This window comes from Methylobacterium aquaticum (assembly GCF_001043915.1).
GTDB lineage: Bacteria > Pseudomonadota > Alphaproteobacteria > Rhizobiales > Beijerinckiaceae > Methylobacterium > Methylobacterium aquaticum.
The window spans coordinates 1-42,142 of record NZ_LABX01000049.1; the positions used below are offsets into that span (position 1 = coordinate 1).

Annotated in this window: 27 protein-coding genes and 1 pseudogene; 13 read left to right on the plus strand and 15 right to left on the minus strand. The window is 70.7% G+C overall.

Annotated features, from left to right (window positions below; all coding sequences use genetic code 11):
• From VP06_RS06825 to VP06_RS06860, 8 genes and pseudogenes are all read right to left on the minus strand, one after another.
• A pseudogene (locus VP06_RS06825) lies at window positions 1–2,078 on the minus strand (ATP-binding protein); the annotation flags it as partial.
• Window positions 2,075–2,842, minus strand: a complete 768-nt coding sequence (locus VP06_RS06830) for a MarR family transcriptional regulator (protein WP_048463078.1) — start codon at window positions 2,840–2,842, stop codon at window positions 2,075–2,077. The pseudogene VP06_RS06825 and the gene VP06_RS06830, both read right to left, overlap by 4 nt.
• The gene (locus VP06_RS06835) at window positions 2,839–3,849 is read right to left on the minus strand and encodes an endonuclease domain-containing protein (protein ID WP_048463079.1); all 1,011 of its coding nucleotides are present in this window, start codon (window positions 3,847–3,849) and stop codon (window positions 2,839–2,841) included. Before VP06_RS06835 ends, VP06_RS06830 begins: the two co-directional genes overlap by 4 nt.
• Before the next feature lie 124 nt (window positions 3,850–3,973).
• Complete coding sequence (locus VP06_RS06840) at window positions 3,974–5,326, minus strand: LLM class flavin-dependent oxidoreductase (RefSeq protein WP_048463080.1); 1,353 nt, start codon at window positions 5,324–5,326, stop codon at window positions 3,974–3,976.
• A 305-nt stretch (window positions 5,327–5,631) separates the two neighbouring features.
• The gene (locus VP06_RS06845; RefSeq protein WP_048463081.1) at window positions 5,632–8,223 is read right to left on the minus strand and encodes a polynucleotide kinase-phosphatase; all 2,592 of its coding nucleotides are present in this window, start codon (window positions 8,221–8,223) and stop codon (window positions 5,632–5,634) included.
• Window positions 8,220–9,662, minus strand: a complete 1,443-nt coding sequence (locus VP06_RS06850) for a 3' terminal RNA ribose 2'-O-methyltransferase Hen1 (RefSeq protein ID WP_048463082.1) — start codon at window positions 9,660–9,662, stop codon at window positions 8,220–8,222. The genes VP06_RS06845 and VP06_RS06850 overlap by 4 nt, the downstream gene beginning before the upstream one ends.
• A 315-nt stretch (window positions 9,663–9,977) precedes the next feature.
• Complete coding sequence (locus tag VP06_RS06855) at window positions 9,978–10,886, minus strand: efflux RND transporter periplasmic adaptor subunit (RefSeq protein WP_053081563.1); 909 nt, start codon at window positions 10,884–10,886, stop codon at window positions 9,978–9,980.
• A 55-nt stretch (window positions 10,887–10,941) separates the two neighbouring features.
• Entirely contained in the window at window positions 10,942–12,672 is a 1,731-nt protein-coding gene (locus VP06_RS06860) for an AsmA family protein (RefSeq protein WP_048463083.1), read from the minus strand.
• Between the two features lie 337 nt (window positions 12,673–13,009).
• On the opposite strand from VP06_RS06860, the gene VP06_RS06865 reads away from it, so the two are divergent.
• The gene (locus tag VP06_RS06865; RefSeq protein WP_048463098.1) at window positions 13,010–15,496 is read left to right on the plus strand and encodes a caspase family protein; all 2,487 of its coding nucleotides are present in this window, start codon (window positions 13,010–13,012) and stop codon (window positions 15,494–15,496) included.
• Window positions 15,497–15,839: 343 nt separating this feature from the next.
• On the opposite strand, the gene VP06_RS06870 is transcribed toward VP06_RS06865, so the two are convergent.
• A complete protein-coding gene (locus tag VP06_RS06870) occupies window positions 15,840–16,775 on the minus strand; it encodes an adenylate/guanylate cyclase domain-containing protein (RefSeq protein WP_048463084.1) in 936 nt (311 codons plus the stop codon).
• Window positions 16,776–17,447: 672 nt separating this feature from the next.
• Between VP06_RS06870 and VP06_RS06875 the strand changes: the two genes are divergently transcribed.
• The gene (locus VP06_RS06875; RefSeq protein ID WP_053081564.1) at window positions 17,448–20,996 is read left to right on the plus strand and encodes an autotransporter outer membrane beta-barrel domain-containing protein; all 3,549 of its coding nucleotides are present in this window, start codon (window positions 17,448–17,450) and stop codon (window positions 20,994–20,996) included.
• A gap of 386 nt (window positions 20,997–21,382) precedes the next feature.
• Window positions 21,383–21,646 (plus strand): hypothetical protein, encoded by a 264-nt coding sequence (locus VP06_RS06880; RefSeq protein WP_048463085.1) that lies wholly within the window; start codon window positions 21,383–21,385, stop codon window positions 21,644–21,646.
• Window positions 21,647–21,691: 45 nt separating this feature from the next.
• On the opposite strand, the gene VP06_RS06885 is transcribed toward VP06_RS06880, so the two are convergent.
• On the minus strand, window positions 21,692–23,611 hold the full coding sequence (locus tag VP06_RS06885) for a serine/threonine-protein kinase (protein ID WP_048463086.1): 1,920 nt from the start codon (window positions 23,609–23,611) through the stop codon (window positions 21,692–21,694).
• Window positions 23,608–24,411: a PP2C family protein-serine/threonine phosphatase gene (locus tag VP06_RS06890; RefSeq protein ID WP_048463087.1), complete on the minus strand. Its 804-nt coding sequence runs from the start codon at window positions 24,409–24,411 to the stop codon at window positions 23,608–23,610. The genes VP06_RS06885 and VP06_RS06890 overlap by 4 nt, the downstream gene beginning before the upstream one ends.
• 325 nt (window positions 24,412–24,736) lie before the next feature.
• On the opposite strand from VP06_RS06890, the gene VP06_RS06895 reads away from it, so the two are divergent.
• The 5 genes from VP06_RS06895 (at window position 24,737) to VP06_RS06915 (ending at window position 32,698) form a co-directional block, all read left to right on the plus strand.
• Entirely contained in the window at window positions 24,737–25,270 is a 534-nt protein-coding gene (locus VP06_RS06895) for an OmpA family protein (protein ID WP_053081566.1), read from the plus strand.
• A 117-nt stretch (window positions 25,271–25,387) separates the two neighbouring features.
• Complete coding sequence (locus VP06_RS06900) at window positions 25,388–27,289, plus strand: caspase family protein (RefSeq protein WP_245291082.1); 1,902 nt, start codon at window positions 25,388–25,390, stop codon at window positions 27,287–27,289.
• A 151-nt stretch (window positions 27,290–27,440) separates the two neighbouring features.
• Window positions 27,441–28,085 carry an OmpA family protein gene (locus tag VP06_RS06905; RefSeq protein WP_048463089.1) on the plus strand — a complete coding sequence of 215 codons (645 nt, stop codon included), beginning with the start codon at window positions 27,441–27,443 and terminating at the stop codon, window positions 28,083–28,085.
• A 548-nt stretch (window positions 28,086–28,633) separates the two neighbouring features.
• Window positions 28,634–29,443 (plus strand): efflux RND transporter periplasmic adaptor subunit, encoded by an 810-nt coding sequence (locus VP06_RS06910; RefSeq protein ID WP_245291083.1) that lies wholly within the window; start codon window positions 28,634–28,636, stop codon window positions 29,441–29,443.
• 117 nt (window positions 29,444–29,560) lie between these two features.
• The gene (locus VP06_RS06915; RefSeq protein WP_082167227.1) at window positions 29,561–32,698 is read left to right on the plus strand and encodes an efflux RND transporter permease subunit; all 3,138 of its coding nucleotides are present in this window, start codon (window positions 29,561–29,563) and stop codon (window positions 32,696–32,698) included.
• Between the two features lie 158 nt (window positions 32,699–32,856).
• Here VP06_RS06915 and VP06_RS06920 read toward each other — a convergent pair whose 3' ends face one another.
• A complete protein-coding gene (locus VP06_RS06920) occupies window positions 32,857–35,163 on the minus strand; it encodes a lytic transglycosylase domain-containing protein (RefSeq protein ID WP_082167228.1) in 2,307 nt (768 codons plus the stop codon).
• Between the two features lie 275 nt (window positions 35,164–35,438).
• On the opposite strand from VP06_RS06920, the gene dapA reads away from it, so the two are divergent.
• The 5 genes from dapA (at window position 35,439) to VP06_RS06945 (ending at window position 39,952) form a co-directional block, all read left to right on the plus strand.
• The gene (gene dapA, locus VP06_RS06925) at window positions 35,439–36,341 is read left to right on the plus strand and encodes a 4-hydroxy-tetrahydrodipicolinate synthase (protein ID WP_048463090.1); all 903 of its coding nucleotides are present in this window, start codon (window positions 35,439–35,441) and stop codon (window positions 36,339–36,341) included.
• A gap of 69 nt (window positions 36,342–36,410) precedes the next feature.
• Window positions 36,411–36,884: an SsrA-binding protein SmpB gene (gene smpB / locus VP06_RS06930; protein WP_048428442.1), complete on the plus strand. Its 474-nt coding sequence runs from the start codon at window positions 36,411–36,413 to the stop codon at window positions 36,882–36,884.
• A gap of 98 nt (window positions 36,885–36,982) precedes the next feature.
• Complete coding sequence (locus VP06_RS06935) at window positions 36,983–37,165, plus strand: hypothetical protein (RefSeq protein WP_048463091.1); 183 nt, start codon at window positions 36,983–36,985, stop codon at window positions 37,163–37,165.
• 97 nt (window positions 37,166–37,262) lie between these two features.
• Window positions 37,263–39,050 carry an ABC transporter ATP-binding protein gene (locus VP06_RS06940; RefSeq protein WP_048463092.1) on the plus strand — a complete coding sequence of 596 codons (1,788 nt, stop codon included), beginning with the start codon at window positions 37,263–37,265 and terminating at the stop codon, window positions 39,048–39,050.
• The gene (locus VP06_RS06945; protein ID WP_048463093.1) at window positions 39,047–39,952 is read left to right on the plus strand and encodes a DMT family transporter; all 906 of its coding nucleotides are present in this window, start codon (window positions 39,047–39,049) and stop codon (window positions 39,950–39,952) included. Before VP06_RS06940 ends, VP06_RS06945 begins: the two co-directional genes overlap by 4 nt.
• A gap of 75 nt (window positions 39,953–40,027) precedes the next feature.
• On the opposite strand, the gene nikR is transcribed toward VP06_RS06945, so the two are convergent.
• Genes nikR through VP06_RS06960 form a run of 3 tightly spaced genes read right to left on the minus strand, consistent with a single transcriptional unit; the run spans window position 40,028 to window position 42,083 of the window.
• Window positions 40,028–40,489 (minus strand): nickel-responsive transcriptional regulator NikR, encoded by a 462-nt coding sequence (gene nikR / locus VP06_RS06950; RefSeq protein WP_048463094.1) that lies wholly within the window; start codon window positions 40,487–40,489, stop codon window positions 40,028–40,030.
• On the minus strand, window positions 40,489–41,292 hold the full coding sequence (locus VP06_RS06955) for an ATP-binding cassette domain-containing protein (RefSeq protein ID WP_048463095.1): 804 nt from the start codon (window positions 41,290–41,292) through the stop codon (window positions 40,489–40,491). The genes nikR and VP06_RS06955 overlap by 1 nt, the downstream gene beginning before the upstream one ends.
• Window positions 41,289–42,083, minus strand: a complete 795-nt coding sequence (locus VP06_RS06960) for an ATP-binding cassette domain-containing protein (RefSeq protein WP_082167229.1) — start codon at window positions 42,081–42,083, stop codon at window positions 41,289–41,291. Before VP06_RS06960 ends, VP06_RS06955 begins: the two co-directional genes overlap by 4 nt.
• Between the last annotated feature and the right edge of the window lie 59 nt (window positions 42,084–42,142).

The window sequence follows — 42,142 nt, forward strand, 5'->3', positions numbered from 1 at the left end:
GGAGCGGCGCGCTGGGGCGCCGGCTCCGGGGCGGGCGGCGTGGTGACGATCCGCGCCACCGTCTCGATGGCGTGGGCCGGCACGGAGCGGCGCGGCGGCTCGGCCTCGACCTGCGGGACGGGTCCGGGCTCCGGCGGGCGCCGCGGCGGCCTGACAGGCTCGGCGCGGGCCGGCATCGTCTCCGGCGCCGGCTCGGCGGTCGGCGAATCGGCGTTCCGTCCGGGCTGCCGCGGTGGCAGCGGCGGCAGGGGATCGTGGTCGCGCCCACCCCATACGGGTTGCTTCGCCGTCCCGTCGCCCGACAGGCCGATCTTGCGGAAGAACTCCGTCCCGCGCACCGGCAGCGTCTCGCGCATCCAGCCCTCGAACTGGTCCAGTCGCCCGTCCCGCACCGCCTCGTCATGCAGGGTGCGCAGGGCCACGAAGGTGCGCAGGTCGTCGTCGGACGGGTCGATCAGCTTGCCGCCCGCGGCGACGAACCGGCTGACCAGGGAGCCGGTCATGGTTCCGGCCGGCACCGGGCCACGGCGCACCAGCACCAATTGCCGGCCCGGAATCTTCGCCGAGATGCCCGACGCGGTGAGTGCCGCCCGCAGGCGCGCCTGGAAGGCGATCGGGTGGGGCTGGAGCAGGGCGCGGTAGCAGATGTGGCGCTCGCGGTCGTTCTCCTCGCGGTGCAGGAAGGTCAGCCTGCCGTGCAGGGGCGGCAGTCGCTGCTCGGGCTCGCCCTTGCTCACCACGTCGATCGCGTCGTGCGGGTCGTCCTCCAGGGCGTAGAGGTCGAAGGCGGCGCGCAGCAATTCGCCGAGCCCGGCATCCTCGTCGTCGAGGAGGCCGGAGAGGTCGGCGGCCCGGCGGGCGGCGTCGAGGTCGAAGAGCGTATGACGAGCGTCCTGTTCCGGCTTCGGCTCGCTAACATTGAGGCTGTCGCATACAGTCACGACGCCTTTCGACAGGCAGACGCGCCGGAAGGCATCACAGTTCATCAGAAGTGTGCGAGGTCTCATCGCACTGCGAGCTGCGGCCGCGATGGCAGACTCGCTGAACGGCCAAGTCGGGAAGGGCGGCGTGAAACCCGCCTCGGCGTAGGCCGGCGCCAGACGGTTGCGGATCAAGGCCGTAGCGGCAGCCTGATCTTTCATGCCGGACAGGGCTACCGCCGGATCGAATCGCTGTCGGAAGGGAGTTAGCCCGCGCTCCTCCATGCGGATCCAAGAATCAGCCAAACAGGTGACAATGGTCATGCCGCGGCCGCACACGTCATGCAGCTCAAGTAGACCCGCGGCCAGCACCTCGGCGAGGCCCGTGCTGTCATCGAAATCGTCCGTAGACGCGATGCGGCTCGGATCCACGACACCATCAATCTGGTCGAGAGCGACGAGCGTCGGTCCGCTCAGCCCCATGATCCAGGCCATGCCTCGGACCAATTCGACGGGCGAGGGTGGTGGTGTACGGAAGCCGAGGGTCGCACGCTCGTTGGGGTCCGCGTCATAACCTTGCAGCCAAGCGTGAGCGAGGCCAACAGCGGCAAGATCCTTGGAGCGGAGGAGGCAAAGGGCGCGAAAGACATCCTGATGCTTCAGGGCCTGCGCCATGTCGAACTTCATCAATGCCATCACGAGCAGGTCGACGATCCTGCGGGTATCGATATTGGGTGTGTTGAACGCTTCCTCGACCTGCTCCTCAACCCGGAAACGGCGTGCCACTCCGGCCAGCACTGCATCGGACTGACGCCGTCCATCCGGCATGGTCTGCAACATTGCAGTCAGAAAGCTCAGAGCGGCACTACGCCAGAAATCCGTGAGGCCGAGCACGTCGAGGAGTACGAACCAGCCGCCAGACCGCCAGACCGCGTGCCGGATCTGGCCGATGAGATGGGTCTTGCCGATCCCGGACTGACCGACGAGCACGCGGCCCCGCGGACGGGTACCGGAAGCCTGGTCATGCAGAGCAGTCACGATCGTTGGAATCAGCGCTTCATTCGGAGCGCCAGTTGGCTCCGCATCGAGCCAGACGCTGTCGAGGGTGCGCACCCAGTCGAAACTGACACGGCGCAGGGCGTCGAGGGCGTCGCTCATGCCTGGATCCATATGAGGTGGAAAGGCTCGCCGGCCGGGCTGAAGGCTGCCGCACGCTCGGCAGCATCGAGCGCCTTCGGGTCACTGAGCTGGCTCAGCTCAATCGTGTCGTCCTTCTCAAGAATCGCTGCCAGCCCGGCATCGACCGTCGCTCGGTCGAGATCAGCGAGTGCCGCCCGCAGGGCGCTGAGGCGCACCGGCGCGGCCTTCCGGCCGCCGGTGCAGGCGAGATAGGCGTCTTCGATGCGGGCGCGGAGCCGATCCGCATCGGGCGGCGCCGACGGCGCTTCCGGCGGAGAAGCCACGTCGGGCTTCGAAGCGGCCTTCACCTTCGGAGCAGCCTTCACCTTCGGAGCAGCCTTGGGCTTCGGAGCTTCTTTGCGGTTCGGGTCCGTCTTTGTCCGAGTTCGTGGCGCCTTCGGCTCCGGCGCCGTCCGCTCGGGGGCGGGGCCGACGAACTCGGCGAGCGTCGCACCGGTCGCATCGAGGTGGTGGTGGAGGCGCGTGAGCCAGTCCTGAAGCACCCGCAGGGTCGGGGGCAGGGGATCGCGCAGGTGCTGGCCGGCCCAGTTCCAGCCCTTGTCGGTGACGGTCAGACGCAAGGTGCGCCCCTCCTTCTCCACCGTCAGGAGCCCGGCCGTCCGCAACGCATCGCGATCGGATGTCTCGATCCGCGGCGTGATCTCGCTGTTCAGGGCGGTGCCCTGCCGGCCGAGCAGGCGCCAGAGAATCAGCGCCTGAACCGGCGTCGGCGTCTCGCTCATCGGGTCGTGTCTCCGGAGGAAGGGTGGAGGCGCAGCCGGACCACGGCGCGGATCTTCTCGATCGCGCGCTGAAGGTCGTCCGCCACCTCGTCGTTGGTGAGGCGCAGCACGAGATAGCCGGCGACCAGCAATTCGTAGTCGCGGTGGCGGTCGCGCCGGAACTTCGGATTGACCTGGTGCTCCGGCCCGTCGATCTCGACGACGATGCGATGCCGGCGGCAGACCAGGTCGACCCGCGGCTGCTGGCCGTGGCCCGCCACCTGCACGATCTCGTTGCCGGAAAACAGTCCGGTCAGCTCCGGGTCCTTCGCCAGCGCCGCCTCGACCCGCCGTTCGGCCTCGCTGGCGGGGTGGGCCTGAGACCGCGGCGCGATGAAGCGCTCCGCCACCGGCGCAAGGGCGCGGCCGATCGTGCAGGCGCCGTAGAGGGTGCGGTCGTAGGGCGGGGTGTCGGGCGGCTCGGCCGGCAGGGCGAGGACACAGGCCGCGCCACGGCCAGCGCACCATTCCAGCGCCTCGATCACCGCCCGGGCCCGTGCCGGTGAGACCGGATCGACCTCCGCCACCAGGATCACGCTGCTGGCATCGACCGCCCGCAGCAACTGCTCGAATTCGAGCGCCCGCGTCATCCGCCGGAACCGGGGCGGCCGTCCGGACGCTGCCTCCGCCCCCGCGGCCTTGAGCCAGGGCGCCGAGGCGCCCGATGTCGCCGCATCCGGGATCGATCCGTCACGTCCGGGCCAGTCCGGCCAGCGGACGAGCGCCAGTTCGGCGAGGTCGTCGAGCAGGCGATCGATCACCGCGGCGCTGCTGTGCAGGTCCTCGGACGCGACGAGGAGCACGCCGCGATCGACCTCGCCCGCTGCCAGCATCGCGCCCACCCCGTCGCGCGTCAGCCCGATCACCGTGAGCCGCTCGCCGCGGCCGAGGCCGGCGGCGCGGCGCGCGAATGCGGCGGGCGTCAGGCGCGGCCGGGCCGCTGCGGGGCTCTCTCCGGACGATGGCAAGACGAGACCGTGTCCCCGGTGCCGGCCGGTGACGGCGACGGCGCGCCCCGGCTGTGATCCGCCGATATGCAGCACAAGTTGCCGCTTCTGGCTAGCGGGTTGCAAGGCCGCGCGGCGGCGACAGCTATCGTCCGGCCGTCCCGCCGGATGAACGTCCCGGCCCGTATCCGGCGGGCGGGCGCGAGCCGAGATGCGACCTCAGGGTCCGGCCCTCGTACTCGGTGCGGAACAGGCCGCGGCGGCGGAGTTCGGGAAGCACCAGTGCGATGAAGTCGTCGAGCCCGCCCGGCAGGGTCGGCGGCATGATGTTGAAGCCGTCGGCGCCACCGGCCCGGAACCGCGCCTCCATCTCGTCGACGATCTGCACCGGCGTGCCGACGATCTGCGAGTGGCCGCGTGCCCCGGCGATCCGCAGGTAGAGCCGGCGCAGGCTCAGGCCCTCGCGGCGGGCGAGATCGAACATCAGCTGCTGGCGCGACTTGAGCCCCTCGGTCGCGGGCAGTTCCGGTACCGGACCATCGGGATCGAAGCCAGAGAGGTCGTGGCCGACCATGCGGCTGAGCAGTGCCAGCCCCACGACGGGATCGATCAGCGCCTGCAACTCCTCGAACGTGTCGCGCGCTTCCGATTCGGTGCGGCCGACCACCGGGAACAGCCCGGGCATGATCTTGAGGTCGTCGGGCGACCGGCCGAAGCGGGCCATCCGCCCCTTCAGGTCGCGGGCGAAGTCCACCGCCTCGTCGAGGGTCTGGTTGGCCGTGAACACGATCTCGGCGGTGCGCGCCGCCAGGTCCTTGCCCGGTCCCGACGACCCGGCCTGGACGAGCACCGGCTGGCCTTGCGGCGTGCGCGGAATGTTGAGCGGGCCCCGGACCTCGAAATGCTGGCCCTTGTGGTCGAGGGGCCGGAAGCCGTCGGGCTTCGAGAACTGGCCCGACGCCTTGTCGATCACGACCGCATCGTCGTCCCAGGTGTTCCACAGCCCCAGCACCACGTCGACGAACTCCTCCGCCCGTTCGTAGCGGTCGGCGTGGCGGGCGATCGTGTCGTTGCCGAAGTTGGCCGCCTCCAGGTCGGTGGCCGAGGTGACGAGGTTCCAGCCGGCCCGGCCGCCGCTGAGATGGTCGAGGGAGGCGAAGCGGCGGGCGACGTTGTAGGGCTCGTTGAAACTCGTCGAGGTGGTGGCGACGAGGCCGATGCGGTTCGTGACGGCGGCGAGGGCCGACAGCAGGGTGACGGGCTCGAAGTGGCCTGAGCGGGCGGTGCGCTCGCTGGAGCGCAGGTCGGCATCGCGGATGCCGCTGCCGTCCTCCAGGAAGATCAGGTCGAACTTCGCCGCCTCGGCGCGCCTGGCCCAGCCGACATAGCGCTCGAGAACGAGCCCGCCATCGGCCTCGCTCGACGGGTGGCGCCAGCCGGCGACGTGGTGGCCGGTGGCGTAGAAGAAGGCGCCGAGGCGCATCGTACCCTGTGTCATGGCTCGCTTCGGGATCTCGGGGCCGCCTGCCGCCGGTCTAATATACCGCTACGCGGAAGAAATCCTGGTTTGGGGATCGTGTCCCTTGGAGTGGTGTCGCTGAGCGGGAGCGGGGGACCCGCGCCAGGGCGAAAACCACCTTCGACTGTCTCCGGCGCAAGCACTCGCCGCCTCGCGTCATCGGCCAGGCACGGCGAAGCCGGTGCGCCACTCACCCCTCACGCGCCGCCCCCGACGAGGCGCCACACCGCGTCACCGTCGCGGTGGAGCCCCGTCCCCGACGGCGATCGCCGGGAGGGGCCCGATCACAGCCGGGGATCCACGGGCTCCGATTCCAGGGCGAGCACGCCGAACACGCATTCGTGCACGCGCCGCAGCGGCTCGCGCGCCACGAACCGCTCCAGACCCTCGAGCCCGAGCGCGAACTCGCGGAAGGCCAGCGAGCGCTTCGCCCCGAGCCCGCGCTGGCGCAGGCGGGCGAGGTGCTCGGGCGTGTCGTAGTCGGGGCCGTAGATCAGGCGAAGATACTCCCGGCCGCGGCATTTCACGGCGGGTTGCGTGATCCCGCGACGGCCGCGTGCGATGACGTCGGCGGGCTTGACCACCATGCCTTCGCCGCCGCCGGACGTGAGATCCAGCCACCATGCGACGGCCTTCTCGACCTCCGATGCGTTGCCCGGATCCACGGTGATCGTGGCCGTGGCCCGGAACAGCGGGTCGGCGGATGCCAGCCGTGCGAGATGGCCCAGATGCCAGGAATGCGGCTTGTCGCCGTGAACCCGCCCCTCGCTGGCGAGCAGGTGGAACGGCGCGATCCGCAGGTCGTCGATCCGCGTCACCGGCCATGCATAGCTGCGGATGACCGAGGCGAATTTCTTCGCGCGGTCGAGGCGCTCCGCCGTGTGGAGCTTGAGGTCGCCGATCTCGGCCCCGCGGGCCTCAGCGCGCCGGAGCGCGTCCGCCACGGCGGACAGACCGATCCGGGCGGCGGCGGCGGTCGGCGCGTACTGGCCCGCGATGAGCGCCTGCGCCTTGGCCGACCACGGCATGATCTCGGCATCGAGCAGCACCCAGTCGGTGTCGAGGTCGGCGAGGAGCCCGCTCCGGTCGAGCGCGGCCCTGGTGCGCGCCAGAACCTCCGCCTGCTGCTGCGGGTCATGGAAGAAGGCGCGGCCGGTGCGGGTATAGACCGCCCCGAGGCCGCCGCCCGCCACGCCGAACCGACGCCGCGCCGCATCGCCGTCGCGGCAGACGACGATGAGCGCGCGCGAGCCCATGTGCTTCTCCTCGCACACGACCTGCGTCACGCCCTCGCGGCGGTAGAAGTCGAGCGCCTCGCGCGGATGCTCCAGGTAGCCGTCCTCCTTCGCGGTCTCGCACGGCGACATGGTCGGGGGCAGGTAGATCAGCCATTTCGGGTCGATCGCGAAGCGGCTCATCACCTCCAGCGCCGCGGCGTTGTTCTCGTCCCGGATCGTCACCGAGGGCAGAAGCCGCGTCGTGACGATCCGCTTGCCCGCCACGTCCGAGAGATCGAGCAGGTCGTCCGCCTCGGCTTGCGAAGCGATCTCCGCTCCCGGGCCGGCGGCGGGTCCGAGGGGCCGCGCGGGCTCGGCATAGACCTGCGCCGCCGGGACCGCGACGATCTCCATCTCGGGGTAGCGCAGGGCCGTGAGCCTGCCGCCGAACACGCAGCCGGTGTCGATGCACAGCGTGTTGTTGAGCCAGGCGGCCTCGGTCACCGGCGTGTGGCCGTAGACCACGCGGGTGTCGCCCCGGTACTCCGCCGCCCAGTTCAGGCGCACCGGCAGGCCGAACGCGTCCACCTCCCCGGTGGTCTCGCCGAACAGGCAGAAGCCCCGGATCGCTCCCGAGGCGCGGCCGATCATCTCGGCCTTGATCCCCGCATGGGCGACGGCGAGCCTGCCGGCATCGAGCCAGACGTGGCTGACCAGGCCGCCGATGAAGCGCCGGGCCCGGGCCCGGAAAGCCTCGCTCTGCGCTGACAGGCTGTCGATGCTGGCCTGAAGCCCGTGGCCGACCTTCACGTCGCGGCCGCCCAGCCACTTCTCGACCTTCGCCTCGTGGTTGCCCATGACGCAGAGGGCGTGGCCATCCTCGACCATGTCCATCACGAGACGCAGCGCATCGGCGACGCGCGGGCCGCGGTCGACGATGTCACCGACGAAGACCGCCTTGCGCCCGGGCGGCGGCACCACGCGGTAGCGCGGCTCGCCGTCCCGGCTCTCGCGGGCGACGGCGTAGCCGAGGCGCTCCAGCAGCGTCCCGCATTCATCGGCGCAGCCATGCACGTCGCCGATGATGTCGAAGGGCCCCGGCTCGTCGCGACGGTCGGTCCAGAGCCGCTGCCGGGACAGCGTGACGCCGGCGATCTCGGCCTCGGAGCGCAGCTCATGCACCTGCCGGAAGCCCTCGCGGGCGAGACCGCGCAGGCCGCGGCGCAAGGCGGCCATCTGGTTGCGGATCACGTGCGGGCCGAAGGCGCGATCCGGTCGGCTCGCATTGCGCATCCGGCAGATCTCCTCGCCGGGATCGAGCACGATCGCCACGCTGAGCGCGTGCCGGCGGCGGGCGATCTCGACGAGGCGCTTGCGGTCCTCCGCCCGGACATTCGTCGCATCGACCACGGTGAGGCGGCGGTTCTTGAGGCGCAGGTCGAGGATCGCGCTCAAGAGCGCGAAGGCGTCGGGCGTGGCGCCCTGGTCGTTCTCGTCATCCGCGACGATCCCCCGGCAGGCATCCGAGGAGATGATCTCGGTGGCCCGGAAGTGGCGGCGCGCGAAGGTCGACTTGCCGGACCCGGAGGCGCCGATCAGGACCACGAGCGCGAAGTCCGGCACCGTGACCGCGGTGGAGGTCGTGTCGTCGCGGCTCATCGGGAAAACACCGCCATCTGGCTCGGCGCGCCGAAATCGGGATGGATGTCCCCGAGACTTTCGATCTGCACGGCATAGCCGTGCTCCGCGGCCACGCGCTCCGCCCACTCCCCGAACTCGGCCCGGCTCCACTCGAAGCGGTGATCGGGATGCCGGAACTGCCGCTCGGGCAGGCTCGGGAACAGGACGTTGTAGTCGCGGTTCGGCGTGGTGACGACGATGGTCGCCGGGCGGGCATCGCCGAACAGGGCGCGTTCGAGATGCGGCAGGCGGTCGGGCTCGACATGCTCGATCACCTCCACGAGGGCGGCGGCATCGAACCCGCGCAGTCGCGCGTCGCGGTAGATGAGCGAGCCCTGGAGCAGCACCAGCTTGCGGCGCAGCGCCTCCGGCAGGGACTCGGCCCGGCGTTCGGCCCGGGCGAGTGCGGCACTCGACACCTCGACGCCGGTCACCTGCGCGATCGCCGGGTCGCGGATCAGCCGGGCGATCAGCTTGCCGTCGCCGCAACCGAGATCGAGCACACGCTTGGCGGCGCCCTCTGCGCCACGTCCCTGGACGCCGCTTCCTTGGGTCCCACTTCCCGGGGCCCCGCTCTCGGCGATCACCTGCGCCACGCGGTCGAGGCGCCGCTCGTGCAGGCGCAGCGGCTGCTCGATGCCCGCCTCCCGCTCCTCCTGCGCGGCGGGATCGAGGATCGCCTCGGGCTCCGCCGCCTCCGCCAGCTGCGCCAGGGCCTGCCGCACCAGGACGCCACGGCGCTTGAGGAAGCGCGAGACGATCAGGTCGCGCTCGGGATGGCCCGGAAGCCAGCCCTCGCCGCGGGCAAGCAGCTTCTCCACCTCGTCCTCGCCGACGAAGTAGTGCTTGCGATCGTCGAGCACCGGCATGAGCACGGTGAGGTGGGTGAGGAGATCGGCGAGCCGCGCGGTGGCGCGGAGCCTCACCGTGACGTAAGGCGCCTCGCCCCAATCCGGCCGCTCGGGATCGAGCGGATGGCGCGTCACCTCGACCGCGTAGCCGAGGGGCGCGAACAGCCGCTCCACGAGGTCGGACCGCCCGCGCACCGGCAGCGGCGCAACGGTCACGTCGAGCGGGATCTCGGCCTCGGCAAGGGCGGGGCGCTCCTTGCTGCGCCCGCCCATGGCGGCGCCGAGGCAGCGGCCGATGGCGACGCTCAGGAACGACGAGGCGGCGTAGGGCCGATCGTTGACGTAGTGGTCGAGCAGGCCCTCGCCCCCTGCGCTGCCCCGCACCAGGGCGATCGGGTCGATGTCGAGGGTCAGCACGAACTCGCAGCGCGCCTCCGTCGCCTCCGGGTAGAGCATCACGGCCCGGCCGAAGCCGAGATCGAGGTCCTGCGTCCGGTGCGGGTTCTTGTGGAGCAGGAAGCCGAGGTCGGTGGCGGGCCGATGCGTGGTCGCGACGGAGAGAAACACGAGAGAGGATCCTGACGGACGAGGGCGGGTCAGAGAGCGGGCCGACATGCGGGAGGAGGCACGCATCGAACGCCGCCTGTCCAGAGGCTCGGCATTCCGCCGCGGGACCGCCGCCGGCCCTTCCTCGGCCGGATGGCGCCGTCGGGCCGCGATCCCCCCAGAATGCTTCGCTCACGCCAGCCGCGACGACGCCATCGCTCGGCGGCGCGGCGACCGTCGCCGATACCAACGACCGACGATGCTGACGCATCGATTCGCTCCCGGGCAGGCCCGGCACCAACGGTCGTTGTCTTTCGACCGTTGGTTTGAGACGTCTCAGTTCCGCTTTCGAGGCTCGGCGATCTCGACGGGTCGGGCGGCATCCCCCTCCCGCAGGAACGGGGCGGCGCGCACGATCACGCGGTCATTCTCCGAGAGCCCAGACCGAATCTCGATCTCGTCCTCGGAGAAGAGACCGATCCCGACCGGACGCACTTCGACGCTGTGACCGGTGGACACGTACACGGCAGGGCCGTCCGGGCCGCGCACCAGGGCGGAGAACGGGATGGCGATCCCGCAGCTCTCACCGACCTGCACCGTACCCCGCGCGAACAACCCGAGCCGGATACCGTCCGCGGACGCGAGCTGGATGCGGACCTGGCCGAGCTGCGTGGCCGGATCGGCCACCGGCGAGACGAGGCGAATCTTGCCCTTGAGAGGACTCAGCCCGATCGGCTTGACGCTCACGCCCTGGCCCGGAGCGAGGCGTTCGAGCTTGGCGAGCGGTGCCTCGGCCGCGAGATCCACCTCGCCCTGGGCCGCGATGACGAAGAGCGGATCGCGTCGGGCCGGAGCGGGTGCCCCCACCGTCGCCGTGCTGCGCCCGATCAGGCCGGAGACCGGTGCGCGCAAGGTCGTCGGACCGCCCGGCTGACCATCCTCGGGCGAGAGCTGGGCGAGGGCCTGCCCGGCCCGCACCTCGTCCAGGGCCTTGACGTAGACCTGGGTCACCCGCAGCCCGTCCCGGTCCGGGCGGATCTGCACCTCCTGGCGCGGCACCAGCACTCCGGTCACGTCGACCTGATCGGAGAAGCAGCGGATCTTGGCGCGAGCCACGCTGACCATGGGGCCGGCTGGCCGGGCCGGTGCCGCGTTCTTCGCCTCGTCGCTCTCCGCCGCGGCGGCAAGCCCCGGCGCGATCAGCAGGCAGGCCGCGAGCAGCCTCGGAAAGATGGGTTGCCTCACGCCTCGTCCACTCCCCTGTCGGCCGGGCCTGCGACCCGCCAGCGTCGATCCACGATTACGGTCGCCCTTGGCGACGGGAGGATGGCGGCTGGCCGGCGCCCTCCCGCGGCATCAGCATGTCGAGGAGGCCGCCGACGCCGCCGTTCCGGCCCCCCAGGAGGTCGGTGCCGACCGATTCGAGCCCCCGCACCAATTGTCCATCGGTCATCAGCCCGGCGAGGTCCACGTGGATCTGCGGGGCGTCCCAGGCGCCATTGATGATCACCGGCACGCTCACGTCCAGCCCGCGGGGCAGAGCGCGCGCCGCGGACCGGGACAGGCGCGGCGCGATCCGGAAGGACAGGCTGCGCTCGCCGAAATCGATCGTGCCGCTGCCGCCCGCCGTCACGAGGGGGCCCGCGAAGGCAAGCTCCTCGGTGGTGGCACGGCCGTCCTGGATCTGGACGCGCAGCGAGAGCCGATCGAAGGCGGTGGTGTCGGCCGCGGAGACCCGCGCGGCCATGGATTGCACCACGCCCGGAATGTCGATGCCGACGAGGCGCCCATTCTCCAAAAGGAGCGCCGCCTTGCCGGCGAGGCTGCGGCGGATGGCGGCCCCGTCCCGTCCCTCGCCGCGCAGGTCGAGGGTCGCGCTCGCGGTGCCGTCGAGCAGGGCGAAGCCGGCCAGATCGGACAGGAGCGGCAGGGCCCGGGCCCGGGCCAGTTCGAGCGTCAGCGCATGGCGCGGCGCGTCCTCCGGGGCGGCCGGAAGCGTGGTGGTGAGGCGGCCCCGGACCTGACCGCCCTGGAGGCCCGCCTGCGCGAGCGTCGCATCGACGGTGCCGTCGGCGAGTCGCAGGTCGAGGTCGAGGTCGGCGAGGCGGGTCTGACCGACGGCGAGGGACGTCGCCCGGAGCCGGACCCGCCCGTCGAAGAGGCGGAGGATCGACAGGTCCGGCAGGCGATCGGTGGCCGCCTGTGTCCCGAGGGACAGCGCGTCGAAGGCGAGATCGAGCCGCACGAAGGGCTTCCGGGCGAGGTCGACGAGAACGCCGCCGGTGAACCGATCCGGGCCGAGGCTGCCCGTGAGGCGCGCCAGGGTGAGGGCCGCGCCCGAGAGGGTGGCGTCGGCGGTGCCGACGAGCGGCGCACCGGCGATCTCCGGCGCCCGGCACGTGAAGGCGATCGCCACCGGGTTCTCCGCCGCCGGCGCACCGTCCGTGGGCGCCACGGTGAGGTCGCAGGTGCCGCGCGTGCTGCCGGCTCGGCCCGAGAGCGTGACGGCGTGGCCGTCGCCTCTCGGCTCCACGGCGGCGGAGATCCCGTCGATGGCCGCGACGGTGCGCCCGGCCTCCGTCAGGCCGAGGCTGCCGTCACGCACCGCGATGCGCCGGGGCCGCGGGCCGAGGGAGGGAGAGGCAGAGGATGGGGCGGCCGCGGCGTCGGGCAGCGGTCCGGTTCCGCGCCACCATTGCGCCGGCCATTGCAGGGCCGGGCGGACGATCTCCACCCGGTCCGCCTCGCCCGCGAGGAGGCCGCCCACCGTCCCGTCGAGCCGCATGGCCGCGATCGCGAGGCTCGTCCGCCCGGCCGGTCCGAGATCCGTCTCCGTCGCGAGATCGCGCAAGGTCACGCCGGCCGGCCAGACCGAGAGCGCGGCCCCGCCCACCGACCAGGCGCGCCCGGTCGCCGCCTCGAGGCGTGCGACGGCGATCCGCACGATCAGCCGCTCGCCCGCCAGGACGAGTGCGCTGGTGCCGACGACGACGGCGGCGGCGAGAGCGAGCAGGAGCGTGCGACGTGTCATGGTCCAGTCAGCAACCTTCGAGCGCTCGCATGCGGGACAAGACCGCAAATGCCGAGCGAAATCAATCGGCGGTCTGGCCGATCGACAGACGGCGCAAGACGGCGGGCCCCGCCGTGACGCGGGATGGTCTGCGACGGCGCAGACGCGACGTCTCCCGCGAAGTCTCCGGGGCAGATCGCGCCAGTCGAGGGATGCCGGCGGCGGCGCCCCGGATTCCGCGATCTCTGGCCCGCGACTCGCCGCGGGAGGCGGCGGACCGAAATTCCTGCGTCGAGAGCTGTCGCGCGGTGCGCGTCGGCACTTGCTCGGAGTGGCGGCAGAGATGTACTTTGGCGCCATGAAACGGACGCTGCCTGCCCTTCTCACTCTCTCGCTCACGGTGTGGGCCACCGCGGCCGTTTCCGGGCCGGGGGACAAACGCATCGCCCTCGTGATCGGCAATGCCGCCTACGAGAGCTTCGGCCGCCTCGCCAATCCGGGCAACGACGCCGACGACATCGCGTCGGTGCTGCGCCGGCTCGGCTTCGATGTCGTGGACGGACGGGACCTGTCGCGGCGCGACATGGACCGCAAGCTGGCCCAGTTCTCCCGCGTCGCGCACGATGCCGACACGGCGCTGGTCTATTATGCCGGCCACGGCTTGCAGTACCAGGGCCAGAACTACCTCGTCCCGACCGACGCGCAGCTCAAGGACGGGTTCGACGTCCCGTTCGAGACCATCCCGGTCGAGAGCGTGATCGGCGCGCTCGACAGCGCCAAGGGCGCCCGCATCCTGATCCTGGATGCCTGCCGCGACCTGCCGCTCAAGGATACCGGCCGGCGCGACAGCGCGAACGGCCCGGGCCTCGCGAGCGTGGTCGGCCGCAAGGGCCTGATCATGGCCTACGCCACCCAGGCCAACAACGTCGCGTTCGACGGCACCGGCCGCAACAGCTTCTACGCCGCCGCCCTGATCAAGACGATGGCCGAACCCGGCCTCGAAGTCGGGCAGGTGTTCCAGCGCGTCGCGATGTCGGTCTCGACCGCCACCAGCGGCCGCCAATTGCCGGAGGTGACCCGCTCCTATCCGGGCGAGGTCTATCTGAACCGCGACGAGACCGACTTCCAGGCGTGGAGCCGCCTGCGTGGCAGCAACCAGATCGCCGAGCTGCGCAACTTCGCCGCCAAGTACACCACCAGCTTCCTGAGGGACGACGCCCTCGCGCGCATCAGGACCCTCGAGGAGCAGGGCCGGGCGGTCGCGCAACCCGTCATCGACGGGACCCTCGCCCGCGAGGAGAAGCGCGCGGCGGACGAGCGAATCGCCGCGGCGAAGCTCGACGAGGAGCAGCGCCAGCGCGAGAAGGCGCGACTGGCCGACGACAAGGCCCGCCGGGAGGAGAACGAACGCCGGGACGCCGAGCAGGTCCGGCTCGCCGCCCAGCGCAAGGAGGAGGAGCGCCTCGCGGCGCTTCGCAAGGCCGAGGAGGACCGGCAAGCGGCGCTCCGGGCCGACGTCGCCGCGCGCGAGGCGGAAGACCGGCGCCTGGCCGCGCTGGCGGTCCAGGAGGCCGAGCGTCAGGAAATCGCGCGTCAGGAGCAGAAGCGCCGCGACGAGGAGAATGCCAAGGTCGCCGCGGCGGCCGAAGCCGAGCGCCGCGAGGAGATGGCTCGCCTGGAGCGGGTCCGGCGCGAGGAGGAGGCCCGCCTCGCCGCGCGCCGCGACGAGGACCAGCGCGTCAACGTCAAGCTCGCGATGCTGGAGACCCCGAAGATCGAGGACGCGAAGGCGGATGCCGTCAAGGCCGAGATCACGGCCGAAGCGGCCAAGGTCGTCGAGCCCGTCGCGCCGTCCGAAACCGCCAAGCCCGTGGAAACCGCCAAGCCCGTGGAAACCGCCAAGCCCGTGGAAACCGCCAAGGCGCCCGAGACCGTCAAGGCGTCCGAGACCGCCAAGCCCTCAGAGGGGCCGGCGATCGCCTATGCCAGCCTGTCGGTCAAGGACGAGGTCCCGGCCACCACCGCGGCCCTGGATGCGACCGCGCCCGTCAACCAGGACCGGACCATTCGCGCCGTCCAGGACCGCCTGAACGCCCTCGGCTGCTACAACGAGAAGCCCGAGGCGAGCTGGGGCAAGCACTCGATGGAGGCGCTGGAGCGCTTCTACCGCGTGACCCAGGCGGGCGACGCGGCCCGGCCGGGCTTGACGCGTGCGGTCAAGATCGTCTCGCACATGCCCGACCAGTCGACGCTCGACATGCTGAACGGCTATAGCGGCCGTGTCTGTCCTGTCGTCTGCCCGACCGGCACCGAGCAGAAGGGCGATGCCTGCGTGCGGGTCTCCTGTCCGCCCGGCCTCACGCTCGACGGCGACCAGTGCCGTCCTACGGTGAAACCGCAGCGCGCCAGCCTGCCAACCGCGACCCCGCGACCGGTCAAGGTGGTGAGGCCGGAGCCGGAACCGGAGCCGGAGCGCCCCCGGAAGGCGGCGGCGCCCGTCAAGGAGCCCCGCATCAAACGCGCTGCCTTGCCCGAGCCGGAGCCTGTGAAGGTCAGGCCGCCGGCCCACAAGCCTCCGGCGCCGAAGCCCCCGGTGGCCAAGCTCCCGGTGGCCAAGCCTCCCGTCCAGGAGACCCCGCGCCCGGTCCGGGCGGCGGCCCGCCCGATGGTGAAGCCGAAGGTGACGATCGTGGAGCCGATCCGCGCCCGCGCGCGGGTCCCGGCCCTCGCCCGTCCCAGCTACAGCCCGGCCCCAGCGACCAGCACGGCGTCGAGCTACGGCGGTGGGTCGAGCTACGGCGCGACCGAGATCGGCGCCTCGCGCTTCATGGGCCGGATGCCCTGACGGGGCTACCACGGTCCTGACGACGAAAAAGGCCGGTCCCCGCGGGACCGGCCTTTTTCGTCGGTGCACCGCGCCTGGAGCGATGCGAGATCCGGACGATCGTCCGGACTGCGCGTCGCAGGCCAGCGCGGTGCCGACCTCGGCCTTCTGACGCAATCTGGCTTGCGTCGGGCGAGGCACGAAAGATCGCAGGGCATTCCAGGCTCCGGCCGCGCGAATCAGACTGCCGGCCCAAGATCCTCACGCATCAGCGCTTGAATTCTCTCACATTGCCGGGGCCGAGCCAGAGGCTTGGCGAATCTCTGAGGCCGGAACCAACGGTCGTTTTCGATCACCGTTGGTATCAACCCGCGGACCGGCCTTCGGCATCCAGCGTCAGCGCGTAATCGAGGCCATTGCCCCGATCCTGTCCCACGGACTGGCCCATGCCGAGGGTGCCGACGTCGCGCAGCACCAGCTCCTCGCGCCTTATGCAATATTCCTCGGCGCCGAACCGCGTCACGAAGGTCCCGTTGGTGCTGTGATCGACAAGGACCCACTTGTCACCCCGGCGCTCGATCGTGGCGTGACGGCGGGAGGCGTGCTCGTTCTGCACCAGGATGTCGTTGCTGGCATCGCGCCCCAGCGAGACGCTCTGGTGCCCCTCGCCGAAGACCCAGCGCTGGCCGCGATGGGAGAGCCGCAGTTCCGGGACCGCGACGGCCTGCGGGCCGGCCGGCAGCGAGAACACGGTGGTCTGATGGGTCGAGAGGTGCCAGAGCACCTCCACCACGCCCAGATCCTCGCACGCATCCTTGACGTGGACGCCGACGAGCGCGCGGGTCGCCGCCCGTCGCGCCGGCGGCAGGACGTCGGTGAGGGCGCCGGTGGTGATGATCTGCCCGCCCTTGGCCACGGACGTCATCCGGGCCGCCATGTTCACGGTGGTGCCGAAGTAGTCGTCGGCGGTGCGCACGGCTGGGCCGAAATGGAACCCGATGCGCAGCAGCAGCCGCTGGGCGGCAACGTGCTCCATCCCGGGCGCCGCTTCCTCGAAGCGACGCTGGATCGTGATCGCCGCGTCGTAGGTGGCGCAGACATCGTCGAACACCGCCATGAACTCATCGCCGATGGTCTTCACCACACGGCCGCCGCCGGCCCGCACCACTCCAGCGGCGAGGTCCAGGCACGCATCGACGACGCGCAAGGCCACGGCGTCCCCGACCTCGCGGTAGAGCCGGGTGCTCCCGGCAACGTCACAGAACAGGACGCCGATCTCGGCGGTTTCGGCGGTGCTCATCGTATGTATGGACGGCTCCCCGCAGCTCACAATCACAATGCTGCTTATCGTCTCGTCTAGGCAAGGGCCCGGCGGACGGGAAGTCCAAAAAGCGCCAGCCTGGTGCGATCGCTCACACGGCGTCGCCCTCTCGACTGATTCGCTCCGCCGCCGGGCGGTCAGGCCGTCCCCGGGGCCAAAGGTCCATGCCGCCGCCCGGACAGCGGCGGCAGGGTCGGCGCGCCACGGAGTCCAGCCCTGGAACCGGACCGGTTGCGGCATCGCTCGGCGCGAGGCAGCAGGATTCCGCATCCCGAGTGCCGCAGGAGCGCAGTGGGAGGCCAAAGCAAGACGGGTCCGGCGAGACCACGGCGCCCGGGCCTCGGCGGCGGCGACGCGCTTCCCGGCCAGCCGACACCTCGTTTGTACAAAATCATGTCTCACGAGCGAAGGTTGTTTTCTTCCTGTGCGTTGCGCGATGTTGTCGGCGCGGAGTGTCTCTTTAAGCGAACATCTTCCATGAATATGCGATTTGTTCGGTACTGTGGGCTTGCCGGGATTGTTGCGGGCCGGCCACTCTTGAGACCAATTCAGACCGGAGGGCGAAAGTGGCTATTCTGTTAACCGTGGCTGTGCGCAACATGCCGTTAACGGCGAATCTGGAGTACGAGGGCAATGGTGAGGGAAGGTTTCATGGCGGGCGCGGGGCGGCGTCATGGTCTCGGGCGCATGCAGCGGGCGTTGCTGCTGGGTGTCTCGGCCGTGAGCTTGTCCTTGGCTCCCGGCATCGCCGGCGCCCAGACCGTGGTGTCGGGCTTCGATGCGAACCAGCTTGCTCGCAACGACGACCAGTCGACCGGGGCCGTGCCGCTTCCCTTCACGGCGAACTACTTCGGGACGAGCTACGGCCAGATCTACGTCAACAACAACGGCAACGTGACGTTCGGCCAATCTTCCAGCAACTTCACGCCCGTCGGGCTCGGCGCCGGCTATAGCGGCCCCCCGATCATCGCGCCGTTCTTCACCGACATCGACACCCGGAATGCGGCGAGTGGCGTCACCTCCTACGGCAACGGCACCTATGCGGGGCAGACGGCGTTCGGCGTGACGTGGCCGTCGGTCGGCTACTTTTCCAGCCGTGCCGACAAGACCAACACGTTCCAGCTGATCATGGCGAGCCGTGGCGATACGGGCCAGGGCAATTTCGACATCTACTTCAATTACGGGCGGATCCAGTTCGAGACCGGTGACGCCGATGGCGGCGTCAACGGGCTCGGCGGCACTTCGGCCTCGGCCGGCTACTCGGCCGGCACCGGGGCTGCCGGCACCTTCTACGAGCTGCCGGGCTCGCTGACGAACGGGGCGTTGATCGACGGCGGCCCCAACTCCCTCGTCGCGGGCACGAATAGCGGGGTGCCGGGCCAGTTCCTGTTCCCGGTCCGCAACGGCACCGTGCTCCTCGCCAATGTCTGTGCGGCGGGCGACAATGCCTCGACCACCACCTCGGCGGTCTGCGGTCCGAACCGAACCTACAACCAGGGTATTTTCTATACCCCGGTCAACCCGTTCACGCTCACGGTCCGCGAGAACACCACCATCACCGCGCCGGCGGGGGCAGACGCCATCTTGGTGATGCCGACGGCGGCCACCGCGGGCGCCGTGCCGACCGCGAGCACGACGGTGAACGTCGTGGCCGGCGCCACGATCACCTCCGCCGACCGGGCGGGCATTCAGATCGACAACGGCACGACCGGCACCGGGCAGGGGACGGTCGACACCGCTGGCACGATCACGGCCGCCACGGCCGGCATTGTCGCCCAGACGAACACCGGCGCCTTGCGGGTGACCAATACCGGTGGGATCACGGCGCCGTTCGGCGTTCTGGGCCAGTCGGCCTCCGCGACCCTGTCGAATGGCGGCACGATCACGGCCGGCGTCGGCCTTGCCGCGATCGGACCGGACGGGGTTCCGAGCGTCGGAAGTGTCGCCAACGCCGGCACAATCACCTTCGGCAAGGTCGGCCTCGCGGCGGCTTTGGGCGGCGGCTCACTCTCCAACACCGGCACGCTGACCTATAGCGGCGCGATCGCCGATCCGTTCTCGGCGACCGTGATGGGCGCGCTCCCCGCGGCGGCGACCATCCGCACCGCGCTCCAGAGGGTCGCGGGGGTTGTCGGGCGATCGGACATCCCGACGACCGGCATGGCGGGCCTGGCGGCGAGCGACCTGATGGTCTCCAACGCCGGCACGATCACGGGCAGCGCCTTCGGCGTCGCGGCTCTGTCGCAGCAGGGCCGGCTGACCTTCCAGAACACCGGCACGATCACGGCCACCGAAGCGGGCGTCGCCGCGGCCGGCCGGACGATCACCTTCTCCAACAGCGGCTCGATTGCCGCGGCGGGGGTCGCGGCCCAGCTCACGAGCGCCGGCGGCAGCCTGAGCGTCGCGAATAGCGGCAGCCTGAGCGGCCTCGTCGGCGTCAGGGCCGGGGTGATGCAGCCGGCCACCGGCAGCACCCTCACCATCAGCAACGCGGCCGGCGGTACGATCACCGGGACGTCCGGGACCGCCATCGACACGTCGGGGAGCAGCGTCGCAACCCAGCTCGACAACCGCGGCACGATCACCGGCGCCCTCGCTCTGAGCACCGGATCCTCGGTCACCAATGCGGGCCAGTTCAACGCGGTCGGCACGAGCACGCTCGGCGGCGCGGCCTTCACCAATCTCGGCACCCTGTCGGTCGTGCCCGGGCAGACGGGCCCGGTGAATGCCACGGTCGCCGGCCTGTCGACCTTCACCAACGCCGGTACGATCAGCCTCGTGAACGGCCAGGCGGGCGACACCCTGACCATCCAGGGCAACTATGCCGGCCAGAACGGCCGGCTGCTCACCGAGTTCTCGACCCAGGACAAGGTCGGCGACCGACTCGTCATCACTGGCAACGCGACCGGCACGACCGGCGTGACGGTCACGAACCTGACGAGCGCGACCCCCTTTACCATCGGTGCGCCGGTGGTGGTGGTGAATGGCGCGAGCGATGCCAATGCCTTCACTCTCACCAGCACCCGGGGCTTCGGCACCCTGGAGCCGGTGCTGGTGACCACCCGGGGGCAGGGCGAGGGGAGCACGGTGAGCCTCGGCATCGCGGTCGCCGCCGTGCCGAACGCGGTGGCGCTGTCGGCGCCGGCCGCCGTGATCGCCTCGCGCACCATCGCCTTCCAGGGCGGCACCGCCGTCCTCGACCGGATGACCCAGCTCCGCACCGAGACCCAGCGCGCCGCCTCCGGCACGCCGTCGATCCCGCAGGCCCTGCAATATGCCGGCCTGAACCAATACGCGGCCCTGGTCAGCAAGGATCCGATCGCGCCGAAACTGGTCCAGCCGGTCGAGCCGCCGCCCAGCAACGTCCGCCCGGCGGTCTGGGCCCGCGCCTATGGCGACCTCGAGCGCCGCACCGGGTCGACCTCGTTCTCCTTCGCCGGGACCTCCTTCTCCCGTGACCTGGGCTACACCCAGTCCGGTGGCGGCCTGCTCGGCGGCGCCGACCTGGTGATCAGCCGCCTGACCTCGGCGGAGGATGGCCTGATCATCGGCGTGATGGGTGGTTACACCACCGCGGCGGTGCGCCTGAACCAGGCCGCCGGCCGGCAGGATTACGAGGGCGGCACGGTCGGCGTCTATGGCAGCTACCTCAACGGCCCGTGGTTCTGGGATCACCTGTTCAAGGTCGACCTGCTCGGCCTCGACATCCGGGCGCCCGGCCTGCTTCAGCGCACCGGCTTGCAGAACTACGCCTACACCACCAATGTCGGCTACCGCATCCCGCTCGAGAACGCGGTCTATGTCGAGCCGACGGCGGGGCTGGAATACGTCGCCACCACCTTCGACCGGCAGGCCGCGCTCACGCCGACCTCGGTTCCCCTGCGGGACGGCGATGCCCTGCGCGGCCGGATCGGTGCCCGGGTGGGGTCGGAATTCGTCCAGGGTGACATCCGGGTCGAGCCGAGCGTGACCGGCTTCCTCTACTCCGTCCTGACGGAGAGCGGGACTTCGGGCGCGGTGAACGGGATCACCGGGGCGACCGGCCTGCGTGAGCAGGGCAAGCTGCGCGGGGAGGTCCAGGCTTCCGTGAACTTCTTCAACCTGAAGACCGGTCTGTCGGGCTTCGTCCGGGCCGATTACCGCATCGGTGGCGACCTCGTCGGCGGCGGCGGCCGGGTCGGCGTGCGCTACCAGTGGTGATCCCGCCGGGGTGATCCCGGCCCGATGCATCGAGTGGGGGGAAGGGCCCGGCCTGTGCGCCGGGCCTTTTCGTATGTCGAAGGGGACGGGGCGGCGGGTGGCCCCAAGGCGGGACCGGCGCGGCGCCCTCTGATCCCTCCCTTCCCGGCCAGCCGGGCCGCCGGAGCGGCTACCATTCCAGCGCCCCTCATTCACGGTCACCGATAAGTAACCGAGTCGCGAAGTTCACGGCCGGTTCGGCCACGTGCGCCGACACACAGAGCCGCGGGAAAACTGTTGATAAGGTCCAACTTGTCAAGCTTGCATCGGTGAAAACAGACACCACATTGCGATGACGAGGCGCCTCAAGACTGTCGAGGTTGCCGGACAACGGTTGGAGAAAAGTCATGAACCTGCGTGTTGCCGCGATCCTCTCGGCGGCCACCGTCGCATCGTCCCTGGCGGCGGCCCTGCCGGCGCGAGCCGATTACATCCGCTGCGTCACCCCATGGGCCTGCGAGCGGGTCAGCGATCGCCCGATGCCGCGCGAGGTGCGGGTTCTCTTTGCGGCCAACCAGCATTGGCAACCCTGGTACGGCCGCGGTGATGACGTGCGGCCCTACAGCCGCTTCGACGTCGAGGCGCTGCGCCTGATGACTCGGATGCGCTGATGCGGCGTCCGGGATCCGATGCAGGACCCTTGGTGCGGATCGCCGTCAGCTCCCGAGCTTGAAGTAGCCGATGGCGATCCCGGCGGGCCTCGGATCGCGATCGAGTTCGTCGCCGATCAGACGGAAGAGCTGGCTGGCCCGCGCGGTCCCGCCGCCGCGAAGGCTGGAGAGCGGCTTCTGGCTGGTCAGCGCGAGCAGCAATTGCGGCTTCGGGCTGCCGCTGCCCTCGACCTTGAGGGTGAAGCGGGCCGCGTCGCCGGTGCGCCGCATGGAGCGGCCGAGATTGCTGACCCGGCCGTCATCCGAGACCAGCAGCAGCTCGATGCTGCGGTCCGTGGCGGCCTCCACCACCCCGCTCAGCTCCTGGCCGTTGCGTAGCTGATCTGATGTGATGGTCAGGCTGGCCGCCCGGGCGTCGCGCAACGGGAATTGCCGCGCCAGGAAATCGACCAGCGGGCATTGGGCGTCCATCACCTGATGCAGCGTGATCTGCGGGTCGATGCCGAGGCGGCGCTGGAACGCGGTGTCGAAAGCCATGAACGGCTGAGTCGAGGCACCGAACGCCTCCACTGTGACGTTCGGCGGCTGGACCGAGACCGCCGTCGCGAAGAAGCACTCTCCGCCCTCATAGTTGCGCACGAAGCGCTCGACCTCGTCGGCATTCGCGGCAGCGGCCCGGGACGTCTCCGGACGGGGCGGAGTGGAGGGCTCGTCCGGGTTCGGCCCCGGATCTTGCAGCGGGATCACGGCGGGCCTCTCGTCCCGGGCCCGGCTTTCCTCCTGGATCTGCCGCTCGTCCTGCGCCGCCCGGTACTGCGCCGCCCGCTCGCGCGCCACCTTCTCGAAATCCGCCTTCCGGCGGGCCACGTCGTCCGTCCGAGTGTCTTGCCGAATATCTTGCCGAGCGTCTTGCCGAGTGTCTTGCGCCAGCGCCGGCGGGGTCGCGGTGGGACCGGTGTCGGCGCGCGGCGCGACGAGGGGCGGGTCGACGGGCCGCGGCGGCGGCGGATTCGAGCGTGCCAGCAGCAGCACGGCCGCCCCCCCGAGGAGAGCGGCCGTCGCCAGCCCGGCCGCCGTGGCGAGCAAGGGGCCGAGGCGTTGCCGCGGCGGCTCGTCGGTGGGGAGCAGGGCGGCCGTTGCCGCCATGTCGGCGGGGCGGTCCTTGGGATTGGGCTGCAACATCGCGGTGAGGACGGGGCGGATGCGCTCGTCGATCCCCGTGAGGTCCGGCACGCGCCGGCGCTTCTCGATCACCTCAAGATGGGTGCTGCCCATGTCGAGCGCCTGGCCGCGGGCGGCGTGGACCAGGAGCAGGCCGAGGCTGTAGATGTCCGATTTCGGCGTGACCTCGCCGCCATAGAGCCCGAGCTGCTCGGGCGAGACGTAGGCGTATTTTCCGGCGAAGCCGTCGCCGATCACCGTCCCGTCCTGGTTCGGGGCCCGGGCGATGCCGAAGTCGATCAGCTTGGCCCTGGCGACGTTGCCGCCGGGCAGGATCACGTTGTCGGGCGAGACGTCGCGGTGGATGATGCCGAGCTCGTGGGCCGCCTGGAGACCGGCGGCGAGGCGGCGCAGCAGCAGCGACAGGGCCGGGGTGTCGAGGGCCTCGTCCTTCAGGCGCTCGGACAGCAGTACGCCGTCGACGAACTCCATCGCCAGATAGGGCAGGTCCAGCTTCGCATCGATCGAGAACACGAAGTAGCGGACGATCGCCTCGTGGTTGAGGTGGTGGAGCGCCGACGCCTCGCGCCGGAACAGCGCCAGGGCTGCGGCGTTGCGGGCGAGTTCGGGCTTGATGACCTTGATGGCCACCGCGTCGCCGGTGCCGAGGGCCTCGCCCTTGTAGACCTCGCCCATGCCGCCGGCGGCGATCAGGCTGCGGACCACGTAAGTGTCGTTGAGTCGGGTACCGGCCTGGATGAACGCGCGGGACGGCTGCGGCAGGAAGACCGTCTCCTCGGTCATGCGCGGTCGCCTTCCCGTGCGGCGCCGCCGGGGGTAGGATCGCCGAGGTAGCGCACCGCCACGACCGTGACGTTGTCGCGCGCGCCGCGGGTGAGGGTCAGCGAGACCAGGGCGTCGCAGGCGGCCTGGGCGCAGACGCCGGCACACAGGTCAAAGATCTCCCAATCAGCGACGTGCTGGGTCAGCCCATCCGAGCAGAGGACGAACAGGTCGCCGGGTTCCAGCAGGCCGTGGTCGAGTTCGATCTCGGGCCGTGCCTGCACGCCGATCGCCCGGGTCACCGCGTTGCGGCCCGGCCAGGCGCTCGCCTCCTCGGGGGTGAGCACGCCGCGATCGAGGAGGGATTGGATCTCCGTGTGGTCGTGCGACAACTGCGCGATGCGCCCGTCCCGGACCCGGTAGATCCGGCTGTCGCCCGACCACAGGCAGGCGAAATGGGGCGCGAAAACCAGGAGCGCCGCCACGGTGGTGCCCACCACGGTTCCGCGTGCCTGCGCGACCGACTGGATCTCGGCATTCGCCGTCGCGATGCCGGCCTTGGCCCGGGCCAGGAGGTCGCCGGCCGAGCCCGCAGGGGCGATCGTCGCGAGCGCCTGCACGACCGCGCTCGAGGCGACATCGCCGGCGGCATGCCCCCCCATTCCGTCCGCGACCGCGAACAGACCGCTCTCGGGCGCGACCAGGAAACGATCCTCGTTCAGCGACCGGACGTGGCCGACATGGCTCGCCGCACCCAGATCGAGCCGGGCCGCGGCGTGCCGCGGCGCCTCCCCCCCGTCCTGCGGGGCCGTCCAGGGCATCCGCCGATCCTTCCTCGTGACCACGAACGGTCCTGTCGCAGCCTTTACGGCAACCCTGACCGAGGCGGCGCCGTTCGGCAAGGGCCGATTCGGTCCCTGCCGTCTCATCCACCGCCGACACAGGGCGCCTCTCTTGCGTGCGCTCGGGCCAGGCGTCATCATATTGCGTCAACGAAACACAGGCCGCCTTTGTTGCGTGACATGATCTCTTCGGATGTTTCAGAGACAGCGACATCACAGTATTTTTCGGAGTCGAAGGGGTCAGGCTGTTGACGATAGACTGAGGCGGCGCCATACGGATACCCATAGCAGGGGGTAACGAGCGATGCGCATCCTGGCACTGTTGGCGGCTGCCCAGATCACGGCGATGTCCGGGGTGGCTCTTGCCGGTCCGGCCTATACGGCCGACGACATCGTCAAGCACTTCACGGCGGTGGACCAGCCCGATCTCGGACGGTCGCGGGGTTTGTGCATCGGCACACGCAACGAGTGTAATGCCGGCCTTCCGATGCGCAAGCCTGCCGGAAACTTCGATCTCGTCGTCAATTTCGGCTACAACTCCGACGTCTTGACCCCGGCCGCCCGGGCCAATCTCGACGAGTTCGCCCAGGCGCTCCAGGACGCGCGCCTGAAATCCGCGACCTTCGCGGTGGAAGGCCACACCGATGGCCATGGCGGCGACGACTTCAATCTCGACCTGTCGAGCCGGCGCGCCAGAGCCGTGGTCAAATACCTCGCCGACCGTGGGGTCAAGGCTGGGCAGCTCACGGCCAAGGGCTACGGCAAGGCCCGGCCCCTCGCCGGTGACCCGCTCGATCCCGCCAACCGCCGCGTCGAGGCGCGTCTGGAGGCGCCGTGATATCGCGGACACAGCGGCATCCCTCGCCAAGGCGGGTGCGCGCCCGCACAGGAAAACGGCTCCCGTCAATGTAGAAGCAAAACGTCGGATGGCGCAGGAGCCCGGGTAAGCCCGTGATTGCTGCGCTGGACGGCGGCACCTTCTTCACTCGACGTGACCGGCAGAGGCACAAGAGGGGTCAGGGTCGCGCTGGATCTGGACATCGACTGGGCGCATCAATCGATAGTTGCGGTTGGCGTCGGAAACGATTGTCGAGACCGGTCGGTCCGCGGCTTTCGCCAAACTTGTCAGGACAGTCGAGAGGATTTAAGGTTCGCGCGGCGAAAGTGGGCCTCTGTTGAAGTCTTTGAGGGCAACATGCGTGCGTGGTCGTTTGTCTGGTTCGTGCTCGCAGCCGGGACGTGCGTCGCGCCTTCCGCTGTGGCCGACAGCAAGCCGGGTGATCGCATTGCGCTCTTGATCGGCAACGCACAATATCCGGACAGCGATACGCCGCTGACCACGCCGGTCCAGGACGTGCGCGCCGTTGGGGCAGCCTTGCAACGGCGCGGCTATGCCGTCGATCTCGCTGAGAATGTCGGCAAGCGGGCGATGCAGGATGCTTTGTCGAATTTCTTCGGCAAGATCAAGTCCGGATCTGACGTTCTGATCTACTTTTCCGGCTATGGCATTCAATCCAACGATAAGAATTACATGGTGCCGATCGACGGCCAGATCTGGAGCGAGGCCGACCTGCGGCGGGACGGCGTGACCGTCGACTCGGTGATGACGGAAATCGACCGGCGTGGGGCGGATGCCAAGGTCGTGATCCTGGACGCGGCCAATCGCAACCCGTTCGAGCGGCGCTTCCGCGGCTACTCGACCGGCTTGGTGGCGGTGAACGATCCACCGGCCAACACCCTGATGATGTACTCGACGGCTCCCAAGACCATGCTGCGTCAGGGGAGCGGAACCCGCAGCGTCTTCGCCGACGAGCTGGTCGGGTCGATCGGCGGCGACGGCATCTCTCGCGCCGCCTTCGACAAGGTGCGGGCCGGGGTGTCGGCCGCGACGCAGGGCGCTCAGGTCCCCTGGATCGTCTCGACCCTGAAGGAAAGCTCCGGCGGCTGGACCGATCCGCGTCCCGTGCCCAGCAAGCCGCCGCGGAATCCGGTCGAGGCAGGACGGCTGCCGGACCCGCCGAAGCCCGTCGAGCCGACCCGGCAAGAGACCGCGAAGCAAGAGGCCGCAAAGCAAGAGGTCACGAAGCAGGAGATCTTAAAGCAGGAAGCGGCCAAGCCGGAGACCGTGAGGCAGGACAGCGCCAAGCTGGAGCCTCCGAAGCCGACGACCGGCCCTGCGGCGGACCCGGCCGGCGACTTCGCCGCTGCCAAGCGCGCCAACACCCGCCAAGCCTACCAGGATTTCGTCGCGCGCCATCCGACCGGGGCATGGTCCGAGCGCGCCCGCGCCGAGATCGACCGGATCGACGCGGCGGTGAAGCCGGCCGCCGTCGACATCCAGGTCCTGACCTATTCCCGCGAGGACTTGCGGATGAAGGCTGAGCTCGACCGGGCGATCGAGCGCAATCCCGGCGATGCCGGCGCGCTCTACCGCCGGGGCCAGCTCCATGCCATCCACCGGGAATTCCAGCTGGCCCTGGCGGATTTCGACGAGGTCATCCGCCTCAACCCACAGGACGTCGAGGCCCTCAATAACCGCTGCTGGGTCCGGGCGATGGTCGAAGAACTCGACCGGGCTTTACGCGACTGCAACGAGGCGCTGAAGCTGCGGCCCAACTTCGCCGATGCCCTCGACAGCCGGGGATTGGTCAACCTCAAGATCGGCATGGCCGGCATGGCCGTGCGCGACTACGACGCCGCCTTGCGCGGCAACGGCAAGCAGGCGTCGTCGCTCTACGGCCGCGGACTCGCGCGGCTGCGCAGCGGCGACACGCAGGAGGGCAACAGCGACATCAGCGATGCCCTCGCGATGGATCCGGGCATCGCCAAGGAGTTCGCCCGGTATGGAATCCGTTGAGCGGAGCGTTCGGTACCCGCCCGATGGGAGAAAGCGGCTGCGTGTCCGGTCTCGGGCCGAGGCGCGCGCCGAGGATGGTTCGGTTGACACGTCGCACTCTCTGTCCCCCCGCATGCTCGTTCCGGCATGCGTCTCGCAAAGGATCAACACGATGACGAGCTTCGCCCGCACACGGACGTTCCGCACCGCGCTCCTGACCGGCCTCCTGGCTCTCGGCTCGGCCGCCGCGCAGGCGCAGCCGGCCCCCTCTGAGGCCGACATCCTCAAGGCCCTGTCGCCGGCTCAGCAGCCGCTGACCCGCAGCCTCTCGATCGGCCCGCGCAGCGGGTCCGAGTCCGGTGCAATCGGCGAGGACCGCGGCTTCCTCGACTCGCTGCGCAACCGCACCTCGTTCTCTCCCGCGGAGCGCGAGCGGATCGCGGCGGCCTCGGCCGACAAGCAGAGCATCGACCTCGAGATCCCGTTCGACTACGCCTCGGCGACGATCGGCCCGAAGGCCCTGCCGCTGGTCAAGAGCCTCGGCGGCGCCCTGGCCCAGCTGAAGAACAACACCTTCCTGGTCGTCGGCCACACCGACGGCAAGGGCCACGACAAGACCAACCAGGCCCTGTCCGAGCGCCGGGCCGAGGCGGTGCGGCAGTACATCATCCAGAATTACGGCGTGCCCCCGGCGAACATCGTGGCCGTCGGCTACGGCAAGAGCCGCCCGAAGGACAGCAGCAACCCCCTCGCGGCGGTGAACCGCCGGGTGACGGCGGTCAACATGTCGGCGGTGAAGTCGGCCTCGCGCTTCTGACGACGCCGTCCGTCGGCGCTTCGCCGAGTCCGCGAGGCGCCCGGGCGACGCCCACAGCCGCATCGCGACGGGCGATCGGCCTGATCCCCGGTCGCCGTCGCACGTCGCATCAGCCGCCGCCCCTCTGCGGGGCGGGGGCATCCCTGGAGCACCATCCGATCGCACGGCCACGATACACGACAACGCCTGAGGCGTGCCCAGGCCAAGCTTTCCGGTCAAGCGGTCCCACCCACGATCTCGTCCCGAGGTGGCGGGTGAGACAGCTTGACCGCGATCTGCTTGGGCATATCGTGTATCGTGTGCATGATGATCGCGCGGTGCGTCAGGCCCTTGACTGTGCCGCATGGTCGTCGACGAGCCGATCCCCAGGTCGTCGGACAATCCTCGCGCGTTCAGCGGCAGCCGAGCACCGCGAATCGCCCCTCTCGAGCGTCGAGCCGTCCATGTCCTCTGCCACGTCCCGAGTCCGCCTCCGGGCGTCGCCTGCCGCTCCGCGGCCGATACGTTCTGCCGCTCCTTGGCTCCTGGCCGTGGGGGTCGCGGTCGCCGTGACCGGTGCCGCCGTGGCGGCCGGAATCGGGACGGCTCCCGTGACGGTCCCGGCCCGGAACGCCTGCTTTGCGGATTCGGTGCGGATCACCGGCTACGTCATGCCCCGGCGCGAGGCTTACCTGGCCTTTCCGCAGGAGGGCTACCGTGTGTCCGAGGTGCTGGCGCAGGAGGGCGACACGGTGAGCGCCGGGCAGGATCTCGTGCGCCTGGCCCGCATCGCTCCGGAGGATCCCTCCGCGGCAGCAGGGGCAGCGGGGGCCCGCCTGCCGGCAAGCATCGCCCTGAAGGCCCCGGATGCCGGGGTGGTGGGCAGCAGCACCGCCCAGGTCGGCGCCCTCACGGGCCCGCAGGCGGAGCCGCTGATGCGGATCGTCACCGACCGAGCCCTCGACCTGATGGCGCAGGTGCCGAGCCTCTACGTCACGAAGGTGCGGCAGGGCGCCAAGGCCCGCATCGTCACCGATGCCGGCACCGAGCTGCGCGGCGAGGTCCGGGTGCCGGCGACCGATGTCGATCCGGCGACGCAGTTCGGCCGGGCCCTGATCGCGCTGCCGGCAGACACCGGCCTGCGGCCGGGCCAGTTCGCCCGCGCCCTGGTGGACACGGCGTCGAGCTGCGGCGTCGCCGTGCCCCGCTCCGCCATCCTGCGCCGCAGCGATCTCACCAGCGTGCAGGTGCTGGCCCGCGACGGCAGCATCGACACCCGCCGGGTCACGATCGGCCTGTCCTCCGCGGATGACGTCGAGATCCGCAGCGGCCTCACCGCGGGGGAGGCGGTGGTCGCCAATGCCGGCATGGCGTTCTGACCGGCGGCTCGCTCTGGCGGCGGCTCGGCCCCGTCCTCTGTCGGTCGCCGGGCCCGATGCCCGGCGAATGGCCCTCACGCTCCCTGACCCGAACTCCCAACCGCGGCGAGGCCGTCCTTGTCCCTGAACGTTTCCTCCTGGGCGATCCGCAAGCCGCTGCCCTCCATCCTGGTCTCGCTGATCCTGCTGATCCTCGGCTGGTCGAGCTTCACCAAGCTGCCGATCACGCGGCTGCCCTCGGCGGACATTCCAATCATCTCGGTGGCGGTGGCGCAGTTCGGCGCGGCGCCTGCCGAGCTCGAGACACAGGTCACCAAGACGATCGAGGACGGCGTCTCGGGCGTCGAGGGCGTGCGCCACATCTCCTCGACCATCACCGACGGCATCTCGGTGACCACCGTGCAGTTCCGGCTCGAGACCAACACCGACCGGGCCCTCAACGACGTCAAGGACGCGATCACGCGCATCCAGGCGGACCTGCCGCGCAACGCCGAAACGCCGCTGATCCAGCGGGTCGACGTGGTCGGCCTGCCGATCGTGACCTATGCGGCGGCGGCGCAGGGCAAGACGCCCGAGCAGCTCTCCTACTTCGTCGACACGGTGGTGAAGCGGCGCCTGCAAAGCATCCGCGGCGTGGCGCAGTTCGAGACCATCGGGGGCGTCGAGCGGGAGATCCTGGTCTCCCTCGACCCCGACCGGCTGCTGGCCTACGGGCTCACTGCCGTCGACGTCAGCCGGCGGCTGCGCGGCATCAACGTCGATGTGGCGGGCGGGCGAACCCAGCTCGGCGGTCAGGACTACGCCATCCGGGCGCTTGCCGGGGCCCGCTCCCTCGACGAACTGAAGGGGGTGATGATCCCGCTCTCCACCGGCGGGCAGATCCGGTTGCAGGATCTCGGCGTCGTCACCGATACGGTCGCGGACCGGCGCACCTTCGCGAGCCTCGACGCCAAGCCGGTCGTGGCCTTCGGCATCAAGCGCGCCAAGGGCGCCAGCGACGTCGTCGTGGCTCAGGCGGTGCAGTCGAAAATCGACCAGATCCAGTCGGAATATCCCGACGTCAAGCTCACGCTGATCGACACTTCGGTCGACTACACGGTCGGCAACTACGAGGCGGCGATCAAGACCTTGTTCGAGGGGGCAGCCCTCGCCGTCATCGTGGTGTTCCTGTTCCTGCGCAACCTGCGCACGACGGTGATCGTGGCGGTGTCGCTGCCGTTGTCGATCTTCCCGGCCTTCTGGGCCATGGACATGCTCGGCTTCTCGCTCAATCTCGTGAGCTTCCTGGCGGTCACCCTCTCGACCGGCATCCTGGTCGACGATTCGATCGTCGAGATCGAGAACATCGTCCGCCACATCCGCATGGGCAAGACGCCCTATCAGGCGGCCATCGACGCCGCCGACGAGATCGGCCTCGCGGTCATCGCGATCAGCTTCACGATCGTGGCGATCTTCGCCCCGGCGAGCTTCATGGGCGGCATCGCCGGACAGTTCTTCAAGCAGTTCGGCATCACCATCGCCGTACAGGTGCTGTTCTCGCTGCTCGCCGCCCGCTTCGTCACCCCGATGCTGGCGGCCTACATCATGCGGCCGGAGGTGCATGCCGAGAAGCCGCCGGGCCGGGTCGAGCGGGCCTATATCTGGCTCGTCGGCAAGTCGGTGAAGTACTACCTCGTCACGGTGCTTCTCGGGATCGGGCTGTTCGCCGCCTCGATCGCCAGCATGCGGCTCCTGTCCGAGGGCTTCCTGCCGGCGCAGGACACCGCCCGCTCGCTGCTCGCGATCGAATTGCCGCCGGGCTCCCTCGTCTCCGACACCCAGCGGGTCACCGACGCCATCGTCGCCGACCTGCACAGGATCCCGGAGGTCAAGAGCGTCTTCGTCAATGGCGGGCACGTGCCGCAGGGCACCGCCGAGGTGCGCCGCGCCTCCCTGATCCTGAACTACACCAACAAGTCCGAGCGCACGATCACCCAGCATGCGCTCGAGCAGCAGGTCGAGAAGCGGCTCCAGGACATCCCCGACATCCGTTACTGGTTCCTTGACGAGAACGGGCTGCGGGCGATCTCGCTGGTGGTGAACGGCCAGGACAGCCGCACCGTCGCGAGCGTGGCCAACGAGCTGGCCAACCAGATGCGCCGGTTGCCGACGGTCGCCAACGTGATCTCGGGCGCCACCCTCGATCGGCCGGAGCTGCGCATCCGCCCGCGCATGGACCTCGCGGCCCGCTTCGGCATCACCGCCGACACGCTGTCGGAGACGATCCGCGTCGCGACCATCGGCGATGTCGGGCCGGCGCTCGCCAAGTTCGACGCCGGCGACCGGCTCGTCCCGGTCCGGGTCCAGCTCGACGACACCGCGCGCCTCAACTGGGCGGTGATCGAGGGCCTTCGCATCCCGAGCCCGGCGACCAAGGGCGGCGTGCCGCTCTCCGCCGTGGCCGAGCTGAGCTTCCAGGATGGGCCGGCCAACATCGCGCGCTACGACCGCGAGCGCCAGGCGACGGTGGCGGCCGATCTCGTCGGCACCGCGGCCCTCGGCGACGTGCTCAAGACCATCGACGCCTTGCCGGTGATGAAGAACCTGCCGAAGGGCGTGCAGGTCAGCCAGTCGGGCGACGCCGAGAACCTCGCCGAACTGTCGGCGGGCTTCGCCGAGGTGATGCAAGCCGGTCTGCTGATGGTCTACGCCGTTCTGGTGATGCTGTTCGGTTCCTTCCTGCACCCGATTACGATCCTGTTCTCCCTGCCGCTCTCCTTGGGCGGCGCCGTGATGGCGCTGCTCGTGACCGGCAAGCAGCTCACCACGCCGGTCTGGATCGGGATCCTGATGCTGATGGGCATCGTCACCAAGAATGCCATCATGCTGGTGGAATTTGCCATCGAGGCGATGCGCCACGGCATGAGCCGCAACGACGCGATCGTCGATGCCGGTCGCAAGCGTGCTCAGCCGATCGTGATGACCACCATCGCGATGGTGGCCGGCATGGTGCCGAGCGCGCTCGCGGTCGGGGCGGGCGGCGAGTTCCGCTCGCCGATGGCGATCGCCGTCATCGGCGGCCTGCTGTTCTCGACGGTCCTCTCGCTGATCTTCGTGCCGGCCGTCTTCTGCCTCATGTGCGTGATTTCCGACATGCCGAAGCGCCTCTACCACAGGGTCGTGGGCCGGGTCGGGGGAAGGCGCGCCCGCCCGTCCGACGGCGATGTCCCGGTCGAGGACAAAACCCGGCATGGCCTTGCCTCGCCCGGAGAGTGACCCCGATCCCGAAAGTCCGCGCGGCGTCGCCGCGCGGACGAACCGATTGCGTCACGGGATCGGCACGCCGGGCCAACTGCGCGTCGTCGGTCGGCGTCATCGATCGACGGGGCGATCGGCGGGACCCGGTGGATCGGCGATGCGAAGCGGTCAGCCCCTCACCGCATCCCCCGCCGCAGATCGTCCGCGATCAGCAAGGCACTGCGCCCGTCCCCGGCCTCGGCCAGGCGGTTGCGGTAGACCTGCAAATTCTCGGTCACCCGCTGGACGTAGTTGCGGGTCTCGGTGAAGGGGATCCGCTCGACCCAGTCGACCGGATCGACGTTCGGGGTGCGCGGATCGCCGTAGGCGTCGATCCATTTCTTCACGTTGCCGCCGCCGGCATTGTAGGCGGCGAAGGCGAGAATGTAGGAGCCGCGCCAATCCTCCATCAGCTCGCCGAGATGGGCCTGGCCGAGGCGGGCATTGTAGGCCGGGTCGCTGGTCAGACGGTCGGTATCGAAGGCGGCGCTGACCCGGCGCGCGGTGCGTTGCGCCGTGGCCGGCATCATCTGCATCAGGCCACGGGCCCCGACGCTCGACTGCGCCCGCGGGTCGAACTGGCTCTCCTGCCGGGCGATGGCGAAGACCATCGCGCGCTCGACCTGCGGCACGGCCGCGGATGCCTCGTAGGCCGGGATGCCGTTGGTCGGGTAGGCGTGCCGGTCGAGGGGAAGGCCGCGCTGCACCGCAGTCTTGCCGATCGCCACCAGAGCGCGGGGATCGTTGAGCGACATCGCGACGTCGCCCAGCGCGTTGAGTTCGGCCGGGTCGGTCAGGCGCTGGGCGAAGTCCATGTAGAGCGGCAGCATCAGCTCCTTGAGGCCGGCGGCCGCCAGCAGGCGCAGGGCCCGCACGGCGTTGCGGTTCTCGAAGGCGGTGCGGGCGGCCTCGTCGAGGGGGCTGACCGAGCGCAAGGCGAGGGAGGACTGGCCGAGCTTCGCCCGGGCGAGCTGGCCATAATAGGCGATCGGCTGCGCGCTCGCGCGCTCGTAGAAGGCCCGCGCCTCGACCGTCTGGCCCATGCCTTCCGCGGCGCGGCCCTGCCAGTAGGCGGCGCGGGCCACCGAGATCGGCGTCTCGGCGATGGCGGCGGCGGTCGCGAAGTGGCGGGCGCTCAGGGGCGCGTCGTGGAGGAAGCGCAGCGCGATCCAGCCGGCATGGAATTCCGCCTCGATGCGCTTCTCGACCGAGCGGGCGCTGTGGCCGGCAGCGACCGCGTAGGCCGCCCTGGCATCGCCGGCATCGAGGAGCTTGCGCGCGACGATGCGGCGTTCGATCCACCACTCGTCCGGATCGGCCAGGACCTCGGGGTTGCGCGGCGCCTGGGCCATCACGGCGGCGGCTTCCGCCGGCTTGTCGAGGCGGCGCAGGGACTGGGCGCGGGAGAACAGGTAGGAGGAATCCTGGCGCAGGCTCGGCGGCACGGCGTCGAGGGCGGTGCCCGCATTCGCGGCCTTGGCCTCGACGGCGCGGCGGGCCCGCACCAGGGTGCCGTAGGCTTTGCCGGCATAGGCCGCCGCCCGGCCGGCGGTGTCCCAATCCTCCTTCATCAACGCCCGCTCCATGCGGTAGCGGTGATCGACCTCGCCGATGATGCCCGGAAAGGCGTCGAGGACCCTCAGCTCCAGGGTGCGGCCGAACGTGTCCTCGCGCCACAGGTCGCGGGCGAGGGCGGCGGCGTCCTCGGTGAGCCCGTCGGCCTTGAAGGCGAGCGCCAGGGCGAACTTGCCCGGCGCGCTCTGCGGCCGGCGGGCGGCGAAATAGGCCCGCACCACGGAGGGGGACTTGCGCTGCGAGAGCAGGGCCTCCTCGGCCCGGCGGCGCACCATGGCACCCACCGGCCAGTCCGGGTTGTCGCGGATGAACGCCACGGTGCGCTCGAAGCCGATGCCGGCCCCGGCGCGGATCGCCACCCAGTCGAGCAGGGCGCGGGCCGCCGGGTCCTTGAGTCCGTCGCGGATCCGGTCGCCCTCGCCCACCTGGCCGCGCCGATACGCCTCCACCGCGCCGCGCAGGGCCGGGCCGTCGACCTCGGTGCCGAGAACCGGCCGGCCCGGATCGGGCACGCTCGGCACCGGGGCGGGGGGATTGATCGCGGCGTCCGGGACCGGGAAGGGGATCGGCACCTCGGTCTCCGCGGAGGCGAAGGCCGCGGCCGTCACCGGCAGCCGGGTCCCGGCCTCGCTCGTCGAGACGCTCCGGCGCAGGCCATCCGCTGGCGCCGCGCCCTCCGCCTGGGACGGGCCGTCGCTCGGTGCAAGGCCGTCCTCGCCGCCCCGCTCGACCGCACGGGGCGGCAGCGCCGTCTCGGCGGGCGGGGAGAACACGGTCGAACCGCCGAGGGCCGACAGCGAGGTCAGCGCGGCACCGGACACCGTGAGGGCGAGAACCGCGAAGCGGCGCCGACGAGGCGAGAGCAGCATGGATCCCGTTCCCCTGTAAGCTCGAATGACCGGACGCCCCATGGTGGAAGCGTCATGTTAAGAAGCAATTAACCCTGGCCCCCGGTCGTCCCGGAACGCGCGGGCGCATCGGAGCGTTTGCGCGCGGCCCGGTGAGGGCATATGTGTCGGGGGCCGGATGGCCGAGGTGACCCGCCTGCTGCTCCCCGCATCGGACCCGAGGGTGGTCCTCATGCGGGCCGGCCTCCCAACCAGATGTCCCGGGGGCGCCGCCCGACCGGGCGAGGAACGCCAGCATGACGTCGACGCCAATCTCGCAGCGCCTGAGGGGCTCGCTCACCGCCCTGGTGACGCCGTTCCGCGACGGCGCCTTCGACGAGCACGCCTTCCGGGCCTTCGTGGCCTGGCAGATCGAGAACGGCACCCACGGCCTCGTGCCCACCGGTACCACCGGCGAGAGCCCGACGCTGAGCCACGCCGAGCACGACCGGGTGGTCGAAGCCTGCATTGACGAAGCCGGCGGCAAGGTGCCGGTCGTGGCCGGTGCCGGCTCCAACTCCACTGCGGAGGCGATCGAGCGGTCCCGTCATGCGGAGAAGGCCGGGGCGGAGGCGCTGCTCATCGTCACGCCCTATTACAACAAGCCGACGCAGGAAGGGCTGTACCAGCACTTCAAGGCGGTGAACGATGCGGTCGGCATTCCCATCCTGATCTACAACATCCCCGGCCGGTCGGTGATCGACATGAGCGTCGATACCATGAAGCGGCTCTACGAGCTGCCGAACATCGCCGGGGTGAAGGATGCCACCGCCAACGTGGCCCGGGTCAGCTTGCAGCGCCAAGCCATGGGTGAAGACTTCGTCCAACTTTCTGGCGAAGATGCGACGGCCCTCGGCTTCATGGCGCATGGCGGCCACGGCACGATCTCGGTCTCCTCGAACGTCGCGCCGCGCCTCTGCGCCGATTTCCAAGACGCCTGCCTTGCGGGCAATTACCGCGCCGCGCTCGCCCTCCAGGATCGGCTGATGCCGCTCCACACCCACCTCTTCGCCGAGACCAACCCGTCCCCGACGAAGTACGCGCTGGCCCGCCTCGGCCTGATGAGCGAGGAGGTGCGCCTGCCGATGGTGCCGGTGGGCGAGGGCACCCGTGCCCTCGTCGACGGCGCGTTGCGCCATGCCGGCCTCACCAACGGCTGACGCTGACCCTATCTACGACGGGAGAGTCCGGGCTCCCGTCGCCCGCCTTCCGAGGATTCCCGCCGCCCGATGGCCAAGAAACCCGAGCCGAAGAACCGCGTCGTCGCCGACAACCGGAAGGCCCGCTTCAACTACGAGATCACCGACACGGTCGAGGCCGGTATCGCGCTCACGGGCACCGAGGTGAAGTCCCTGCGCGGCGGCAAGGCGACGATCGGCGAGGCGTTCGCCGGCCCCTCCGGCAACGACCTGCTGCTGTTCAACGCCTACATCCCCGAATATCTCGAGGCGAACCGCTTCAACCACGACACCAAGCGGCCCCGCCGCCTGCTGCTGCACCGGCGCCAGATCGACAAGTTCATCGGCGCGACCCAGCGCGAGGGCTACACGGTGGTGCCGCTGAAGATCTACTTCAACGAGCGCGGCCGGGCGAAGGTCGAGCTGGGCTTGGGGCGCGGCAAGAAGCTCCACGACAAGCGCGAGACCGCCAAGGAGCGCGATTGGCAGCGCGACAAGGCGCGGCTGATGCGCGACAAGGGGTGAGCCACGGGCGGGGGCGCCATCGAGGCTCAACACGCCGCACTGTCGTTGCCGCCCCGGCCTCCTAGCTCCCGGATCCTGAGGGACACGCGGAGGTGCCGATGTTCGTCGAAGGAGGGTGGCGTCCATCCTGGGAGCCGCCGCCGCGCCCGCCCCAGCCCCGGCTGACCGGGCGGCAGGAGCGGATGCTGATCTGGATCATCGTCGTCAACGTGCTGCTCTGGTTCCTCGCCCCGATCGGCGGCGCGACCGTGATCCACGCCGCCATCGCGATGCTTCAATAGGCTGCCCTGCCGCAGCCCAGCCGCGCGCCGCCGTGAATTGCCGCCTTCCGACCCCCGTGCTAGCGCGACGTCCCAACCCAAGGACGAAGCGAGCACCATGGCGCGGCGCCCCCTCCTCTCCGGCGACATGCTGCCGCTGCTCCTCCGGCTGTGGCGCGACTGGCTGCGCCCGCATGCCGGTACGCTCGCCGTCGTGCTCGTGCTGATCGCGGTGATCGGCGCCGCCACCGGCTTCTACCCGACCCTCATCAAGGCGGCCTTCGACGCCTTCGACGCCAAGGATGCCGGCGCGCTCGCCTACGGTCCGGTCCTGGTGATCGCGGTCACCGCCGTGCGCGGCTTCGCGCTGCTCGGCCAGACGGTGCTGACCAACCGGGTGGTCACCCGGATCGAGGCCGACATGCAGGCGGCGCTCTATGGCCACATGATCGAGCAGGATCTCGCCCAGCTCGGCCGCGAGAGCCCGGCGAGCCTGACCCAACGCTTCACCACCGACTTCGCCTTCATCAAGGAGGCGCTGACGCGGATCTCCACGGTGCTCCTGCGCGACGTGGCGATGCTGGTGGCGCTGGTCTGCGCGATGATCTGGATGGATCCCTGGCTGACCATCGTCGCCGGGATCACGGTGCCGTTCATCGCCGGGCCGATCGCCCGGATCGGCAAGAAGCTGCGCCGGGTCTCGACCTCGACCCAGGAGCAGGTCGGCGCCACCGCGAGCCTGATCAGCGAGAGCCTCGCCGGCGCCCGGGTCGCCAAGACCTACGGCCTCGAAGGCTATCTCAAGGGCCGCACCCGCGACGCCCTCGACGAGGTGCGCCGGCTGAAGATGAAGGCCGCCAATGCCCGCGGCCGGCTCGATCCGCTGCTGGAGGTGGGCGGCGGCCTCGCGGTCGCGGGCGTGCTCGCCTTCATCGGTCAGCGCATTCTATCTGGCGAGAAGACCGTCGGCGACTTCACCGGCTACGTCGCCGCCCTGCTGCTCGCCGCCCAGCCGGCGCGGGCGCTCGGCAACCTCAACGCCATCTTGCAGGAAGCTTTGGCCGCCCTGTCGCGCACCTTCGCGCTGATGGACGAGGCGCCGACGATTCAAGAGAAGCCGGGCGCGCAGCCGTTGCGCGTCGCCGGCGGCGAGGTGCGGTTCGAGGGCGTGCGCTTCCGCTACCGCGACGATGCCCCGGCGCTCGAGGGCATCGACCTGACCGTGCCGGCGGGCCGCACCACCGCGCTCGTCGGCCGCTCGGGCTCGGGCAAGTCGACGCTCCTGTCCCTGGTGCCGCGGCTCTACGACGTGACCGAGGGCCGGGTCGCGATCGACGGGCAGGACCTGCGCGACGTGACGCTGTCGTCGCTCCGGCGGGCCGTCGCGGTGGTGTCGCAGGAGGTGGTCCTGTTCGACGACACGATCGCCCAGAACATCGCCTTCGGCCGCGAGGGCGCGAGCCGGGACGAGATCGAGGCCGCGGCCAGGGCCGCGGCGGCGCACGGCTTCATCACCGCGAAGGCGGAGGGCTACGACTTCCGGGTCGGCCCCGCCGGCAACCGGCTCTCGGGCGGCGAGCGCCAGCGCATCGCGCTCGCCCGCGCCTTCCTGCGCGACGCGCCGATCCTGCTCCTCGACGAAGCGACCTCCTCCCTCGACGCCGAATCCGAGCAGCTGGTGCAGGAAGCCCTGACCCGGCTGATGCGGGGCCGCACCACGCTCGTCATCGCCCACCGCCTCTCGACGGTGCGCGACGCCGACCTGATCGTCGCCATGGAGGGCGGCCGGATCGCCGAGACCGGGACCCATGCGGCGCTGATCGCGCGGGGCGGGACCTATGCGCGGCTGCATCGGCTCCAGCTCGCCGACGACCGGGAGCCCGCATCCGCGGTGCAGGCGTCGTGAAGCCCGGGGCTTCGGGGACGGCCGGGAGCGAGGCCCCCACCGGCCGGCGTCTCGCCGCGGGCGTCGGCTTCGCGCTCCTCGCCATCACCCTGTGGGGCGGCTGGTTCGTCGTCACCCGACGGACGGTGGGGGCGGGCGGCGTGCTCGGGCCCGCCGACCTCGTGGCGCTCCGCTTCGGCATCGGCGGCCTGCTGCTGCTGCCGGTGCTGGCCTTGCGCCTGCGCGGCCTCGGACGGACGGCGCTCGTCGACGGCCTCTTCCTGTACGTCTCGCAGGGCGCGCCCTTCGCGCTGCTGATCTCGATCGCCCTGCGCTACGCGCCCGCCGGCCACGGCGCGGCGCTGACGCCCGGCACGATGCCGCTCTTTGCCGCCCTCCTCGGCGTGCTCGTGCTGGGCGACCGGCCGGGCCGCTTCGCCATCGCTGGTCTCGGTCTGATCGCCGCCGGGGCGCTCACCCTGGCGGGAGGCTTTCGCGATGCCGATGAATTGTTCGGCTACGGCCTGCTCCTCACCGCCGCCTTCCTGTGGGCCGCCGGCACGGTGCGGATGCGCCGCTCACGCCTCACCGCCCTGGAGGCGACGGCACTGGTCTGCGTCGGCTCGCTCCTCACCTATATTCCGCTCTATCTCGCCTCGGGCCTGTCGCGCCTCATGGAGGCGCCCCCGGCGGAGGTCGCGCTTCAGGCGGTCTACCAGGGGGTGCTGGTGAGCGTGGTGGCCCTCATCGCGTTCAACCGCTCCCTGGCGCTGATCGGCCGGCGCACCCCGGCCTTCACGGCGCTCGTGCCGGTGATCGCGACCCTGCTGGCGATACCCGTCCTCGGCGAGGTGCCGGACCCGCTCCATATCGGGGCCATCCTGGCGATCGGCGCGGGCGTGCTGCTGACGACGCGGGGATGAGGGCGGCGTGAGGCCGACGGTCGTTCACAAACGACGTCTGGTCCGATCGTTCACCTCTTCCGGCGCGGCTGCCGGTCACGTCCGGATATGCTCGTGCGGGTGGGGATCGGGGCCGTGGCGATGGTCGCCCAGCTCGATCCGGGCCGGGATGATCGAGAGGCTATCGTGGCGGATGCCGCGCTGGGTCGCGACCGCGTCGGCAAAGTCGAGGATCTCCCGCACCGGGCCGCGGACGAGGAGCGTGTGCAGGCTCGCCTCGTGATCGAGCGGGATCTGGACCTGCGCGATCACCAAGTCGTGCCGCCGCTGCTGGATCGCCGCGAGCCGCTGGCCCAGATCGCGCACGCCGGCCTCGGCCACGAAGGTGAAGGTCGCCACGCAGGACAGGGCGGGGTCGAGGTCGCGGCGGGTCTCGGCGAGGCCGCGCCGCAGGAGATCGCGCATCGCCTCCGACCGGCCGGCATAGCCGCGCCTTTTGGCGACACGGTCGACCTCGGCCACCAGGTCCGGATCGAGGGTGACGGTGATCCGCTGCATCAGCCGGCCTCCTGCGGGGTAGCCGGCAGGACGGCGTCGAGGAGGGCGCGGGCCGCCGGGTGCGACAGGGCCAGGGCGGGCCTGCCCCCGCCGGGTCGGCAGGGCGCGGCATCGACGATCCGCCCCTCGCTCAGCACCACGACCCGGTCGGCGAAGCGGCGCGCCAAGCGCATGTCGTGAGTGACGAGGAGGAAGGCGGTCCCGTGCCGGCGGCGCAAGTCCGACAGGCGGTCGAGGATGTCGACCTGGCGCGGCGCATCGAGATTCGAGACCGCCTCGTCGAGGACCACGAGGGAGGGCCGGGTGGCGAGCGCCCGGGCGAGGCCGACCCGCTGGACCTGACCGCCGGAGAGCTGGCCGGGGAGCCGTCCGGCGTCAGCCGGGTCGAGGCCGACCATCCTGAGGATCTCGGCGATCCGCACCTCCCGCTCCGGACCCGACAGGTCGGTCAGGTGACGCAGGGGCTCGGCGAGGATCCGCCCGACCGTGTGGCGGGGATTCACTGCCGAGAGCGGATCCTGGAGCACCATCTGCACCGCGGCCCGGAACGCCCGCCGGCCGGACCGGTCGAGCGTGACGAGGGGCGTGCCGCGAAACCGCACGATCCCGGCATCGGCCGCCTCGAGCCCCAGAAGCAGGCGGGCCAGGGTGCTCTTGCCCGAGCCGCTGCGTCCGGTCAGGGCGACGCACTCGCCCTCCGCGAGGGCGAGGTCGATCCCGGCCAGGACCGGCCGGGCCGCCTTTCGCCAGCCGGCGCCCGGATAGGTCTTGCCGAGCTTGTCCGCGGCCAGCAGGACCGTCATGGAGCGACCTCGTGCAGCGCAAGGTGGGCCGCGAGCAGGGCCCGCGTCGCTGGATGGGCCGGCTCCGCGAACAGGCGGGAGGCGTCGCCCGTCTCGACGATGCGTCCCTCCTCCATCACCGCCACCCGGTCGGCGAGGCGGGCGACGACGCCGAGATCGTGGGTCACGATCAGCAAGCCGAGGCTGCGCGCACGGACCAGCCCGGCGAGGAGATCGAGGATGCCGGCCTGCGCCACGAGATCGAGGTCGGTGGTCGGCTCGTCGGCGACCAGGAAGGGCGCCCGGGAGAGGAGCGCCAGGGCGATCATCGCCCGTTGCAGCATCCCGCCCGACATCTGGAACGGATAGAGATCCGGCACGCCCGGATCCTCGCCGAGCCCGACCGCCGTCAGGGCCTCCGTCATGGCCTCCCGTGCGGGCTGGCCGCGGGGGCCGAACACCGACAGCGTTTCGCCGGCATGGTCGCGGATCGTGCGCAGGGGATTGAAGGCGGTGCGCGGGGCCTGGAGCACGCTCGCGACGGCCCGGCCGCGCAAGGAATCCGGCTCCGCCTCCGCCCCGTCCAGCAGGATGCGCCCGCCCGTCGTCCGCGTCCCCGGCGGCAGCACGCCGAGGAGGCCGGCGCAGGCGAGCGATTTGCCCGACCCGCTGGCGCCGACGAGGGCCAGGACCTCTCCGGTTTGCAAGGTGAGCGTCGCGTCCCGCACCAGCGGCACCGGCTCGCGCCCCCGGCCTATGTCGCGCCAGGTCTCCACGCAGAGCCCTTCGATCCGCAGCACCCGCGCGCTCACAGGCCGCGCCCCGCGACGAGCGCCGGGTCGAGACGGTCGCGCAGGGCGTCGCCGAGGCG

Bases quoted from the DNA above. Each gene is read 5' to 3' on its own strand.
- VP06_RS06955 (WP_048463095.1), bottom strand. From the start codon at position 41,292: ATGACGGTCCTGCTGGCCGCGGACAAGCTCGGCAAGACCTATCCGGGC.
- dapA (WP_048463090.1), top strand. From the start codon at position 35,439: ATGACGTCGACGCCAATCTCGCAGCGCCTGAGGGGCTCGCTCACCGCC.
- VP06_RS06935 (WP_048463091.1), top strand. From the start codon at position 36,983: ATGTTCGTCGAAGGAGGGTGGCGTCCATCCTGGGAGCCGCCGCCGCGC.
- VP06_RS06845 (WP_048463081.1), bottom strand. From the start codon at position 8,223: ATGAGCCGCGACGACACGACCTCCACCGCGGTCACGGTGCCGGACTTC.
- VP06_RS06865 (WP_048463098.1), top strand. From the start codon at position 13,010: ATGAAACGGACGCTGCCTGCCCTTCTCACTCTCTCGCTCACGGTGTGG.
- VP06_RS06870 (WP_048463084.1), bottom strand. From the start codon at position 16,775: ATGAGCACCGCCGAAACCGCCGAGATCGGCGTCCTGTTCTGTGACGTT.
- VP06_RS06875 (WP_053081564.1), top strand. From the start codon at position 17,448: ATGGCGGGCGCGGGGCGGCGTCATGGTCTCGGGCGCATGCAGCGGGCG.
- VP06_RS06895 (WP_053081566.1), top strand. From the start codon at position 24,737: ATGCGCATCCTGGCACTGTTGGCGGCTGCCCAGATCACGGCGATGTCC.
- VP06_RS06880 (WP_048463085.1), top strand. From the start codon at position 21,383: ATGAACCTGCGTGTTGCCGCGATCCTCTCGGCGGCCACCGTCGCATCG.
- VP06_RS06920 (WP_082167228.1), bottom strand. From the start codon at position 35,163: ATGCTGCTCTCGCCTCGTCGGCGCCGCTTCGCGGTTCTCGCCCTCACG.
- VP06_RS06940 (WP_048463092.1), top strand. From the start codon at position 37,263: ATGGCGCGGCGCCCCCTCCTCTCCGGCGACATGCTGCCGCTGCTCCTC.
- VP06_RS06830 (WP_048463078.1), bottom strand. From the start codon at position 2,842: ATGAGCGAGACGCCGACGCCGGTTCAGGCGCTGATTCTCTGGCGCCTG.
- VP06_RS06890 (WP_048463087.1), bottom strand. From the start codon at position 24,411: ATGCCCTGGACGGCCCCGCAGGACGGGGGGGAGGCGCCGCGGCACGCC.
- VP06_RS06905 (WP_048463089.1), top strand. From the start codon at position 27,441: ATGACGAGCTTCGCCCGCACACGGACGTTCCGCACCGCGCTCCTGACC.
- smpB (WP_048428442.1), top strand. From the start codon at position 36,411: ATGGCCAAGAAACCCGAGCCGAAGAACCGCGTCGTCGCCGACAACCGG.
- VP06_RS06860 (WP_048463083.1), bottom strand. From the start codon at position 12,672: ATGACACGTCGCACGCTCCTGCTCGCTCTCGCCGCCGCCGTCGTCGTC.
- VP06_RS06840 (WP_048463080.1), bottom strand. From the start codon at position 5,326: ATGACACAGGGTACGATGCGCCTCGGCGCCTTCTTCTACGCCACCGGC.
- VP06_RS06885 (WP_048463086.1), bottom strand. From the start codon at position 23,611: ATGACCGAGGAGACGGTCTTCCTGCCGCAGCCGTCCCGCGCGTTCATC.
- nikR (WP_048463094.1), bottom strand. From the start codon at position 40,489: ATGCAGCGGATCACCGTCACCCTCGATCCGGACCTGGTGGCCGAGGTC.